Source organism: Streptomyces montanisoli (assembly GCF_017813245.1).
In the GTDB taxonomy this organism is placed as follows: Bacteria; Actinomycetota; Actinomycetes; order Streptomycetales; family Streptomycetaceae; genus Streptomyces; species Streptomyces montanisoli.
The window spans coordinates 1-57,671 of sequence record NZ_JAGIQL010000006.1; the positions used below are offsets into that span (position 1 = coordinate 1).

The window sequence follows — 57,671 nt, forward strand, 5'->3', positions numbered from 1 at the left end:
CCGCAGCCGGCTTCGCCGGCACCCCGACCACGGATACGTCACCCCACTTGAAACGAGAACCCTTCTGAGGCAGAACCTCGCCCCCGCAGCGTAAGCACCCGCTGTCCAAGTTCAGGGGGGAACTTCAAACAGCCCGTGGCCTGCGCCTTGTTGGCACGCTCGCGATGTTGGGAAATGTTTCCTTGTTTTGAGTCTTGACCCCAAAACCAACACGACAGCAAACTGTGCCCCATCTCCCCTCGCTGGGCGAAGAGCACTGCGCGCCCCGGTCAGGCACGGCCGGGCGCCGCCGACGCTCCATCTCTCGTTTGGCCGGCGTTTCCGTGACGAGTACCGCCTCTGCCCCAGTCAGGACGCACGACGCCTCCACGGCGCGCGCCCTTCCACGACAGTCGAGGAGCACTCATGACCGGAATCAACCGCCGCGGCTTCATCACGGCCGCGGGCCTCGGCTCCGCCGCCCTGGCCCTGCCGCTGACCGGCGCGGCGGGCACGGCGAGCGCGAGCCCCGGCCGGCCGCGACCCCTGGCGGCCAAGGTGAAGGCCTCCGGCGCGTGGCAGGTGGCCGTCAGGGAGCTCGGCTGGGCCTTCAGCGGCTCCGTCGGCTCGGCGGCGACCGGCATCACCGCCGGATCGGGCTCCGACGCGCTCGGCCGGTACACCGAGACCACGTTCACCTTCCAGGGCGGCGCACGGAAGGGCGGCATCCGGGTCTACCGGGACGCGTCGTCCGTCGTCTTCACCGACACGTACGTCAAGGCAGGCGCGAACGGCAACCCGTTCCCGACCTTCACCCGCTACCCGGACCTCGGGCACCAGTTGAGCCACAGCGACTGCTTCGGGCGGTTCCAGTTCAACACCTTCTCGGGTGCGTCGGACAGCCCGTGGGTGTTCTTCGACGGGTCGGGCAACACCTTCGTGCTGTCGGCGGCGAACCACTTCCAGGAGGCGGAGACCAGCCGGGGCGCCGACGGCTCCATCGCGGCCGGTGTGATCGGCTCGGTCGCCACCCTGCCTGCCGGCTACACCCGGCAGACGATCCTGACGGCCTCGGACGGTGTCGGCACCGCGCACCGCGCCTGGGGCACCGCGCTCACCAGGCTCGCGGGCAAGCCGCTGCCGGCCAACGACGCGGGCGTGGTCCTCAGCACCCTGGGCTACTGGACCGACAACGGCGCCGACTACTACTACAAGTACGAGCAGCCCAAGGGCTACACGGGCACACTGCTCGCCGTCCGCGACGAGTGGGCGTCCCAGAAGATCCCGATGGGCTACATGCAGCTCGACAGCTGGTGGTACCCCAAGGGCCCGAACGCCGACTGGAACGACCTGCCGGACGGCACCTACCTGTACGAGGCGGACAAGGAGCTGTTCCCTGACGGGCTGTCCGCGTTCCAGAAGAAGCTGGCGCTGCCGCTCGTCACCCACGCACGGTGGATGGACAAGTCGAGCCCGTATCACGGCGAGTACGCGATGTCGGACGACATCGTCACCGACCCGGCGTACTGGCAGCACGTCATGGACTACCTGCGCGACGGCGGAGTCGTCGTCTACGAGCAGGACTGGCTCTGCAACAAGGCCAAGCCCGCCGAGAACCTGAACGACGCCGACGCGTTCTTCGACAACATGGCCCACCACGCCGCGGGCGACGGCCTCGACATGCAGTACTGCATGGCACTGCCGCGCGACTACCTGCAGTCCGTCCGCTACCCCAACCTGACGACCATCCGCGTCAGCGACGACCGCTTCGACCGTCCCAAGTGGGACATGTTCCTCTACGACTCGCAGTTCGCGGGATCGCTCGGGGTGTGGCCATGGGTGGACGTGTTCATGAGCGGCGAGCTCAACAACCTGCTCCTGGCGAACCTTTCGGCCGGTCCTGTCGGCGTCGGGGACTCGCTGGGGAAGATCGACGCGGGGCATCTGTTCCAGGTGGTGCGTCCCGACGGGATCATCGTCAAGCCGGACGTGCCCATCGTCCCCACCGACGCCACGTACGTCGGCGAGGCGGCCGGGAAGATGCCCGCCATGGTGGCGTCCACGCACGTGGACCACTCCGGGCTGACGTACCGCTACGTCTTCTCGTACGCCCGTCAGTTCGTCGAGCCGGAGCAGACGTACCAGGCGGAGGAGGCGACGCTCTCGGGAGCGGTCGTCGGCCGGGACAACTCCGGTTACACCGGTAGCGGGTTCGCCGACTACCAGCACTCAGACGGCGACTACGTGGAGTGGACGGTGCAGGCGCCGGCAGCGGGCACCTACACGCTCCAGTTCCGCTACGCGAACGCGTCGTTCACCGACCGTCCGCTCGCGGTCGCGGTGAACGGCGGCGACGCGCACACACTGTCGTTCCCGTCGACCGGCTGGTGGACGTCGTGGAGCGTCGTGGGCACGACCGTCACACTGAACGAGGGGGCCAACACCGTACGCGCGACGGCCACCGGGGCCAGCGGCGGCAACATCGACTGGCTCGGCGTCACGCAGGGGTCCGTGCCGACGGGCATGTCCCAGAAGACCTCGTTCACACTGAAGGAGCTGGGGACCACCGGACGGGCGTACGTCTACGACTACTACGCGGGAACGGGCCAACTGGTCACCGGTGGCGGCCGCGTGAACGCCACCGTCGGCGACGGCACCTACTGGATCGTCGCGCCGGTGGGCCACTCCGGCATCGCCTTCCTCGGCGACGCCGGCAAGTTCGTCGCACACGGCACCCAGCGCGTCGAGCACGTGCACGACGACGGACACGTACACGCCACGATCGCGTTCGCGGCGGGCGAGGGCCCGGTCACGCTGCACGGCTACGCACCGCACAAGCCGCACGTCTCCGCCACCACCGGACGGGTAGGCCCCGTCGCGTACGACGCGAAAACACACCGCTTCACGGTCACGGCGACCGCGGCGGCGAACGACAGGGCCACGCTCACGATCAGGCCCTGACGGCCGGGCCGCCCGACCGGTGGGCCGTGTGCGCTCACCGGTCGGTGCGGACGCGGACCTGCTGCGGCGCGCGATGGCTCATCGGGAGCCGCAAGGATTGATCCAGGCGCCTCGCGGCAACCCAACAAGTTCCGGGCGTCAAGCGATGCCACCCATCCACATGCGGCGGCCCAGTTCGTTCAACTCCCCGCGGCGCTCGTCGCACTCCGGCAGTGCTGACCTGAGAATCCGCCAGTAATCGGCGCCGTGCCCATTGATCCGCACATGGGCCAATTCATGGGCGATCACGTAATCGACCAGGTGCATCGGCAACTGGAAGAGGGGCCAGCCCAGGCTCATCAGGCCCGAAGCGCTGTCACCTTTGCGACCACGGTTGTATGTCCCCCACCTTCCGCCGAGGTCCGAAACGCCCACCGCGGGTTCTGCGACCCACAGGCGGGCGGCCCAGGGCTGGAGCCGTCCTCTCGCCCATGCCTGTCCGGCCCGGCAGTACCAGTCGATCAGCGCTGCCCGTCCGACAGCGGGGTTCTGCGCCTGCTCTGTGGTGATCACCAGCCGCCCCGCAACCAGCCGTACAGCACTGCCGGCCGGCGCGTTCCGGTCGATGGCCAACCGGTAGGTCCGCCCCAGGTAGCGGAACACCTCACCCTCAACGAGCCGTTTGGCCGGACTCAGCGGCATGGTTTCCACGCGAAGGGCGATCTTCGACGCCAGCCAAGTGCGGTGCTCACGTACGAATCTCTCGGCGTCCATGAACGGACGCCCTGCCGGCACGTGCAGGACCACTTCGGCGTCCGGCTCAACGGTCAGCGCGAACCGCTTGCGCCGACCGCTGACCCTTACCCGCAGCTCAACACCGTCCACGGTGAGCCGGGCCCCTTCAACGAGGTCAGGCGGGGTATGGCTAGCGGTTGCGGCGGTCACCCTCTCATTCTCCGCGAGACCAGGCCAGGAAGCTCGCACGCCGACCCGCCGCGAAGACCGCGAGTTTCTGCGCGATCTTGTTCAAAGGGGCCCAGTCCGCCCCGACAGGCACCATTCCGCCACGCACCAACCGACCGTGGATCCTGCGCGCCAGCGCATCGATGTCCTGACTCTCCCCCTGGTACGACACCCGGCCCATGAAGCCCGCCGCTTCGGCGCACACATCGCTCACCAGCGGACGGATGTCATGCCCGCGCGGGACGATCTCCGGATTGTCTCCCAGCAACTGTTTGAGCAGCCGGAACAGCCGAGCCTCCACCACGCTGAGGCTCGCGAGCGACTCGTCCTCCTCGGCCTCGCTCCGCGCCTGGTCGATCAGGGGTCCGAGCTCCGCTTTCAACTCCTCGAAGTGCCCGGCCAGCTCCCGCAGGATCTCCTCCAGGCGCGCGGAGAGGCGTACGTACTTCTCCGGGTCCTCCTGGCGCACCCGCTCCTCCAGGTGGAAGCGGAGGGCGTGCTGCATTTCGGCGGCGGCCTCGCCGGCGGGAAGGGCGCGCACCCTTTCGTCGAACACGGGCGAGGTGAGAAGGACAGGAGGCAGCGCCTGCTCGATCTCCGGCCCTTCGAGGTGGCCGGCCACCATCGCACGAACCTTGCGTCCGAGGGTGTGCAGGCTGAACGTACCGCCGGGGCCGTCGCGGAAGTGTCTGCGGACGCGCTTTTGGAGCAGCGTCCAGCGGCGGGCGTCGTCCACGTGGTCGAGGCCCGCCTCATGCGGCAGCACCCGCTCCAGCGTGTCGAGGAACCGCTTCAGTACCTCGTCGTATCCGAACCGCACCGCGTCGGGCTCGAACAGCTCCAGTACACTCCCCATCTCGTTGAACGAGGCGAGGTCCTGCTCACTGACGCCGTGCGCGCGCAGATATGCGCGTACCGCCTCGGCCGCCGGTTTCAGTCCGCCGATCTCCTCGGACATGCTGCGCATGGTGTCGTCCACGTCGTCCTGCTGATAGTCGGCAAGGGCGTCGGTGAGGTGGTCGAAGACGCCGTAGTAGTCGACTACACGGCCAATGCGCTTGCCCGCCATCGGACGGTTCACCCGGGCGACGGCCTGGAGCAGTTCGGCATCCCGGATCGGACGGTCCAGGTAGAGCACCTGCTCACGCGGCGCGTCGAAGCCGGTGAGCAGCATCGACTTGACGATGAGGAACGCGATCGGGCTGTCGGGGTGGACGGCGGCGGGCTTCTGCGCGGCGGCCGGCGGATCGGCCTCGGGCTGCGACCAGGGGTAGTCCCCGGCCCCAGGGCTATCTTGTGTGCCGGGCTCCGGAGAGCCGAAGGGCGTCGACGCCACCCAGTCGGGCTCGGGAGGAAGTTGGGGGAACGGCTGGTGGAACCGCTCGATGTATCCCTCCTGCAGGTCGTGATCGGTCCAGTCCAACCACTCTCGCCGCTTGCGTTCCTCGCCGGGGGAGACGACCGGCACGAAGTCGATGCGGCGTAGCAGGGAACGATACTGGTACGCCTGGAGGCGATAGCGCTGCCGCCTCGTCAGGTTCTTCGGCAGTATTCCGGCAAGTGACTCGGGATCGAACCGTGCCAGCTCCTCCAGCAGGTTGTCGCGCGCCAATCGCAGCGCGTCGCGGTATTCGACCGCGGCCTTGCGGCTCACGGCCGCGACCTGGGCCTTGAAGTCGCCGTCGGGCAACACCCACGTCACCCAGTGCTCCAGCATGTCCTCAGCCTTCGCACGAATCATCGGCAGCGATTCGGCGACGTCCCGCTCTGTGGGCGACTCCTTGAGCAGAGCCGCGCGCTCCGCCGGTGTCCGGTCACGGACCAGGTCGGCGAACTTCCGGTCGAGCCCGTCCTTGTCGAAGACCTTGCCTTCCCCGGTGCGGCCTTCGTAGCGGATGCGGACGACCACGCCGTCGCGTTCGGCCTCCGACATCCGGTAGGTGTCGATGAAATCACCATCGGGTCCGACGAAGATCCGCCGCGTGTCGTCCAGTTGGCCGGTCGTGATCGGCGTACCCGTGAAACCGATCTTCGCCGCGTTGGGGACGGCCTTGCGCAGGGCGGCGTGCAGCACGTTGGTGTGGGAGCGGTGGGCCTCGTCGACCAGCACCAGGAACTCGCTTGAGGTGTTGCACTGCGTGAAGTTCAGGACCGGCGCAGGATCCACCGTACGAGGTTCCCGCCTGGCCCGCTCGGCGTCCGCGTACTCCCTGGTCAGGTCCCGATCATCCTCCCCGCCCTTGGCCTCCCCCGCGAACGTGACCCCCGCGCCGTATTTCTGGATCATCGCGAAGACGACTCGGCGCCCACCGTCGCGCAGCAGCCCCTCCATCTGCGCGCGGGTCTGGGCGGTCACGGTGTCCGACTCGCTCAACTTCAGCGTCCGGGCGAGCTGGTCCTGCAGCTGGGTGCGGTCGGTGACCACCACGACCGTGAACTCGCCCAGCTTGTGGTGCAGATGGATGCGCCGGACCAGGAAGGCCATGGTCAGGCTCTTGCCGGAGCCCTGGGTGTGCCAGATGACGCCCCCGCGCTCGTCGTCCGGCACAGCGGCGCCGCGGGACCGGCCTGTCAGCAGCCGCCGCACGGCCTTCTCGGCGGCCCGGTACTGCTGGTGGCGGGCAGCGGCCTTCACCGTACGCACGCCCGCCTCGGTCTCGACCGGCAGGAGGACGAGGTAGTGACGCACAAAGGTGAGCAGTCCGGCGGGACGCAGAACGACCCCGACGAGCTTGTGCCGCTCATTGAGCGGTCCGACGCCGTCCGGAAGTTCGCCTCGCAGCTCAGCCACACTCTCGGGCTCGACGCTCCGCCAGGGGTGGAAGCGCGCCGGGTCCGACGTGACTGTACCGAGGTACGCGGTCTCCGACGTGGCCGCCACCAGCAGTTGGACGGTGCGGAACAGCTCCGGTACTCCCGCGGGAACCGGCAGACCGCTCCCGTCCCGCTCGTCGTCGGTGACCGGATCACCGGCGTAGTAGCGCAGGTCCAGTACGGCGCTGCGTATCGGGTCGGCGAGGTCGGGACTCTTGCACTCGACCGCCACCAGCGGGATGCCGTTGACGAACAGCACGATGTCCAGGACGGACAGCTCTCCCGAACGGTTTCGCACCCGCAACTGGTCAACGACGGTGAACTCGTTGAGCGCTCGGCGCTCCTCATGCCACTCGACGTACTGAACGGTGGCCGAGGCGCCAGCGTGCGCGGCGGACGGCCCGGGCAGCACATATCCGCTGAGCAGCATGTCGGTGGCGGCGAAGTTCGCTTCCGCGATGCCCTTGCCGAGCGGTGCGGAGGCCAGCGCGGCGGCGGAGCGGTCCCCGTCCGTACTGTCCATCCAGGGCCGGCCGTCCACGGCCCGGACATTGATCCGGCGCAGCGCCGCGTGCAACCGGCCGAGCAGCAGCGGCTTATCGGCGTCGAGCGTCCCCGCCTCGGGACCGCGGACGTGCGTCCACCCCATCGCCCGGAGCTGGGCGAGGATCGGCAACTCCACCTCGTCCCGCTCAGCCTGTGCCGCCGTCATACGCCCGTGTCCTCTCTGCCCGCCCCGTCTCACGTGTTGGGGCGGGAGATCCATTCTGCGCCACGGACTGGGCGGAAGGGGACGTTCCGATCGAGCGGGAACGCTATGGGAGGGGACCGCGGGTCTCGCCTAATCCTCGGCCTAACGGGCAGCAGGCAGGGCGCCGTCCTGTTAGCCCTCGAACTCCCCGTCGGGGTCGTCGAAATCTGGGCTCTCGTCGGTTTCGTGCTCCGGATCCGGCAGCCGGGCGCCACGGCTCTCCGCGATCCGGTGGACGTCTCGCAGGGACTCCGCCAAACGGTCGGCGACGAAGCGGACCTGGGGGGCGGTCGCCTCGTGGTCGCCGAGCAGGTCCGCGGCGTGGTCCAGCAGTTCGGCCGCCATGTCGAGTTGGACAGTCTCGATCTCGTCGGCGACGCGGGAGACATGCCCGCTCCCACCGCCGAGCAGGTAGCAGGGCCTGCCGTCCGCGGTGGACCAGGGAAGGAGCCTTACGGTGCTGCCGCATCCAGCGTTCACGCGGCGACCTCCACGCCGTGGATGACCCGTGGGCCCACGTCGACGCCGTGCACGGCGAGCCACAGGGTGCACCGCCGGGCCCGCTGCCGCCAAGCCTCCGCACGGCTTGCTTCGTGGGCGAGGACGTAGCGGCGCACGAGGGCGGTGCCCCTTCCCCGCAGGAGGGGTACGGGGCCACGCCGTTGCGCCACGACGGACGGAGGTGCGGCGAATGCCGGGTGCGGGGCCGAGCGGGTGCGGCGACGGCGGCACGGCAGCAACGCGGCGAGCTTGGCGAGGAGTTTGTGCATGGAACACTCCGTGAACTGAACTGAGCGGGACCACGGCCCACTACGGCGCCGCCGAACCCTTCGAGTAGGGAGGAGCCGCTGTGTAGCGGCCCATGCACACAGTGATACGAAGCGGGCTAGGCTCGCCAGAGGACAGCAGGTGACAAGGCATCTGTCACAAGGGGTGTTGAGGGTGAGCAACAACTACGGCGACTGGATCAAGGCGCGGCGCAAGGCGGCGGGCCTCACGCAGGAGCAGCTTGCCGAGACCGCGATCATGACGCGCACGCACATCGCCCACATCGAGGCGGGGCGCCGCACACCGTCACGCGAGGACGCGCAGCGGCTGGACAGGGCGCTGAACACGGGCGATGTGCTGAGCAGCTTCCTGCCGGAGCAGGACGTGGCGGTCGCCGACTACTTCGAAGCGGCGCGGCAGCTCGAACAGCAGGCGACAGAAATCCGCGAGTTCGCGTTGACGTTCATCCCCGGCATCCTCCAGACGGAGGCGTACGCTCGCGCGGTTTTTGGTACCGAGTACCCACCTCGGAGTGAAGAGGAGCGTGACAGGTACGTCGTCACACGGCAGGAACGTTCCAAGATCCTCACCGACCGCGTAACGCCCGTAGTATGGGCGCTGCTGGACGAGTCGGTGCTACGCCGGATGATCGGTGGCCCCGAGGTCATGGCCGAACAGCTCATGCACGTCGTCGGGCTCGCCGAGAACACGCGTATCCGCGTGCATATTCTGCCGTTCGGGCTGGGCTACCACCCGGTTCTCCAGGGCATGCTCACGCTGTTGTGGTTCGAGGACCAACCCCCGGCCGCCTACACAGAAGGAATGTCTGTCGGCAAGGTCCACGATTCTCCAGCCGTGGTCCGGCAGTTGCAGGGTCGCTACGATCTAGCTCTGGGCGACGCACTGCCGATGAAGGAGTCGATCACCCTCCTGCGGACGACAGCGAAGGACTACGGACACCATGACTGACCACACGATCGCGGACGCCTCCACGCTGAACGGCTGGCGCAAGTCGACGCACAGCAACGGCGAGGGCGGCAGTTGCGTCGAGGTCCTGGACCACCACCCCGCCGGCGTCCCCGTCCGCGACTCCAAGGACCCTCACGGCGTGGCCCTGCTCTACCCGACCATGGCCTGGAACCCCTTCATAGCCGCCCTGAAGGCCGGCGAATTCTCCGTCTGACGTCCCGGCCGCCGCGCGAGCCGCCGGACTGCCGACGACCGGTGCCTGCTCAGCTCAGGAGGTCGTCGACGATCCCGCGCCTGATCGAGGCCAGCTTCACGAGTTCCACCTCTTCGGACCGCTGTCGGCTTCGCAGGATCGCAAGGCGTGCCACGAAGGCGGATTGTCCGGCGATGCTCAAACGTGGGAACGGACAGGTCCGTACGTCTGAACCATTGATACTTGCCTGCGAAATGGCGCTTTTGGCCCGCTGGCGAAAATGAGCCTTGGCCAGGGCGCTGCCCAGCCAGGTCTCAACGAATTCTGGCACAGCAAATTCGACATTCACTCTGCACCGCATCATGTTCGACTCGAACACCGTCGGCTCTGCCAAGCCAGAAACAGCGGTGGACTTCCCCACTAGTTCGGGTGTGTTCACTCGGTTGATGACGATGTCGCCCAGAGCGAGCCCATAGCGGTCTATTTCACCCCCGTTGAGCGAAACTCGCAGCAGGTTCCGGGTGAAATCCGAGGGGCCGCCGTCGAAGCTGTCGATGCGTACGATTGGCGTGCCCTGCGGTCCGTACGAAGTCGCAGGCTTGTATAGCCCGTTCTGCGGACCAGATCGCAGAATGCCCTCCAGCGTCCCGCATTCCACGTCCTGGAGCTCGGCCACGCTTCCGTTCCAGACCTTGTCCAACTTGGCGATCGACGCCTCGATCGCCCGCTCCTGCGCCGCGACAGCGCCGATCACCTCGATGATCCGTCGTTGCTCAGCAAGCGGCCGAACCGGGAACGGTAGCGCAGCGAATCGGTTACCCCCCAGATGCGAAATGCTTGTCTTCTCAGCTACCGCAGCGAAGACACCCTGCAAACGCCACTGCACAAAAACCATCTGCGCGTACTGCGGAAGCACCTCAGGTCGGGGACGGAACCGAATCAGGGTGTTCTGGAAGCAGTAGGAATCGACAGGCCCGTCGTACAGGGCACTTCGCCCGACCATGCGAAGGCTTTCCTGTCCTTCGTTCAGCAGGATGTCACCCGGGTGGATCCCGTACACCTCGCGCTCAGCCGCTGAGAAAGCCATCGTCTTCACGTCGGAGTAGTCGATCCGGCCCTCGTGGACGTTCGCGACACGCAAGTAAGGTAACTTCCCCGCCCCTTCCCGCCCGGAGGGTGAGAGCTGTTTGCCCATCCGCACCTCGCCGGCATCCCGTACCGGCACCCACTGGATCGAGCCGTCAGCCCGCATAGCCCAACTCCTCCAGGAAACCGTCGAGCGTCGCCGCGGCACGCTCCCGCTCCGCGCGGATCTCGTGGAGGGACACCGCGTACTTGTCCTCCCACACGCGATAGGCATCAGCCAGTTCGCGGCGGCGTCGCACCACGTGGCCGCCCAGCTTGGCCGCCAGATCAGCCCGCAGCAGGTCGAGGACCACACGGCGTTCGTCGTCAGGGGTCAGAGCCGCGCGAGCCCGATGCAACAGCGGGGGCTCCTCGCCGAGCTGCGGCGGGTCGCTCGGCCAGGGGAACCAGAAGTCCGCCTCAAGGCGCTTGACTAGGGCGCCGGCCTTCGCACGCTCCTTCTTCACGTACGCCAGCTCGGCCAAGTGCTCAGCGCTCAGCGCGGCTTCCTCCCGGCCGACTGCGGCCTCCTCACCCTCCTCCTCGGACTCCGCCGGTTCGGCGTTCAGCTCCTTCCAGCGGGCGTCCAGTTCCGCCTTGCGCTCATCGGCCGCCGCCAACTCCTCAAGGAAGTCGGGAGCGATCGCGGCGACCACCTTGTGGCCGTACGCCTGCCTCCGCTCGGCGCCCGAGCGCTTGCGCTCCTTGCGGGTCCGGGGATCCTGTTCCGGGGCAAGCATGCTCTCGACGTTCTCGACCCAGCCGTCCAGCACACCACCGAACCCGTTCTCCGACAGAGCGAGCAGGTCGTACTTGGCCTCGTACCACCAGCCGGCCACCGCGCCCGCGAGCGCGTACCGATCGAGCAGCCCGACCTTGCCCAGGCACTCGGTGAACGAGGTCATCAATGAACCCCGTACCGCCATCAGCGCCGCCTTGCGCTCCAGGGCCGTCAGGTCCGCCAGTCGTTCCGGGGTGGCGGCCACCGCCTCCAAGTGGTGGGCCTCCGACGCCCACCATTGTGCGAAGGCGTCACGCAGCACGTCCTCACGCGGGCGAGCGAGTGCCGCGATCCGAGCCGCATCGGGCCGCCGGTCCGCCGGCAGGAAGTCCACGTACGCGGGATTCGCCACCGGGTCCCGCTCGGCGAAGAGATCGCGGAGCCCGATCGCGTACGCGTCCAGGAGCTCCTTCTTCGCCTCGATCTCCGTCCGGGGCACGCCGCCTACCAGATGGGCGCGTACGTCCTGCGGTTCCGGCGGCGGCGTGTTGTCCACGTAGCGGCGGATGTTGAGGTTGTACTCGTTGCCGCGCAGTTCCTCGCGGCTCACGACCCGCGAGAAGCCAGGCGCTTCTGCGTAGGCGTGGAAGGTCGACGTGATCTTCTCGGCGTGCTCGGGCAGCAGGACGTTCTGCGCGGACTCCTTGCGGAACTCACGGTCGGCGTTGATGAACAGCACGCCGTTCTCCCTGTCCGGCTGTTTCCTGCCGGGCGGGCGCAGCACCAGGACGCAGGCGGGGATGCCGGTGCCGTAGAAGAGGTTCGGCGCGAGCCCGATGACGGCCTCGATCAGGTCCTCTTCCACAAGCTTGGCGCGGATCCTCTGCTCCTCGCCGCCGCGGAAGAGCACGCCGTGCGGCATGACGGTGATGACCATGCCGCCACGCTCGTTCGTGCCTCCCCCCTGCCTGGTCTCCCAGAGCATGTGCTGGAGGAACATCAGGTCGGCCTTGCCACGCTCGCTCGTGGCGCCGTACTTCGCGCGCTGGGCGCTGTACGCGAGGCCGGCGAGCGAGTAGTCCATGGAGAAGGGCGGGTTGCTGAGGACCGCGTCGAAACGGTCCGCGTCGGATTTCGGTACGTGCGCCGGCTCGGCGAGGGTGTCGCCGGTCTTCAGGTTGAAGCGGGTGTCCACTCCGTGGAGCACCATGTTCATCGTCGCCATGATCCAGGAGCTGCTGTTGGCGTCCTGCCCGGCGAAGAACATGTTCGAGGCGTCGCCGCCGTGCTCCTCCACGTACTCCTTGGCGTGGATCAGCATGCCGCCCGAGCCCACACAGGGGTCGTAGATGCGCATGCGGTCCGTGGGCCGCAGCAGCTCGACCATCATCCGTACGACCGCACGCGGGGTGTAGAACTCGCCGCCCTTACGACCGGCCGAGTCGGCGAACTCCTTGATCAGGTACTCGTACGCCGCGCCGATCAGGTCGGGGAACTCGAAGTCGTCGGTACGCAGCCTGACCCGGCCGAAGTGCGCGATGAGGAGGCCCAGCCGCTGGTCGGCGAGCTTGGCCGCGCCGGCCGCCGCGCCTGAGCCGCCGATCCGGTTGAAGTCGAGGTGGTCGAAGAGGCCCTTGAGGTTGCCGTTCTGCGCCTCCAGCGCCTGGAGGGCGGGGCGCAGGCGCTCCTCGGTGATGTTGTGGGTACCTGAGGCGATCCGTTTCCACCGGGCGGCCTTGGGAACGAAGAGCACGTTGTACGTGTCGTACGCGGCCTCCTGCTCCAGATACCCGGCCAGTGTCTCTCCGCCGTAGCCGAGCGTCGTGGCCGCGTCCTCCTTCAACCGCTCCCGCGCCGCCTCGAACTCGTCGTTCGCCCGCTTCAGGAAGAGCAGCCCGAAGATGTAGTCCTTGTACTCGGAAGCATCCATGGTGCCCCGGAGGATGTAGGATGTCCGCGGCGGCGAACAGTTGCCGCTCCAACTGCGCGAGCGTGAGCTTGGCCACGTGTACGACTCCCTACGACCTGGTGATGCCGTGAGGAAGCCTATGGCTGCGGCGGGGCGCGACGGAAACCGTTCACCCGAACCGGCGGTGGCCGGTCAGTACGCGACGATGCCGAGACCGTCCTCGACGAAGGAGAAGACGTCGGTGTACGGGTCCCGCAAGGACTTCGGTACGTGATCCCCGTGGACCTCGTTCATCTTCAGGGCACGTTTCTTCGCCTCGGCGAAGCCCCTGTGCTCGCCGGGCTTCCCCGACAGCTGGCCCTGCTCCACGACCTTGATGTTCGCCGTGGTCGCCGCGAACGGCAGGCGGCCGGCCGCCATGTCGCAGCTCTTGCCGAAAGTTCCTGTCACCGGCTTGTAGTGGAGGACCCGCCAGACCTCGAAACAGGGGTGCGAGAAGGCGACCCCTACTCCTGCTTCCTCGGCGGTCTTCAGCGCGGCATCGACACCCTCGTGCTGGTCCCGGTCGAACATGCACCAGACCTGCGGCAGATACGCCTTCCCCAGCCCGCTGCGTTTCGCCCGCCGGGTCTCCTCGCGCATCAGGCGTGCGGCCTCCTCCACCAACCCGAGGGGTTTGCGGTGCGACGCGGGCGCCTTCTGGTTGGCGATCCGCACCTCGACGGGCACCGAAGGGTCCCGGTAGGTGCCAATGGAACGGACGATCTCGATGTAACCCGGCTCGGTGACACTGCCCTCTGTGTACACGTGCACGACACGGCGCCGCTGTCCACGCGGCTGCTTCGCCGGGCCGAGCGACTCCCTCCCCTTTGCCCGCGCCATCAGGCCCCTCTCCCGTCGGGCTTGTCCCCTTGGCCGCTCGTCGCGAACAGACGTCGTGCGATCTGGCCCTCCATGAGGCCCGGTACACCGCCGAAGGCCCCGGCCAGATAGGACGTCGCCAGATCCTCCTCCTTGCCCGGGGACGCGTCGGTCAGCGGGTACAGCTCGGTGGCGCCGTCCTTGTCCTTCTGCGTCAGCCACACCTGCCCCGCCTCCAGGAGGCGACCTCCACTCGGTGTGGTGAGCAGCGAAGGGTCATGCGTGGTGAAGACGAGCTGCGCGTCGCGCGGATTGGCCAGCGGGTCGTGGAAGAGACGGACGACCTCAGCGGCGAACCGCGGGTGCAGGCTCGCGTCCAACTCGTCGATGAGCAGTACCGAGCCCTGGTCAAGAGCCAGGAGCAACGGGCCGAGAAGGGCGTACCAGGAACGGGTGCCGAAGGACTCCTGCTGCCAGTCCAGGAGGACTTCGCCATGAACCCCCCGGTGGGAGAGCCGTACGGACGGTCTTCTCGTGTCCGACTCGACCTCGGCGCCCGTGATTCCGAGGTCGGCGACGCGCAGCAGGTCATTGATGCGGGCGGCGCGTTCACCGACGAGTTCGCGGGTGGTGAACTGCTCCCGCTCCCGCCGTTCGTCCTCCGGATTGATCAGCAGCAGATTGCGCCGGAACCAATGGAACAACGCGGAGAGCTGTGGATGGTTGTCCGTACCGGCCGTGGAGAGCAGCAGGGCATCGGGGCGGGTGCGTCGCACCAGCTGGGCCCGGTCCTTCACCCGGCTGCCCGGCCAGTCGTACGCATCGGCCCGCGAGGCGTCGCGATCGAGCCAGACCTGACGGTGTCCACGGGGATAGCCGTGGATCCACTCGGACTCCACGCGAGTCGCGCCCAGCTCGAAACCGTAAGTCCACCGGACTTCCTCGATGGTGAAATCGACTTCGAAGAAACTCGGTTCCCCGCCGCTCTCGGGGTCCAGCGCGAAGGGCTTACGGGGAATGCCGTCGAAGGACGCCCAGCGCGCGTAGGAGTTCAGAACCGCGGAACGCATGTCGGTCAGGGCGGCCAGCACGTTCGATTTGCCCGAGGCATTGGCGCCGAAGACACCGAGCAGCGGAAACACCTCGGCCGAACGGTCACCGCCGAGACCGGCCACCCGGGCGGTCCCCTCCGGGGTGCCGTCGGGAGCGACGAACGACAGTTCCTGCTCATCGCGCAGCGACCGTACATTCGCGCCACGAAACCGGAGCAACACGCCGTCCTCCTCCCGATCTCTCCTCGGTCAGCCTGTCCGCCGGCGCCCGGACGGACACCTGTGCCATGCGATCATGACGCACACCAAGGTATCCGCAAGTCGGGGTACCGAGCGTCCGGAGTTGCAGTTTCGCTTCAGCAGATCACCTGCGCGGCACTGCCCCAGCGCGGGTGTTCCGTCGCTACGGTCATTCTGCATCGGGCCTGTGCCGGGTTCACACACTGTGCGAACCCACTCTACGGCGTGGCGCACCACCGGCATCGCGGGCCGCGTCTCCCGCGGAGAGGCAGGAAGCGCAGGAAACGGCAGGGAACCGGCAGCCGGGGCGGTACGAAGCCCCCGTATGCGCGGAGCGCCCTCGCGCATACGGCAGAATGAGGTGCTATGGCCGATGCCGATATCCCGGACACGACCGGCACCACCGCCCCCGTCGACGACGAAGCGGGCCCGTCCGTGACGTACCAGCCCTTCGCCCACCTCACCACGGAGCACTGCGCGCTCTACCGCCAGGTCATGGGGGTCTTCGTCAAGGCGAAGCAGGAATTCACGGTCCACCTGCGGCCCGAGGACGTCCACCTCGGCCTGCCGCCCGGGAACCGCCCGTCGCCGGAGGCCGTGGCGGTCGCGCTGGAGCGGCTCGGCCGGTGGGGGAACCTGCGGGCCGACCCCGACACCAGCCGGGTCACCGCGCTGGAGGACTTCTATCGCGCCCGCCACATCTACCAGCTCACCCGCGCCGGCGAGGCCGCGGAGGAGGCGCTGGCCGCGTACGACGAGGCGCTCGGCCGGCGGGGAGAACTGCAGGCGGTCGCGCTCGCCGACATCACCGTGCAACTGCGGGCCCTGCTCGCGCTCACCGAACGCGGCGACCCGGACCCCGCGGTGGTGCATCTGGCCCTGCTGGCACTGGTGGACCGCTTCTCCGGTCTCGCGGACAACGCACGGGCCTTCATGAGTTCGCTGCAGCGCACCGTGGATCTGCACGAGGCCGACGTGGAGGTCTTCCTCGCCTACAAGCAGCGGCTGATCGAGTACCTGGAGCGCTTCATCGAGGACCTGGTCACCCGGGGCGCCGAGATCGCCGGCCTGCTTGAGGGCCTCGGGACCGCGCCCGGCGGGCCGATCGCACCGCTGCTGCGGCTGGCCGCCGGGCGCGAGGCGGCCGACGCGGCGCCGGATGCCGCCGCCGAGGCGCTGGCGGCGTCCGAGAGCCGCTGGTACGGACGCTGGGACGGCCTGCGTGCCTGGTTCCTGAGCGTGCCGGGCCGAAATTCCCAGGCCAAGCTGTTGCGCTCGGCTGCCCGCCAGGCCGTACCGCAGCTGCTCGGGGTGGTCCAGGCCCTGAACGAGCGCCGGGCCGGGCGTTCGGATCGCTCGGCGGACTTCCGTGAGCTGGCCCGCTGGTTCGCGGGGGCGCCGGACGACGACAGCCGGCACCGGCTGTGGCGGTCCGCGTTCGGACTGCACTCCGCACGTCACCTGACCATCGACCAGGACGCGCTGGCGGAGCGGGAGGCCGAACCTGTGCCGGCTTCCGCCTCCTGGTACGAGGCGCCCGGCGTACGGATCAGCCCGCAGTTGCGGCGCACCGGCTCGTACGAGCGGCGCGGCCGTGTCCGGGCCGTGCAGGACCGCGCCGAAGCCAAGGCGTACCTGGCCGAGCTGGCGCGCAAGCAGGCCGAGCAGACCGCCGCGGCACGGGCCCGCCTCGCGACACGGGGGCCGGTGCGCCTCAGTGACCTGGGTGAGCTGGACCGTGACACCTTCCGGCTGTTCCTGCTGCTCCTCGGCGACGCCCTGTCGGCATGGCGGCCCGGTTCCGATTCGGTCGCCGCCACCACGAACGACGGAACGATGGAGATCAGGCTGACGAGGCAGTCCGGCGCCGGAAGCGCCGAGATCCGGACGCTCGACGGCGTGCTGCGCGGGCCTGAGCACATGGTCGAGATCGTCGACCTGATCCCGGGAAGCGAACCCCCGACGGAGCGCGGGCCCGAACCCCCGGCGCAACGCCGGCCCGAACCCCCGGCCGGACACGAGCGCGAGCGCGAGACCGCCGGGAGCGGACGATGAGCCGGGACGGCCTGGGCGACGCCCTCGCCGCGCAGCGGACCGGGGAGGTCCGCCGGGCGGCCAGGGCCCTGCTGCGCCGTCCGTTGCTGCGCGCGGGGAGCGAGGAGTTCCGGCTGGTGCGGCAGCACGCGGCCGAGCTGCGGACGTGGTTCGAGCGCAACACCGGCTGGAGCCTGCTGGTCGACGCCGAGGTGGCCCGGCTGCGCCGCGTCCCCAGCGTGGCCACCGACCCGACCCATCCGGCACGGGACCAGCGCACCGGGCTGCCGTTCTCCCGGCGCCGCTACGTACTGCTCTGCCTGTGCCTTGCCGTGCTGGATCGCGCCGAGCAGCAGATCGCGCTCGGACGGCTCGCCGAGCAGGCCGTGCTCGCGGCCGCCGACCCGGCTCTGGCCGAGGCCGGGGTGGAGTTCACCCTGGTCGGCCGCGAACAGCGCACCGACCTGGTGGCGGTGGTCCGGTTGCTGCTCGACTGGGGCGTACTGGCCAGGGTCGCGGGCGACGAGGACTCCTTCCTCAAGGCGGCCGGCGACGCGCTCTACGACGTGAACCGCCGGGTGCTCGCGGGGCTGCTGGTGACCAGGCGCGGCCCGAGCACCGTACGCGCGGACGGCTTCGAGGAGCGCCTCGCCGAACTCAACGCCGACGCTCTGCCCGACAGCGACGAACTGCGCAACCGGGCGCTGCGGCACACCCTGACCCGGCGCCTGCTCGACGATCCGGTGCTCTACCTGGACGGGCTGTCGCCGGCAGAGGCCGCCTATCTCACTTCGCAGCGCGGCGCGTTGACGCGAAGGATCACCGAACTCACCGGCCTGGTACCCGAGGCACGGGCCGAGGGCATCGCGATGGTCGACCCGGACGACGACCTGACCGACCTGCGGATGCCGGAGTCCGGCACCAACGGCCATGTGGCGCTGCTGATCGCCGAGTACCTCGCGGGCAAGGGCGGCACCGTGCCGCTCACCGAGCTGCAGGGCCAGGTGGCGGGCTGGGCGCTGGACCACGCCGGATTCTGGCGCCGCAGCGCCACCGTGCCGGGCTCCGAGACGGAGCTGGCCGAGCAGGCCGTCGAGCGTCTTGTGGCCCTCGGGCTGCTGGAACGCACCGGGGGCGGGGACGGGTCGGGGGACCGGGCGGGGGAGAGCGCCGTCCCGGCTGTCCGGCCCCTTCCGGCGCTCGACCGCTACCGGGTGGGCGAGGCCGTCCTGCTGGAGCCGGGCCAGAAGGCCCCAAGGACACGTAAGTCCACGACACGTAAGTCCACCGCGAAACGTACGCAGGGCAGGAAGGGCAGGACCCGATGAGCACCACGGCCGAGACGCGGCTCCCCGTGCCGGACCGTACCCGCTGGCAGCCACAGCGGATCGGCCTGGTCGACCTGTTCTACTACGACGTGGAGGAGTTCCCCTTCCGCGACGGCCGCCTGCTGCTGCGCGGCAACAACGGCACCGGCAAGTCCAAGGTGCTCGCGCTCACCCTCCCCTTCCTGCTGGACGGGGATCTCTCCTCGCACCGGGTCGAACCGGACGCCGACCCGAAGAAGCGGATGGAGTGGAACCTGCTGCTCGGCGGCGAGCATCCGCATCCCGAGCGACTCGGCTACACCTGGATCGAGTTCGGCCGCGTCGACGAGAGCGGCACTCCGCACTACACCACCCTCGGCTGCGGCCTGAAGGCGGTCAGTGGGCGGGGCATCGCCCGGCACTGGTTCTTCGTCACGGACCAGCGGATCGGCCTGGACCCGGCCGAGGGCGGGCTGCGGCTGCTGGACTCGACCGGTGCGGCGATCACACGGGACCGGCTGGCCGAGGCGCTGGCCGGAAGAGGAATGGTCCACGACTCCGCCCGCGCCTACCGCCGTGCGGTGGACGAGGCGCTCTTCGGCCTCGGCGAGCAGCGTTACGCCGCTCTGATCGACCTCCTGGTTCAGCTGCGCCAGCCGCAACTGTCCAAACGGCCCAGTGAGAAGGCGCTCTCCCAAGCGCTCACCGAGTCCCTGCCGCCGATGGACCAGGCGGTGATCTCCGATGTCGCCGAGGCGTTCCGCTCCCTGGACGAGGAGAAGGAACAGCTCACGGCGATGACGGACGCCGAACGGGCGGCAAGCACCTTCCTCGCCCACTACCGCCGCTACGCCCAGGTGGCCGCCCGGCGCAAGGCGCGGGCGCCCCGGACCCAGCACTCCCGTTACGAGTCGCTGCGCGGCGAGCTGAACACCGCGGAGCAGGACCACGACGCCGCCGGGGCCGCGCTTGCCGAGGCCGAGACGCGACTGCGGGAACTCGACGAACGGCGTACCGGACTGCGCGCCAGGGACGAGGCCCTGCGCGCCGGGCCCGAGATGCGCAGCGCACGCGAGCTGGAACAGGCCGCTGACCTGGCCGGGCGCACCGCGCAGGACGCTGAACGGGCCGAGGCGGACCGGGTCAGGGCAGTGGACGAGCAGACCCGGTACGCGGCCAGGCTGGGTGCGGCACGTTCACGCGCCGACAGCGCGCAGCGCACACGGGACGCCGCGCTGGACAGGGCCGCCGAGGACGCGGCGGCGGCCCTGCTCGGGCGCGAGCACACCCAGCGGGTGGCCGCCGTACTCGCCGCTGAGGAGACCGAGGCGACCGAGGCGACCGAGGCGACCGCCCAGCGCAATGCCGCCGACGCCACCGGTCGCCGGCTGCGATCCGTCACCCTGGTGGAGGAGCGGCTCGCCACCGCGCAGGAGTCCGTACGGACGCTGGAGCGGGCCAGGCGGCGGCTGGAGGACGCCGACGCGGGGCTGGCCCGACGGGCAGAGCTGAGCGCCGAGGCCGAGGAGGCCGCGGTCGCGGAGGGCGGGAGCTATCTGGCGGCGGTCAGGGAGCACTTCGCGGCCTGCACACTGCTGCATCCGGCCGACGTCGAGGGCACGCTCGACGAACTCGCCCGGTGGGTGGGCACGCTGGCAGGCGCGGAACCGGCTCGCGAGGCGGCCGGGGCAGCCGCCTCGCGAGCCGGTTCCGCGCTCGCCGGGCGCCGGGCCGCACTGGACATGAGCAGGCGGTCGGCCCGGGATCGCGCCGACGGGCTGCGGGTGGAGTCGGCCGAGCTGGAAGCCGGCGGCCAACGCGCCCCTCGCGCCCCGTACACCCGATCCGCCGAGTCCCGGCAGGGCAGGCCCGGCGCACCGCTGTGGCGCTTGGTGGACTTCACCGCGTCGGCTGAGCTGACGGCGGATCAGTGCGCCGGCCTTGAGGCCGGCTTGGAGGCCTCGGGTCTGCTGGACGGCTGGGTCGCGCCGGACGGCACGGTGGCGGCCGCCGGCACCTGGGACACCCTGGTCACGGTCGGCGCCCCGGTGGCCGGGCCCTCCCTCGCGGATGTGCTGAACGCGGCGGTGGACCGCTCCGACCCCGCCGCTGCCGCGGTCCCCGACGAGCTGGTCTCGGCGCTGCTGGCCGGCATCGGCCTGCTCGGGGCGGACGGCGAACTGCCTACCGACGGCAGCTGGATCGCCTCGGACGGCCGGTACCGGATCGGCGCGCTCACCGGCACCTGGTCGAAGCCGGCCGCGGAATACCTCGGCGAAGGCGCCCGCGAACAGGCCAGGCGGGCCCGCCTGGCCGCCATCGACGCGGAACTCACCGCCCTCACTGACCAGTTGGATGAACTGGATGCCCAGAGCGAGGCTGTGGAGGCCGACGTACGCGTGCTCGCCGCGGAACAGGCCCTGCCCGACGACTCCGCCCTGCGCGGTGCGCACGCGTCCGTCGCGGCGGCCCAGGTGGAGCACCACCGGGCCGCCGAGCGCCGTACGGCCGCCGACCGCGAGGCCGCGGGCGCCGCCGGCGAGGCCGATCGTGTGGGCATGGAGCTGCGCTCCCTCGCCGACGAGTTGGGTCTTCCGGCCACCGCCGAGGGCCTGCGCGAGGTGCGTGACGCGCTGAGCGCCTACCGCGAAGCCCTGGCCGCGCTGTGGCCGGCCGCACGCGAACACCGAGCAGCCCGCGGCGCGCTGGCGGCGGAGGAGGGCGATCACGCCCGCGCCGCCGAACACGCCGCGGAACTGGCCGAGCGCTCCCGTACGGCCGCCAGGGAGGCCGTACGGGCCGGGGAACGGCACGGCACGCTCCAGGCCACCGTCGGCACCGCCGTCGCCGAGCTGCAACGCCGGCTGGCCGAGGTCGGCACGGCCCTGCGCACCTGCGAGGAGGACGAGCGCACCACGCGCGGCGAACAGAATGCCGCGACCGGCCGCCGGGCCGCGGCGGACGCCCTGCGCGCCCGGGTGCGCGACGAGATCGAGGACACGGTACGGACCAGGGCCGAGGCGATCGAGGCACTGCGCCGTTTCGCCGCCACCGGCCTGCTCGCCGTGGCCCTTCCCGGCCTGGCCCACTCGGGCGAGTCCTGGGCGCCCGAACCGGCGGTGCGCCTCGCCCGCACCGTGGAGCGCGAACTGGAGTCCGTGGACGACTCCGACGCCGCCTGGGAGCGGGTGCAGCGCCGGGTCACCGAGGAGCTCAAGGACCTCTCCGACGCGCTGGCCCGGCACGGCCACACAGCGGCCGCCCGGATGCTGGAGGACGGCCTGGTCGTGGACATCGTCTTCCAGGGCCGGGAGCACGCCGTACCCGATCTGGCGGACGCGCTCGCCGCGGAGGTCGCGGACCGGCAAATGCTGCTGTCCGCCCGCGAGCAGGAGATCCTGGAGAACCACCTGATCACCGAGGTCGCCGGCACCCTTCAGGAACTGGTCGGCGCGGCCGAACAGCACGTACTGGGCATGAACCGGGAGCTGCACGACCGCCCGACCAGCACCGGCATGCTGCTCCGCCTGGTCTGGCGCCCGGCACGCGACGCCCCGGCCGGTCTCGCGACCGCCCGCGACCGGCTGCTGCGCCAGTCCTCGGACGCCTGGACGGCCGCCGACCGCAGCGCCCTCGGCGATTTCCTGCAGGCCCAGATCGACCGCGCCCGCACCGACGACCCGGCAGGCACCTGGATGGAACACCTCACCACCGCGCTTGACTACCGGTCCTGGCACGAGTTCGGCATCGAGAGGCACCAGCACGGCAAGTGGCTCTCCGCCACCGGCCCGGCCTCCGGCGGCGAGCGGGTCCTGTCCGTCTCGCTCCCGCTGTTCGCCGCCGCCTCCTCGCACTATGCCTCGGCCGGCAACGCCCACGCTCCCCGCCTGGTGACGCTGGACGAGGCGTTCGCCGGCGTCGACGACGACTCCCGCGCCAAGTCCCTCGGCCTGCTGGCCGCGTTCGACCTGGACGTGGTGATGACCTCGGAACGCGAGTGGGGCTGCTACCCGCAGGTTCCCGGTCTGGCCATCGCCCAGCTCTCCCGGGTCGACGAGATCGCCGCCGTCCTGGTAACCCGCTGGGAATGGGACGGCCACCACCGCACCCGCACCGACGCCCCCTCCGGCGTAGTGTCCCCGCGGCCCGCCACCCTTGGAGACCTGTGAGCATGAACCCGGCGCCCACGCAGGACCCGGCCCCGCAAGGGGCGGGACAACAGCGTCCGGGGCAACGGCTTCCGAAGGCAGCAGCCTCCAAGGCAACAGCCCCTGCTGAAGGCCCGCGCCCGCCCGTACAGCCGGCCGGGCCCGGGAACCCCGGCGCGATCGGGTGAGCACCGACCTCCCCCGTCTGCGGCGGCTGCTCGGTGGTCCGGACCTCGCATGGCTCGTCGACCGGGTTCGCCGCCGCCTGGAAGCCGGGCAGTCCCTCGACTCCACGGTGACCAGGCCAGGAGCCGGCGGCGCCGAACGCGCGGCCCTCGGCCGGCTGCTGGGCCGGGCGCCCCGCCCCGGCCGCTCGCTCTCGGTTCCGCTGGCCGCGGTGGACACGGTGCTCCGCGACAGCGGAGCATGCACGGAGGGCCTCGCCGCCGCCGTCGTCGCACTGACCGGGCCGGTCACGCCCCGCCGGGACGCAGCCGAGCGGCTCGCCTCGGCGTGGCAGCGCGCCTTCGCCCCGCTGGCGGACACGGTGAGTGCCCACCCGCAATTCACCCACTGGCACGCGGAACTCCACGCCACCGGCCTGGTCCGCCGCCTCGCCCGCACCCCCGAGGAAGCTGCACCGATCCTCGCCACGCTTGCCCGCCTGCTCCCCCACCTGCCCGTCTCACCCCCACGCTCGCTCTCCGCCTTCGCCGCCGAGTACGCCGAAGGCGCCCATGCCCTCGATCACGGCCCACTGGCGACGCTCACCCTGGACGCCGTCCGGGCCCTCACCGGCGCCGCACCAGGCAGTGACGCGCAGTCGCGCCGCGCCGCGTGGGCCGCCGCCGGCCTGCTCCTCGACGAGCTTTCGTCCCAGGTCCTCACTCTCAACCTGCCCGGAGACAACCACACCGCCACCGGCCGCGCTCTGAGCGCCCTCGGCGCCTGCGCGCAACCCGCCGTCCTGACCCTGCGCCAACTCGTCCGCGATCCGCCCCGCCTGTGTCTTCCACCGATCCCCGCCGGCCAGGGCGGGCCCCGTCGCGGCAGCACCGCGTACGTCTGCGAGAACCCGGCTGTCGTCCTGTCCGCCGCCGACGGCCTCGGCCGTGACTGTGCCCCGCTGATCTGCCTCCAGGGGCAGCCGAGCACCGCCGCCCTGCACCTGCTCCGGCTCTGCGCCGACGCCGGATGGGCCCTGCGCTACCACGGTGACTTCGACTGGGGCGGGCTCCGCATCGCGGGCCGCCTACGCGCTCACGTGCCCTGGACCCCGTGGCGGTACACCACCGCCGACTACCTCGCGGCCCTTGCCGGGCATCCGGCCTCCGCGCCGCTGACCGGCCCGGCGGCCGACAGCCCGTGGGACCCACCGCTCGCCGAAGCCGTCCGCGCGGCAGGACGCCGCATCGAGGAGGAGCTGGTCCTCGACCACCTGCTCCTCGACCTGGGTGGCCACGACCCGCAGGACGCTTGACGGCCGAAAGACCTTGCGGCGAGGGGAGTTGAAGGCTTTTCCGGCGATCGGTACTGTCGTTGGCCTGCGGAGGGGGCGGGGGACATTCCTGTGACGATGCGTCGCATGCGTGCGTGGGGGCCGGGAGCCCGGATCTCTGGGCGCGCGGTGCTCGCGGGCGTGGTGGGCGCGCTGACGGGAACCGTCGCGTACTCCGTCAGCCGGACCGGTGGCCAGACACTCTCGATCATCGTGGGTGGTCTGGCAGGCGTCGCGCTGGTGCTGGGGGCCGAGTTCTACCACCGGTCGGCCCAGCTGACCGAGGTGCAACTCACCCTGCCCGGCAGCGTGATGGTCTTCTCGGCCAACACCGACATGCGGCAGGCGGCTCTGAGAATGTTCTTCCAGGCGTCGACGCGAGTGGCCACTCGCCCGCTCGAAGCCGGGAGCGGAAACCTCCGCGAGGCGCTGACCTCCCTGAAGACCCTGTTCGACCTGTACAGGGAACCCCTGGAGTCCGGGGCCGCCCCGCCGCCGCCCGCCAGAGGCGACTCCGTCCACGAGATCGTCCTCGACATCCTGAACTTCGAACTCGCTCCGTTCCTCTCGAAATGGCATCCGCGGCTCAGGGCCTGGGAGAGTGCCCAGGGCGAGGATGCGGACGAGGCGGCGTGGCCCGGCAACGCCGCCTTCCGTCAAGATCTGGAGGACCTTCAGCGGCGCCTGCGGCCCTACGTCATCGGTCTCGGTGAGATCGCCGGTGTCCGTGATCCGGAACGGCACCTGCGCCGCTCCGACTGGAGCCCGGGTTCCGGGAACGTGCCGGTCCCCCACCAGCACGGGACCGGCCCCGACACCCGCTGAGGCGGGCGACGGCGGTACACAGGGGGTTCCCGCGGTATGCAGCATGATGAGGACGTGACGAGCACACCCTCATACCCGGGCGCGCGCCCTACCGCGTGGAAGAAGGCAGACAGCACCCCCCCCCGGCCGATTTCCGGGCTGAGCGGGTGGGCCGGCGTCCGGGCGTGCGTCGCCGCGGGGAGCGGTGATCATGGTCCCCCCAGCGGTACCCCCTGGCGCCACGGCACTCATCGCCGAGTGGGACGTGTTCCTGAGCTACAGCCGCACCGACGCCGGCAAGGCCCGGGCTCTCGCCCGCATACTGCGGGGCCAGGGGCTGCGGGTGTTCCTCGACGACATGGCCGTCGACGACTTCGCGTCGATCACCGAGGCGATCACACGGGCCCTCGCCCGTTCGAAGACCCTCCTCGCTCTCTACTCCGCCGAGTACCCTCGCCGGCGCGCCTGCCAATGGGAGCTCACCTACGCGTACCTCGCCGGCCAGCGGGAAGGCGACCCGCGGCGGCGCATCCTCGTGGTCAATCCCGAGAGTGCCGCGGCTCACGTCCATCCCGTCGAACTCCGGGACGCCAAGCATTGGAGCTGGCCAACTGCCCCGGAGGGCCTCCAACGGCTGGCGGAGCAGGTCGGGGCACATGCGAGGGGGATCGCATCACCGCTCGGTGCCGCCGGACACACGGCGGACGGACGCGAAACGCCGTCCTTGCCATGGCTGCCGGCTCCGGCGAGGACAGGATCGGCGCGGTTCACCGACCGGCTCGCGGAACAGTGGCGCATCCACACGGCACTCGTGCGCCACCGCGCCCCGCTCGTCGCCCAGCCGGGCTCCGGTTCCGGCCGGACGGCACAGCTGCGCGGCATGCCCGGCATCGGCAAATCCGTACTGGCCCAGGAGTACGCCCTCCGGTTCGCCTCCGCCTTTCCCGGGGGTGTGTTCTGGTTCGATCTCCACCCGGCCCACGACTCACCCGCCACGACGGCCATGGACATCTACGCCGAGCAGGTGGCGGTCGTGTGCCACGCGCTGGACGTGGACCACGCGCGCGACACCTCCCTCGTACGGCTCCTCAGCCGGCTCGCGATCCGCCTCGGCGAACGCGGAGCACCATGCCTGTGGGTCGTGGACGGCCTGCCCGACGGCCTGCGCGACGAGGAACTGCAGCTCCTGCGCGGACCCCATCTGCTCGCCTCCACCCTGCTGACCACCCGGTCGTTCCGTTACGGGACGTTCGCCGAGACCATCGACGTCCCGCCGCTCTCCGACGCGGACGGGTACCGGCTTGTCACATCGCACCGCACGCCCGGCAGCGAGGTCGAGAGGGCGACGGCTCTCGCTCTCGTCCATGACGTGGGCGGGCACCCCTACGCGTTGGATCTGCTCTCCGACCTGGCGGGCACGGAGGACTTCGCAGACCTCAGGAACCGGCTGCACTCCGTCGGCTCCGACATCCTGGCGTCGCCAGGCACACGGCGCACCGAAAGCCCCTCCGGGTCCTCCCGGATCCCCCTGGCCCCCACACTCCTGGCCCGCCCCTTGTCAGGAAACGGTCCGGCCGATGACGTCCTGCGTCTCTTCGCCCTCGCCTCGCCGGCGCCCCTGTCCCAGACCGTCCTGGAGAACGCCATGGCCTCGGTCAGTCCGTACGACCCGTGGGAAGCCGGCCCCGCGGTCTCCGACTCCATCGCCACGCTCCTCGGCTCCGGAGCGCTCCTGCCCGCCCCCGCCACCCGCCGTTCCTGGACCGTACACGCTCTGGTGGCACGGGCAGTACGCAGGCACGACGAGGACACCGCCCGCCAAGAGGACCTGCGGCAGGTACTACTGCACACCCTCGCGACACCACTCGCCCAAAGCGCCCGCGACGGTGCGCCGCCCCGGCCGGCCCCCGCGCTCTCGCCCCCTCTCAGCCTGCCCCCCTCAGGCCCAAGTCCCGTGGAGCGGGCGGCCGCGTTCGACCTCCAGGTCGAACTGGTCACCCGTGTCGGCGTCCAGCCCCTCGACGCCGATGACGGCTCATTGCGCGAAGCGCTCACCTCCCTGCACTCCCTGTTCGCCACCACGCGAGAGGTACTGCACCGGGTCGCGGCCGAATCCCCACCACCGTCCGCGCTTCCCCGCATCGCCCTCCTCCTGAGCAACCAGCACCTGCGCCCCTTCCTCGCGACATGGCACGCGGCCCTGCGCGAGCACGAAGACACCCGCCCGCCCGGACGCGGCACCATCGAGCACGAACGGCTCTGGACCAGAGCCGTCGACATGCGAACGCAACTCGCCGACCTCAGAGCGCCCCTGTCCTCGACAGCCGAGGAACTGGCCTCACTCTGCGGTATTGACCTCCTGCGCTCTGAGGTTCCCCCGGGATACGGCGATCGGTAGCTGGAGGCGAGGGTAAGTCTCATGAGCGGAGCACGGCCGAAGCCTGCTTCGGGGAAGTCTCCCCATGCCACGCAGCTGAGGCGGGATCACGGTGGGCGAACGCGACGACATGCTCGCCACCACCGAGCACGAGAACCTGCGCCGCGCTTGCCGTCGCGACGCCGGCCGAGCAACGGCTTGCAGCGTCCGGGACGGAGAAAACCCCAGGTCACAACTATGTGACCTGGGGTTTTATGGAGCCGTCGCCCGCCAGGGGAGGCCCGGCGGCCACGCCACCCACCGGTCACAGCAGGCCACGGGTGGCGCCGCCGTCCACCGGCAGGACCGTCCCGGTGATGGCGGCAGCCGGGACGGAGGCCAGGAAGGCCGCCGCGGCGCCCACCTCGGCCGGCTCGGCGAGCCGGCCCAGCGGGATGTCCGCGCACAACCCGTCCACACAGCCCTCGAGTTGATCGGCCCAGGCCTGGAGGGTGGCCGTCCGCGTCATGCCGGGAGCCAGCACGTTGACGGTGACCGCTCCCTCGCCCGCCGCGGCGAGTTCGTGCACCAGCGCGTTGGCGTAGCCGACGACCGCGGGTCGGACCGTGTTGGACAGCGCCAGCCCCGGGATCGGCTGCTTGGCCGACAGCGAGGTGACGAACAGCACCCGCCCGTATCCGGCGCTGCGCATGTGCGGCAGGGCCGCGCGGCTGAGGGTGACCGCGGAGAGCAGGCTGAGCTCCAGTGCGCCCCGGTAGTCCGCGACCGCGAACCGCTCGGCGCCGCCCTCCGGGGGGCTGCCGGCGTTGGCGACCACCACGTGCGGACCGCCGTAGCGGCCGGCCACCTCCGTCACCCAGCCCTCGACCGCGTCGTGGTCGGTGACGTCCAGGGCCACCCCGTGCACCGGCGCCTGGGCCTCCTTCTCCAGCAGCCGCAGCGCCGATTCCAGCCGGCCGGTGGAGCGGCCGCACACCGAGACGGTGGCGCCCTCCGCGGCCAACTGCCGGGCCACGGCCAATCCGATGCCGTCCGTACCGGCCGCCACCATCGCGACCCGCCCGCTCAATCCGAGATCCATGGGACCTGCCCTTCCGTTCGTCGCTTCATCACTGCGTCGTCGTCGCATCGCCCCGCGGCGCCCTGGTCGGTCACTCCGCCGGTGGGACCGGGGCCACCACCACGGCTACCGGCTCGCCCACCGGCGCAGGCGCCGCGCGCCGCGCGGTCCACCCGGCCCAGCCGATGGCCAGTGCGCCCAGCGCCAGCGGCAGCAGCAGGAACCAGCCGGAGAAGACCAGCACGGCGCCCATCACCACGGCCGCCACGACCGCGCCCCACCACACCGCCGTGCCGCGCGGCAGCAGCTTGATGCCGGCGGCGAGGCCGGCCACCGTCACCGCGATGAAGCAGGAAGAGGCGGCCAGCATGACGTGGCCGAGCCCGGTCCCGGTCAGCAGCGCGAAGGCGCACACCAGGGCGCTCAGCACGAACAGCAGGGACAGGCTGCGGCGCGGCACCTCGCCGGCCCGGTGGCCCTTGGCCAGCACGGACGGCAGGAAGCCGTCCCGGGCCAGCGCCGCGCCCAGCCGGGAGGCGCCGGCCAGGTAGGAGTTCATGGTGCCGAAGGTCAGCAGCATCGCCATCACCGCGGTGACCGCCGAGGCCGCCGAGCCGGTGCCGCGCTGCAGGAGCAGCGTCAACGGAGCGTTGGCGTGAGCCAGTTGCGGGCCGAGCACCAGCACACAGGTCAGCGCGAGACCCAGGTACAGGACGCCGATCACCACGAGGGTCAGCACGGTCACCCGGGGCAGGTCCCGGCCCGGGTCGCGGAACTCGCCCGACAGGTGGGTGACCGCCTCCCAGCCGGCGAAGGTGAAGAACAGCAGGCTCGCGGCCTGGCCGATCGCCGCCCAGCCGTGCGGCGCGAAGGGGGTGAGGTTGTGCGCCCGCGCGTGCGGCAGCGCGGTGAGCACGGCGATCAGCAGCAGCACCGCGAGCAGCCCGACCAGGAACAGCTGCACCCGGCCCGAGAGCTTCAGACCGACGGTGTTGCTGCCGAAGGCGGCCAGCAGCAGCACCGCGGCGACCAGCAGGGTCACGTGCTCCCCGCCGCCCAGGGTGTGCGAGACGTACTGCCCGCCGACGTAGGCGGTGGCCGGCGCCCCGGCGGGCAGCGCGAAGTAGAACCAGTACCCGACCGCGCCGGAGGCGCGCTTGCCGAACGCCTTGGAGACGAAGGTGGCCACGCCGCCGCTGTCCGGGTAGCGGCCGCCCAGCGCGGCGAAGCTGGTGGCCACCGGCACGCAGAAGAGCAGCAGTGCCAGCCAGGCCAGCAGCGAGGCCGGGCCGGCCGCCTGCGCGGCCAGCGCGGGCAGCGCCAGGATTCCGGCGCCCAGAATGGCGCCCACGTAGATGGCCGTGCCCTGTCCAAGACCGATCCGATGATCGCTCATGCCGCGAGCCCCTCTCCTGCCCGGACCTGCGCCGGCAGTTCTTCGTAGGGTGCGAGCGCCGACCACAACGCTCCTTCGTTCAATCCGAGTTGGTCCAGCACCTCGGCGTGGCTGCCGCCACGTACCGGCCATTGTTCACCGGCGTTGACCGAGTGCACCTGGTTTTCCGGCAGCAGCAGGGCCAGCGCCGAGGCGACGCTGCCGGCCGGGCGGTGCTCCTCGACCACGACGAACCGGTCGTAGCGCTCGGCCAGTTCGGTGGCGGCCAGCTCCAGGTGCGGCTGGTCGACGAAGCACAGGTGGGCGTGCGGCAGGGCCGGCAGCCGCCTGCGAGCCGTCAGGCACAGCTCGGTGCCGACCTCGCCGACCGAGACCAGGCAGCTGCGGCCCGCCTCGGCACCCGCGTCGTCCCAGGTCACCGCGGGTACCTCGGCGCCGTCCCAGGGCAGGCTCTCGGGAGCGTCGTTGCGGCCGGTGCGCACGTAGAACGGCGTCCCGGAGGCGGCCGCCATCCGGATGACGGACCGCATTTCCCGCTCCCCGTACGGCGCGGCCACCGTGACGCCGGGCACCGCGCGCAGCACGGCGAAGTCCTCCAGGCAGTGGTGGGTGGTGCCGAACCAGCCGCCGGAGACCCCCGCGTAGGGGGCGACCACGGTGACGCCCGCCCTCAGGTAGCCCAGGGTGAGCTTGAGGCTCTCGGCCGCCCGCAGCGCGGCGAACGGCGCGAACGTGGAGACGAAGGGCTGGTAGCCGCCGACCGCCAGGCCGGCGGCCATGTCGATCATCGCGCCCTCGGCGATGCCGACGTTGAAGAAGCGGTCAGGGTGGGCGATGGCGAACGGATGGGTGCGCCCGCCGAGGTCGGCCTCCAGGCAGAGCACGCGCGGGTTGTCCGTCGCGATCGCGGTCAACTCTTCGCGGTAGGCGGTCCTTCCGGGCAGCGTCATCGCACGGTCCTCTTCCAACTGGCGGCGCGCGCCGCGTCGATGGTCACGTAGTGGGAGGGGGCCTTGCCCTCCACCGGGCGCAGACCCTTGCCCTTGACGGTGTCCGCGATGATCGCCAGCGGCCGGTCGCGGTCCGAGCGGTCGCAGGCCAGCAGCGCGCGCAGCGCGAGCACGTCATGGCCGTCCGCCTCCGCCACGTCGAAGCCGAACGCCGCAAAGCGCGCGGCCAGTCGGGGCTGCGGGGAGACGTCGGCGACCAGGCCGTCGTTCTGGCCGCCGTTGCGGTCCACGACCACCACAAGGTTGCCGACCCGCTGGGCCGCGGCGACCTGGCAGCTCAGCACGGCCGGCCGCTCGGCGTCCACCGACCGCACTGTGCCGGCGCGGTGGTCCCTGACCACCTTGGAGCGGCCGTCCCGCACCATCCGCAGCGGGCGGTTGGCGGTGGCGGTGGCGGTGACCAGGCTGTCGTGCGAGGCGACGTGGGTCAGGACCCGCAGGCCGTGCGCGGCGAGCCCGGCCTCCACGGAGGGCAGCATCACCAGCCGGTAGGCGTCGGCGATATGCGGCATCTCCGCCGGCGGGCAGTAGCGCACGCTGTACCCGCCCTTCGCCAAGCCGCACCCATGCGCATGCGAGATCCGGCAGGGCAGGAAGCCGCGCGGGAAAGGGCCGGGGAGCTCTGGCAGGAGAACGATGTCGAATTCGCGCGGCCGGACGGGCGTCCGCTTGACCCGCGGGACGACTGGCAGGAGTTCAAGGGGCTGCTCGCGGCGGCCGGCATCCGGGACCTCAGACTCCACGACAGTCGGCACACCGCGGGCACGATCCGGCCCTCACCGAGGAAGCCATGAGGCGCATGGGAGCGGCTCTCGATGGCGTCCCGCCGAGTGGTGTAGCCGATCAAGCCGACGGAATCCACAGGTCGCGCCCCGAATCGCTTGCGCCGGAGGCCCTGTTGAGGCTCACCGGGCCGGGACCAGCGGTGATCGCACGACGGCCAGCAGCGGCACGTACCGGATGGCCCCGAAGCGGAGGCGACGGCCCGTGATCGGCTACACCACTCCAAGGGACACGACCCGGCTCTCTACCCGGAAACTGAGACCGCAAGTGAGACCAGCCCGTCCCGGGCGGCTCGCGCACGTCGACGGAAGCGCATCCGGTAACGCGAGGAACCCCAGATCAGACTCTGTCTGATCTGGGGTTCCTGCTGAGCCGCCTTCGGGATTCGAACCCGAGACCTATGCATTACGAGACCATGAGCGATCGTGTTGGGTGGTGCCTCGTCGCGCTGTCCGGTGACGTTTGTGCTGATCAGAGCGCGTGCAGCAGGTTGACCCGTGCTCCTTCGTGATGCACCGTCCAAAGGCGTCTGTCCACCGGCTGTCCACCGACAGGGGTTGTCACCGGCCCACAAGAGAGAGACTGGAGCTGGGATCCCGACGACACTGTCAACCGATCGGAGAATCGAACAGAGCCACTGTAAGACCTCCACAAGCGCCCCTTCTCTGGGGTTCCGGCACTCTATCCCCCTTACTCAGGTGCCCGACGCCGTAGCCGCGAAGGAGCCCGCGCCAGTCCGCGCTCAGGCCAACACGGCCGACTGGGTCATTTCTCGTCGAGCCGATCATCGAGGATCTCGGCAGCCCAGGCGCGCAACCGTCGGCGCATGTCCTCCACCTGGCCGCCATTGATGCCGTATGCCTCGTACTCCCGGTCCGGCCAACGGTCGACCGCCCGCAGCGCTTGGGCGAAGTAACGCGGATCGAACCCGGCGTCGTGCTCCGACGCCAACTCCAGCAGCTGCCCACCCGAGTACCACCCGGAGGCGAGCGCGGCATTCACGTCGAGGTAATCCCGTGGCGCGGCCCGTCCGAAGAGAGTGGTCACCTTGTTAGCCACGGCGTCATCGGCGTGCAGAACCGGACCGATCTCCAACACGGCAGGCGGGCGAGCCCGCCAGTCGCACCCGAGCTCCACCTTCGCCGTGCGCCCCTGTCCATCAGCAACCGCAAAACGGGCGAATACTCCACCGGACTTCTCCACCTCAACGGTGAGGCCCGCCGTCCGGTAGGCCGCAGCCACCGCATCGACGGCCTCGGAGAAGGCGACCGGGTCAGCGATGTCCGTGAAGAGGTCGACGTCATCCGACAGCCGTTCCAGGAACCCGTGCGCCTGAACCGCGTACCCGCCGGCCAGGACGAAGCCGTATCCCGCGGCGGCTCCAAGACCGATACGGGCGAGTCGGGCGTGAAAGGGATCCATGAAGGCGGATACTACGCAGCCCTGCGGGCCAGTTGCGGGAATCGCCCTTCCCACATCAACCGCGCGCGCGGCGGAAGCCACAGCCTCTGCCACACGGCCGAGAGCAGTACCGGGTCCAGGAACTTCCGCAGCTCCCCCGCATGCATGGCCTCCCGGATGACCGTCTCATAGAGCATCCGCAGGTCCACGTCGTCCGACAGGTCGTAGACACGCTTCGGCGTCCAGTCCAGCACCGTCGGCAGAACCACCACCCCGGCTCCAGGGCCGGCCAGCTCCTCCAGCCTCTCCGGAACCGTGTAGGGCCGGATCTCCGCGTACCGCACCCGAGACTCCATACGCCCAGTATGCCCCTGCACGAGCGCTGTCCGCCGGCCGCTGTGGTGCCTCGCGCCCGGTCCTGTGCGCTGCGCAGGACCACTGAACCGGCTCGCCTCCCGCGTGTGCGGAAGGCTGACCCGCGTAGGTGACGGACAGTGCCCGCCTGCATTCGTCCTGTCGCTTCCTGAGCGAGGACGACTGAATACCGCCGACACGCTCACCGTCGCTGACGGCTCTGCTCAGGTCCCGAAGGACTACCCGACGCGTGCACGGTGCTCTTGGGACGACTGGGCGTGTCTGCGGTGGATGTGGTCACCTCGGCGCTGGTGGACTCCGCGGTGGAGGTGTGGCGCGGGCCCGGTTTCGACTCTTTCCTGTCGCTGCCGCAGCTGTCCTTCGTGCCGTTTGGGTACCAGATGCAGACTGCTCAGACGGTGCTGCGGCGGATGCGCGGCCGGGCGATCCTCGCGGACGAGGTGGGGCTGGGCAAGACGATCGAGGCGGGTCTGGTCCTGTCTGAACTGCGGATGTGGGGGCTGGCGGATCGGACGCTGGTCCTCACCCCGGCCGGGTTGATGGAGCAGTGGCCCGAAGAACTGGAGCGCGAGTTCGGCCTGCCGACGGTGATCGCCCGGGGCCAGCGTTGGGAGGAGACGGACGCGGAGCGGCCGGTGGTGCTCACCTCGATCGCCGCCGCGCGCCGGGAGCCGCTCAAGTCCCAGCTGACCGGGGGCAGTGGGATGTGGTGCTGGCGGCGGACGAGGCGAACCGGTGCAGAAACCGCGAATTGTACGCGCCGCATACCGCGAAGGGCGCGGTGTTCGGGCCCAGCCCCCTCGAACGGGACGGCCCTATCGACAGGCGTTCAACAGGACCCCTATCACCGAAGAATGAGACCCGGCCAGTGCTGACATCAGCGGTCACGAGGCCTCGACCCTGCACCTTCGGAACCAAGGAGCAAGACCGTGTCCACGACAGTAACAAGCGTCGCCACCGTCGACGCCGCCAAGCACCTCACCTCACTGACCCCGCAGCCCGACGCACTCGACCCCGACGCCGAGATGCTGGCCCGTGTCGAGCGAGGCGTCGACCCGCAGGCCGTCAACCAGGCGTTCGACGCGATCGAAGCAGTCATCACCCACTCCCCGAACCCCGAACTCTCCCGGCAGGGACTCCACGGCTTCGTCGACATGATCGCCGACCGTGCCCCCGACCCCGTCGCCGCGTTCAAGGCGTTCACCACCCAACACGACATCCAGGTCGTGGAGTGGGACACGTCCACTCTCGCCGAGGACCTCCGCGGCAAGTTCTACGCCCACTACCTGCAGCTCAAGGACGGCCGCCGCATCCTCGTCGTCCCCGCCGGCCAGGACCCCGCCTTCCGCCTCCACGCCGTCCGCGCCCTCCTCACCCACCAGGGGGTGACCAAGTGACCGCCGACATCCTCCGTGACCTCACGCTCACGGTCCGCCGCGGCCCTGTCGCCTCCCCCGGCAAGGCCGCCGAACTCCGCGACATCCTCTCCGCCGACGGCACCGGCACCGTCATCTACGACCGGCACCTCACCGACCCGGGCACGGCCATCTGGCTCGCCCGCCTCCTGCTCCGCCAGTACGGCTATGCCGTCACCGAGGTGATCCTCGACGGGATGGGCCCGGACATCACCGCGCTGTTCCGGGAAGCGTCGCGGCTCCGCCTGAACGTCGAACTGGGATCCCACGCCACCGCCCCCAGGGTCGTGGCCAACGAGCACGGCCCCGCCTCGTACCTGATCCCCGCCGGCTGGGATCTCGCGGATGCCGCCGACCGGCTGCCCGCCGCACATGAGGTGGCCCGCCCGGAAGTTGTCCGCAACCTGCGGAGGATCGCGGCCGAGAAGCGCAAGGCCGGCGGCACCCTCGCTCGGGCCCTCGACACGGCGGCCGGGATGATCCTGGAGACCGGAGACCCGGACCTTGTGTGGGACACGCTCACCCGCGTCCTCAATCAGGTCGAGTCCGAGCAGGCGGGGGTTTCGGCATGACGACGGCCTTCAGCGCCGACGCCACCAACATCATCGAGCAGCTGCGCGCCGACCAGGCCGCAGGCACCGCGGCCGGGCTCGGCAGCCCCGACTGGGACGCTTTCCATGACCTGCTCGTCGAGTTGGTCGCCGAGGCCCCCGACCCGAAGTCCCGTATCCGCGAGATCGCCGATCTCATCGAAGGCCACGCGCACACCCGTGAAGCCACCGCGTGAGCGCGGCCACAACCGGAGCAGCCGGGGGTGCACTCGTGGGTGCGCCCGCGCCCGGCCGTCCAGCCCTCACCCCGGCCGAGATCGCCCGCCGGGCCGCACGCCCCGTACGCGACCCCGACCCCGCCCGCAACGCGGCGTACTGGAGCCGTATCGACGCCTGTGTGGACGCAGCACCCGAACTTTCGGCGGACCAGAGGCGGATCATCGCCGCCGCGTTCTCCACCGTCACCAGTCTCCGGGAGGCCGCGTGACCACCTTCGCCATTCGCCACGGACCTCATCGCCAAGAACGATGACCGCCTCTTCAACCACGGACCCGAAGAACAGGTAGGAAGGGCCTGAAGGCCGTGACGCAAATCCATCGCGTCACCCCGCTACCCGGTCACCAACACCGACATCAACCTCGCCGGCTTCGGCACAGCACCAGTGCCCTACGTCACCGAGGACAACAACCAGCGACACGAGTACCTCCTGCTCTCCGACGTCGCCAGCCCCCTCGGCTGATTCATGCCCCGCGCCCGCCGACCTGCACGAGCCGGGTATCCACGGCAGGCGCACGGTCAGGCTGTTCACCGACACCCCCACCACAGACGGCGCCCCACGCCGTCCGAACTCCGGCGCAGCGACTTCACCGTCGACACCGCGCCCGCCGGTGGCTTCATCGGGCCAGACCCGAGCCGGACGTGAGAACTGTCCGGACCGGCCAGTCCCTGCGACGCCCATCACCCCATCGGAGAGCGGTGGATCTCCCCCATCGCCCCCGGAGCAGCAAGAGCCCCCTAACGGAGTGTCACGCACGGCTGTCCACCGATTGTCCACCGGGACCCTTTGCGCAGCATGATCCATCTCCCAGGCGCAAGGAAATGCCCAGGTCAGAGCGCTATATCGTCGGCCTCGTCACAGAAACCAAACCTCCGACCTACGCATTACGATGCACAGACAGGTGTGCCCGATTTTTTCGAGATTCCAAGGTCGCCTGAAGGCAAAAACCCCAGGTCAAAGGCCTGACCTGGGGCTCACTATGGAGCCGCCTTCGGGATTCGAACCCGAGACCTACGCATTACGAGTGCGTTGCTCTGGCCAACTGAGCTAAGGCGGCTTGCGCTGGCGTGCACCATGGTGCGGTCAGCGGCCTCGCCAAGTCTACACAGTTTCCGGGGGTGCTCCGTCCACCCCCGCCCGTGGGGCGTTTGACCTGGTCAGGTGCATTTCTTGCCCTTTGCGGGGGGTGTGCCGTCCAGGAGGTACGTGTTGATCGCCGTGTCGATGCAGTCGCTGCCCCGGCCGTAGGCCGTGTGGCCGTCGCCCTCGTAGGTCAGGAGCCTGCCGGAGTCGAGCTGGGACGCGAGGGAGCGGGCCCACTTGTACGGGGTCGCCGGGTCGCGGGTCGTGCCGACCACGACGATCGGGGCCGCTCCCTTCGCCTCGATGCGGTGGGCGGTGCCGGTGGCCTTCGTGGGCCAGTACGTGCAGCTCAGGGACGCCCAGGCGAGGCCGTCGCCGAAGACAGGGGACGCCTTCTCGAAGGACGGCAGCGCCGCCTCGACCTGCTTGGGGCCCGTGAAGGCCGGCGGGAGGTCGAGGCAGTTCACGGCCGCGTTCGCGTACATCAGGTTCGAGTAGTGGCCGTCCGTGTCGCGCTCGTAGTACGAGTCGGCCAGCGCGAGCAGCAGCTCGCCGTCGCCCGTGAGTGCGCTGCGCAGGGCCTGGCGCAACCTCGGCCAGGCCGACTCGTCGTACAGCGCCGCGATCACGCCCGTCGTGGCCAGCGACTCGGTCAGCTCCCGGCTCTGGCCCGTCGGCAGCGGCTTGCGGTCGAGGCGGTCGAAGAACTGGTGCAGGCGGTGCTCCACGTCCTGCACCGACTTCGTGCCCAGCGGGCACTGCTTGCCGCTGACGCAGTCCCGCGCGAACGATTCGAAGGCCGTCTCGAACCCGGCCGTCTGCTGCTCGTTGAGCTGCCGCGCCGACAGGGACGGGTCCATCGCGCCGTCCAGGACGATCCTGCCGGTGTTCTTCGGGAAGAGACCGGCGTACGTCGCGCCGAGGAACGTGCCGTACGACGCGCCGACGTACGAGAGTTTCTTGTCGCCGAGTACCGCGCGGAAGAGGTCCATGTCACGCGCCGCGTCCACCGTCGAGACGTGCGGCAGCAGCTTCGCCGAGTGCGCCTCGCAGCCCTGCGCGAACTTCTTGAAGGCCGCCGTGAGGTCCTTGACCTCCGCCGCGTCGTCCGGCGTCTGGTCGACCTCCGTGTACGCGTCCATCTGCTTGCCCGTCAGGCAGTCGACCGGCTCGCTGCCCGCGACGCCCCGCGGGTCCATGGCCGCCATGTCGTAGCGCGCCCTGACCTGCGCCGGGTAGCCGATCCCCGCGTAGCTCTCCAGGTACTGGATCGCGGAGCCGCCGGGGCCGCCCGGGTTGACGAGGAGCGAGCCGAGCCGCTTGCCGGGGCCCGTGGCCTTCTTGCGGGCGACCGCGAGCTTGATCTGCGTGCCGTTCGGCTTCGTGTAGTCCAGCGGCGCCTTCATCGTGGCGCACTGGAAGCCGGAGGCACCGCACGCGTGCCAGTTCAGCTTCTGGTCGTAGTACTTGGCCAGGGCCGCCTGGTCCACCGCTGCCGCCCCCGGGTTCGAACCGGGCCCCGGGCCCGCGCCCGTATCGGGGTCCGAGGAACTGCAGCCGGACAGAAACAGCGCCGCCGCCGCGAGAGCGACGGCGGGTGTACGCAGCAGGCGCCTGGTGTCCATCCGGGGAGCCTAACCGGCAGGTCGCCGCCCACACCGGCATCGCCACGCGTACGGGTGACACCCGGATGGGTCCGCGGCGCGTCCCGCCCCGGGTGCGCCCCACCCCGGGCACACCTCGCCCCCGGGTGCGTCCGTGCTCAGCCCGCCCGCAGGGCCATCGCCATCGCCTCGACCGCGAGCAGCGGGGCGACATTGCGGTCCAGCGCCTCACGGCACGCGCCGATCGCCTCCATGCGGCGCAGCGTCCGCTCAGGCGTCGAGCCGGACGCGACGCGGTCCAGCGCGTCGCGCACGTCCTCGTTGGCCAGCGGCACCCTCGACCCCAGTTGCAGAGCCAGGACGTCGCGGTAGAAGCCGGTGAGGTCGGTGAGCGCCAGGTCGAGGCTGTCGCGCTGGGTGCGCGTCGACCGGCGTTTCTGGCGGTCGGCCAGCTCCTTCATGGCTCCCGCCGTGCCTCTCGGCATCCGGCCGCCCGACTGCGCGCCGAGCGCCGCCCGCAGTTCCTCCGTCTCCTTGGCGTCGACCTCCTCCGCGGCCTGCTTCGCGTCCTGCCCGGCCGCGTCGATCAGCTCCTGCGCCGCTCTGAGGCCCCCGCCCACGTCGTCCACGCGCAGCGGCAGGCGCAGGACCGTGGAGCGGCGGGCGCGCGCCCGTTCGTCGGTCGCCAGCCGCCGCGCACGCTCGATGTGCCCCTGGGTGGCGCGGGCCGCGGAACGCGCCGCCTCGGGCTCGATGCCGTCGCGTCTGATCAGCAGGTCCGCCACGGCGTCCACGGACGGCGTGCGCAGGACGAGGTGGCGGCAGCGCGAGCGGATCGTCGGCAGCACGTCCTCGACGGACGGGGCGCACAGCAGCCACACCGTGCGCGACGCGGGCTCCTCCACGCCCTTCAGCAGGACGTTGCCCGCGCCCTCGGTCAGCCGGTCGGCGTCCTCGAGGACGATGACCTGCCAGCGGCCGCCGGCGGGCGCGAGCTGGGCGCGCCGTACGAGCTCGCGGGTCTCCTTCACGCCGATGGAGAGGAGGTCGGTGCGGACGATCTCCACGTCGGCGTGCGTGCCGACGAGCGTGGTGTGGCAGCCGTCGCAGAACCCGCAGCCCGGCTCACCGCCGAGCGCCCGGTCGGGGCTGACGCACTGGAGCGCCGCGGCGAACGCGCGCGCGGCCGTGTCCCTGCCCGCCCCCGGAGGGCCCGTGAACAGCCACGCGTGCGTCATCCTCGACGACTCCGGGGGCTCGGCGCCGGCCTTCACGGCCGTGACGAGGGCGTCCGCGTCGCGGGCCGCGGCCGCCAGCGACTCGTGGACCCGGTCCTGGCCGACCAGGTCGTCCCACACCGTCATACGCCCTCCCCGCCTGCACCACGTCTTCGACGTCTTCGACGTCCTCGACCATTGTGGGGGCAGGGTCTGACAACGGGCCGCTGGCCCAGCACGTCAGCGGCGCCGGGCCAGCGGTCCCGAGACCGCGGCCCGCCCCGTCAGCGGCGCCGGCCCCCGCGGCGGCCGTTCGTCCCGTCGTCGTCCTCGTGCGGGCCGAGCAGCTCGTCCGCCAGCGTCGGCAGGTCGTCGAGCGGTGTCTCCTCCGCCCAGTCGGGGCGGCGGCGCGGCTCCGGGGCGGGAGCGTCGTCCTCGCCACGCCACTGCTCGTACGGCCGGTACTGCGGCATCTCGCGGGTGCGTTCGGCGGCGCCCTCGGGCCCGCCGCTCGGGAACGGCTCCGGCTCCCCGCCGTCCTGCTCCTGCCGCACCCTCGGCAGCACCGCCGTGTCGTCGGCCGGGTCGACCTGCGGCAGCAGCGTCGTCGTCTCCGCCGCGCGCTCGTCGGACGAGGCCGCCGGCACCGTGGCGTCCGCGTCCGTGAACCTCGGCAGCGTCGCCGTCTCCTCGTTGTCCGGGCTGTTCGACCCTTCGGACCTGTTCGGGCCGCCGGCATCGCGCTGCTCACGGCCCGAGCCGCCCGAGCCGCCCGAATCGCCGGAGCCGCCGGAGCCGCCGGAGTCGTCCGGGCCGCTCGCGTCGTCCGCGTCGTCGCCGCGGCCGTGCCTCTCCGGCTTCGCCTCGTCCTCGCCCGGCGCGGGCTGCTGGACGATCGGAGTGCGCAGCGTCGTCTCGTTCGGCGACACGCCCGCTTCCTCGTGGCGCGTCTCCGTCTCCGCCGCGGACTCCTCGGCCTCCCGCCGCCGCGCCTCCTCCGCGCGCAGCAGTGCCTCTTCCGCCTTGCGCTGCTTCTCCAGGCGCCTGGCCGCGTCCTCCTTGCGCTGGCGCGCCTCCTCGGCGGCCCGCTCCTTCAGGCGCTCCTGCTCGGCCTCGTACGCCACACGCTCGGCCTCCCGCCGGCGTTCGGCCTCCTCGGCACGCTGCCGCGCCAGCTCCTCCTGGCGCTCGCGTTCGAGCCGCTCCTCCTCGGCCTTCCTGGCCTCTTCGGCGACCCGCCTGCGTTCCTCTTCCTCCGCGCGCCGCCGCTCCTCCTCGGCCTTGCGGCGCTCCTCCTCCTCGCGCCGCCTGGCCTCTTCCTCCTGGCGTGCGATCTCGCGCTTGCGCGCCTCCTCGAGCTCGCGGCGCTTGCGCTCCTCCTCCTCGGCACGCAGCCGCGCCAGCTCCTCCTGGCGCTCGCGTTCGAGGCGCTCCTCCTCCGCCTTCCTGGCGGCCTCGCGGGCGGCCTCTTCCTCCGCCCTGCGCCTGGCCTCCTCGATGGCGGCCTTCCGCGCCTCCTCCTGGGCCTTGATCTCGGCCTCGGAGAGCGGCAGCAGCTGGTCGAGCCGGTGGCGCGCCGCGGTCGTGACGGCCTCGGGCCCCTGGCCCGCGTCCACCACGAGGTAGCGGGCCGGGTCGGACGCCGCGAGCGTGAGGAATCCCGTACGTACACGCTGGTGGAACTCGGCGGGCTCCGACTCCAGCCGGTCCGGCGCCTCGGTGAAGCGCTCGCGCGCCGTCGCCGGGTCCACGTCGAGCAGCACCGTCAGGTGCGGGACGAGCCCCTGCGTGGCCCACCGCGAGATCCGCGCGATCTCGGTCGGTGACAGGTCGCGGCCCGCGCCCTGGTACGCCACGGACGAGTCGATGTAGCGGTCGGAGATGACGATGGCGCCGCGTTCGAGGGCGGGCCGGACGACGGAGTCGATGTGCTCCGCGCGGTCCGCCGCGTACAGCAGCGCCTCCGCGCGGTTGGACAGGCCCGCGCTCGACACGTCGAGCAGGATCGTCCGCAGCCGCTTGCCGACCGGCGTCGCGCCTGGCTCGCGCGTGACGACGACCTCGTGGCCCTTGGCCCTTATCCACTCGGCCAGCGCCTCGACCTGCGTCGACTTGCCCGCCCCGTCACCGCCCTCGACGGCGATGAAGAAGCCGGTCGCCGTGGTCGTCTGCACGGGGTCGGAGCCGCCGCGTACCGCGTCGAGCAGGTCCTGGCCGAGCGGCACGCCCGACCTGTCGTCCGTCTTGGCGAGGACGACGGCGGCGACGGGCAACAGCAGCGCGCCGACCAGCATGAGCGTGAAGGCCGCGCCGCCGTGCGCGAAGACGAAGCCGCCGCTGGCGAGGTGGTGCGGGCCGATGGCCGCCGCCACGAGCGGGGCGACGATCGCGGCGAGCGCCATGAAGACCCGTACGACTGCCTGCAGGTGTTCGGTCACCCGGGCACGGCGCCGCTCCTCGGTCTCCAGCTCGACGAGCGTGTGGCCCGCGGCCGCCGCGACGCCCGCGGAGAAGCCGGCGAGCAGGGCGATGAACAGGACGGTCGCGGTGTCGGGCACGAGACCCATCACCAGGAGGGCGACGCCCGTGACCGCGATGGCGAGGACCATCAGCCGGTTGCGTGAGAACGTGGGCAGCACCTTGGGGCCGCGCCTGATGCCGACGGCCGTGCCACCGGTGAGGGCCAGCACCAGCAGCGCGAAGGCGACCGGGCCGCCGTCGAGGTCCCTGGCGTCCATGACGGCGACGGCGACGGCCGACGTGATGGCCGCGGCGATCGCGCCGCAGGCGAGCACGAGCACCGGCACCGCGCCCGTACGCCCGCGGTCGGCACCGGCGAAGAACCCGCGGATGCCACGCGGGGTGGCGGCCGCGCGCGCGGCGTTGCCGTCGGCCGCGGTGCTGCCGCCCGTCCCGGTGCTGCCGTCCGCCGTGGTGCTGCCGCCCGTCGCGGACGTGCCGCGTACGGGGAGGCGCAGCCCTTCGAGCGGGGAGCGCGGGCGCGGCGTCCTGCCGTCGGGCAGTTCGAGGAAGACCAGCGTGGACACCGACGCGGCGAAGAGACCGGCCGCCACGTACGAGGCGAGACCGACCTGGTGCAGCGTGAACCACTGCACGCCCGTGCCGATCAGGTTGCTCACCAGGGTGGCCACGAGCAGGACGAACGCGGCGGCGGGCACCGCGAGGAACGACGTGCGCAGCGACAGCCTGCGCAGCGCGTCCAGGTGGTCGGGGAGCGGGCGGACGGCGTCGCCCTCGGGGGGCGGCGGGGGCAGCAGCGCGGGCGCCGCGCTGTCCTTGGCGACCGTCCAGAAACGTTCCGCGACACCGGCGACGAAGACGGTGCCGAGCAGGATCCACAGGGCGCGATCCGGGGTCCAGTCGATCCAGAGCGGCGCGACGATCAGCAGCGCGAGGCGCACGGCGTCGGTGACGATCATCGTCCAGCGGCGGTCGAGCGGGCCGCCGTCGCGCGGCGGCTTGGACGCGCCCTTCGGCTTGGTGGCCTGGGGCTTGGTGGCGTCCTGTGTGCCCGACGCTTCCGGCTTGCCCGATGCACCCGGCGCTTCCGACGTCCCCGGCTTGCCCGATGCGCGCGGCTTGCCGCTGCCGGGCGCGAGGAGCGCGGACAGCGGGCCGAGGAGCACGGCCCCGAACAGCAGCGTCGCGACGACGCGCGCGCCGAACACGGCGGCCACCGCGAAGGCGACGCCGCGGTAACCGGGCCCGAACGACCCGTCGGCGATCGCCGCCTGGAGCGTCAGGACCACCAGGACGAGAACCGCGAGTACGTCACCGATACCGCCGGCGAACTGCGCACCCCACAACCGCCTCAGGGGCGGCAGGCGCAGCAGAGAACGCACCGCGCGCTCTCGTGAGTCCCCGGCAAGTGCGTCGTGGCCGGAGGTGGGGCTCCCGGCCGTTGGCTGCTCGGCTCGCGTCATCCGCCCAGCCTATCCGCAGCCGTTGGCCCACCGGAGGTCCTGTCCGTACAAATGAACCAATCCCCATGCCCCATTGGAGGGACAGGGGCCCGCCGCGCCCCGTCTCGCCGGGCACGCGCGTGCGTGTCGCCTTGCGTGCGGCGACGCCCTGCCCGTGCGGCTACGGCGTGTTCATACGAAAACGGCGCATTCGTGCGGATGGGGACACCCGTACGAACGCGCCGTCACGACGCCGGCCGTCATCCCATGGCCGTCAGCCGTCCGTGCCGGCGTCCGGGGACGACGCCGTCGCGGCCTTCTTGGCGGTCGCCTTCTTCGCCGTCTTCTTCGCGGCCGTCTTCTTCGCGGCCGTCTTCTTGGTGGCGGTCTTCGTCGCGGTCTTCGTGGCGGTCTTCTTCGCCGTGGCCTTCTTGGCGGTCGCCTTCTTCGTCGCCGCCTTCTTGGCCGTCTTCTTCGCGGGCCCCTTGGCCCGCTTCTCGGCCAGCAGCTCGTAGCCGCGCTCCTGCGTGATCTCCTCGACGCTGTCACCCGACCGCAGCGTCGCGTTGGTCTCGCCATCGGTGACGTACGGGCCGAAGCGGCCGTCCTTGACGACCACGGGCCGCTCGCTGACCGGGTCCGTGCCCAGCTCCTTCAGCGGGGGCTTGGCCGCGGCCCGGCCGCGCTGCTTCGGCTGCGCGTAGATCGCCAGCGCCTCGTCGAGCGTGATGTCGAAGAGCTGATCCTCCGTCTGGAGCGACCGGGAGTCCGTCCCCTTCTTCAGGTACGGGCCGTAGCGGCCGTTCTGCGCGGTGATCTCGACGCCCTCGGGGTCCTTGCCGACCACCCGCGGCAGCGACATCAGCCTGAGCGCCTCCGCCAGCGTGATCGTGTCGAGCGACATCGACTTGAACAGCGAGGCCGTGCGGGGCTTGACCGCGTTCTTCCCCGTCTTCGGCGTGCCGTCGGGCAGCACCTCCGTCACGTACGGGCCGTAGCGGCCCGCCTTCGCGACGATCGGGTGACCGCTGTCCGGGTCGACGCCCAGCTCGAAGTCGCCGCTCGGCTTGGCGAGCAGCTCCTCCGCGTACGCCGTCGTCAGCTCGTCGGGCGCCAGGTCCTCAGGCACGTCCGCGCGCTGGTGGTTCTCCGAGTCTTTCTCGCCGCGCTCCACGTACGGGCCGTAGCGGCCGACGCGCAGCATGATCCCGTCGCCGACGGGGAACGAGGAGATCTCGCGCGCGTCGATCGCTCCGAGGTCCGTGACCAGTTCCTTGAGGCCGCCGAGGTGGTCCCCGTCGCCGTTGCCCGCGCTGGAGGCCGCACCCGCGCCGTCGGCGTTCCCGCCGCTGTCGCCGCCCTGGGCACCCTCGGCACCCTCGCCGAAGTAGAAGCGCTTCAGCCACGGCACCGAGTGGGCCTCGCCGCGCGCGATGCGGTCGAGGTCGTCCTCCATGCGGGCGGTGAAGTCGTAGTCGACGAGCCGTCCGAAGTGCTTCTCCAGCAGGTTGACCACGGCGAACGAGAGGAACGACGGCACGAGTGCCGTGCCCTTCTTGAACACGTACCCGCGGTCGAGGATCGTGCCGATGATCGACGCGTACGTCGACGGGCGGCCGATCTCCCGCTCCTCCAGCTCCTTGACCAGCGAGGCCTCGGTGTACCTGGCCGGCGGCTTGGTCGCGTGGCCGTCCACGGTCATCTGCTCGGCGCCCAGCGCGTCACCCTCGGCGACCTGCGGCAGGCGGCGCTCGCGGTCGTCCAGCTCCGCGTTCGGGTCGTCCGCGCCCTCCACGTAGGCCTTCATGAAGCCGTGGAACGTGATGGTCCTGCCGGACGCGGAGAACTCGGCGTCGCGCCCGTCGGAGGACCTGCCGCCGATGCGGACGGTGACGCTGTTGCCGACCGCGTCCTTCATCTGCGAGGCCACGGTCCGCTTCCAGATCAGCTCGTACAGCCTGAACTGGTCGCCCGACAGGCCCGTCTCCGCGGGCGTGCGGAAGCGGTCGCCCGAGGGCCTGATCGCCTCGTGCGCCTCCTGCGCGTTCTTGACCTTCACGGCGTACGTACGCGGCTTGTCCGGCAGGTAGTCACTGCCGTACAGCTGCGTGACCTGCGCGCGGGCCGCCGTGATGGCGGTGTCCGACAGCGTCGTGGAGTCGGTACGCATATAGGTGATGAAGCCGTTCTCGTACAGCTTCTGCGCGATCTGCATCGTCGCCTTCGCGCCGAAGCCGAGCTTGCGCGACGCCTCCTGCTGGAGCGTCGTCGTGCGGAAGGGCGCGGACGGCGAGCGGCGGTACGGCTTCGACTCGACGGACCGCACGGCGAACGGCGACGCCTCGAGCGCCGCGGCCAGCTCGCGTGCCTTCGCCTCGTCGAGGTGGAGGACCTGGTCGGACTTGAGGCGGCCGTCGGGGCCGAAGTCGCGGCCCTGGGCGACCCTGCGCCCGTCGACCGAGACCAGCCGCGCGGCCAGCGTGGACGGGTCCGACGCGTCACCGGCGCGGCCGGTGGAGAACGTGCCCGTCAGGTCCCAGTACTCGGCGGAGCGGAAGGCGATGCGCTCGCGCTCACGCTCGACGACGAGGCGGGTCGCCACCGACTGCACGCGGCCCGCCGACAGGCCGCGCATGACCTTCTTCCACAGGACGGGCGACACCTCGTAGCCGTAGAGCCTGTCGAGGATGCGCCGGGTCTCCTGCGCGTCGACCATGCGCGTGTTCAGCTCGCGCGGGTTCGCCGCGGCCGCCCTGATCGCGTCCTTGGTGATCTCGTGGAAGACCATCCGGTGGACGGGGACCTTCGGCTTCAGGACCTCCTGGAGGTGCCACGCGATGGCCTCGCCCTCGCGGTCCTCATCGGTGGCGAGGAAGAGTTCGTCGGACTCGGCGAGCAGCTCCTTGAGCTTCCTGACCTGCGAGCGCTTGTCGGAGTTCACCACGTAGATGGGCTGGAAGTCGTGCTCGACGTCGACGCCGAGCCTGCGCACCTCACCGGTGTACTTCTCGGGTACCTCGGCCGCGCCGCTCGGCAGGTCGCGGATGTGCCCGACGCTCGCCTCGACGACGTATCCAGGGCCCAGGTAGCGCTCGATCGTCTTGGCCTTGGTCGCCGACTCGACGATGACGAGTCGGCGACCGCCGTTCGCGGTCTCGCTGGTCGGGGACAACTTCGTTCTTCTCTCTCCGGTCGACGCTCGGCGGGGGCCGACGCCTCGTGTGGGTCAGTGCTCGTGCGGGCCGAGGGGCCCTCACGACACTTCCGACAGTACGGCGCGGCTCCACGGGACACGTGGTGTGGCCCCTCTGTGACGCTCTTCCGCTGCGGAGTGTGACGGTACAACCCGCCCCTGTGTCAAACGGCGGAATCCCGCAGCGGCCCCTCGAACGGTAACCCGACTTATGGCGTTCCTGCCGCCGGACCCCTCCCGGCGGCGCGGGACGCCTGCCGCCCGGCCGGGGCCGCGCCGCGTCGGCGAACGCATTCCGCCGTCCTGCCGCCGGCGTCCCGCCCGACGTGTCCTTAGGCGGCGGGACCGCCCCGTCCACCGCAGGTCGGGACGGGTACGAGGCCGGCCTGCCACCCCCTGTGCGGCCACGTTGTCAACGTCACCCGGAGGATTCCGCTCCCGCACGGAGCCTGCCCGGTCGCGGCGCCGTGCGGACGGTTCCGGCGGCGCGGGAGTGGATCACGTACGCCCGAAGGACCACCCCCGCGAAGCGACGAAGACCACGCCGACACCGAAACCGGCTGCGGGCCGCCCTGGCCCGGCCCGGGGCCGGGAGGCCCGACGCGGCCCGGAGCCCGGCCGGAGTCATTCGCTGACCGGCTCCAGGTATCCCTCTCCCACCAGCAGCCGGATCGACTCCGGTGTGCGGTCGCGCAGCCGCACCGGGTCCTCCTCGACCAGCTGCGCGATCGCGTCGAGGATGCGGCCCGCGCTGAGCGTGCCGTCGCAGACGCCCGCGAACCCCGCCCCCACCGTGTCCACCTTGGTGGCCCGGCGCATGCCGCGGTGCTGGCGGAGCACCACGTGCTCGGGGTCCTCGGCGCCGGGCAGCCCGACCTGCTCCTGCACGACCTCGGAGGCGAGGGTGAAACGGCCGGCGAGCAGCGCCGCGTCGTCGTGCGTCCGCAGGTAGTCCTGGCGCAGGAAGTGCGCCTCCACGGCCTCGCCGAGCGGCTGCTCGACCGCATGGGGCCAGTCCTCCACGACGATCGACGGACCACCCTGCGCCGCCCCGAGCGGCGCCTTCCGCAACGTGATCCAGCCGAAGCCGACGGCGTGCGTCTTCCGTGTCTCGAACTCGTCGAGCCACGCGTCGTACAGCTGTGCGTACCGGTCGTCGTCCACCGATCGGTGGTCGCCGCTGTCCCGGAGCCACAGCTCGGCGTACTGCGTGACGTCCTGGACCTCGCGCTGCACGATCCACGCGTCACAGCCGCGCGGCACCCAGGAGCGCAGCCTGTCCTGCCACTCCTCCCCCTCGACGTGCTCCCAGTTGGCGAGGAACTGGGCGTAACCGCCCTCGTTGAGGTGGTCCCCGGCCTGCTGGACCAGCGTGCGGCACAGGTCGTCGCCCGCCATGCCGCCGTCGCGGTACGTGCGCCGGCCGCCGGGGGCGCCGGCGGCGGCCGGGGAGATGACGAACGGGGGGTTGGAGACGATCAGGTCGTACGTCGCGTCGCCCACCGGTTCGAACAGCGAGCCCTCCAGCAGCTCCGCCTGCTCGACGCCGGAGAGCGCGAGCGTGAGGCGCGTGAAGTCGAGTGCCCTCGGGTTGAGGTCCGTCGCCGTCACGCGCGACGCGTGCCGCGTCGCGTGCAGCGCCTGGAGCCCGGAGCCCGTGCCGAGGTCGAGCGCGGAGGCAGCCTGCCTGCGCACCGTGAGCCCGGCGAGCGTGGTCGAGGCGCCGCCCACGCCCAGCACCACGGCCTCGCCGCGACCGCTCGCGCCCGCCGCGCCGCCGACCGAGCAGCCGAGGTCGGAGACGATGAACCAGTCCTCGCCCTCGGGGCCGCCGTACGGGCGGATGTCGACCGTGGCCCGTACGGATCCGGACGGCCCGGACGCCGCACCGGCGGCCGCCCCTGCGGCGGCCTCCTCGGCCACGAGCCAGCCGTCGGCCAGCGCCTCGTCGAGCGGGAGCGCCTGCCTGGCGCGGTCCGCCGGGACGGAGCGCTGCAGCAGGAACAGCCGCACGAGCGTTTCGAGGCGCGAAGCACCGCGGGTGGCGCGCAGCGCGGGCACGGTCTCGCTGCGGGCCAGCGCGGCGTACGCGGGGGCGCCGAGCACGTCGAGCACGCCGTCTACGGTGAACTCCGCGGCCAGCAGGGCTTCGCGGAGCCGTGCGGCGCGGTCGGATGCGGGGAGGCTGGTCTTACTCACCCTCACATTGTGGCGGCTGCCACTGACAACCCCTCGCCGACGCGTCGCATCGGCCCCCGTCGTGGCCGCGGCCCCCGGCTATGAGGCGGACGAGGACGCGGCTCCCGACGGGCTCTTCTTCTTCTGGCAGCTCGGCTGATTGGCGATGGCCTTGCCCAGCTCGCCCGACTGGAGCTTGCGCAGCGCGTCACCCCCGCCGGAGCTCAACTTGCCGAGCTCGGTGGACACGTCGCCCAGGCCCTGCGCGAACTTGGCCTGGTCCTTCGTGTCGAGCGCGTCGACCTTCGCCTTGAGCTGCGTGTAGGCCGCGGACGTCTGGTTGAGCTCCTTGACCGCGGCCTTCTGCGTCGCGGCCCCGTTGTCCACGGGCGGCGCGCCCGCGGCCTTCACGGCGGAGGCCAGCGCCTTGTAGGCCTTGGCGTTGGTCTCGAAGGCCGACGAGTCCACCTTCTGCACCTCGGCGGGCGAGCTCGCGGTGGTGGTCGCCTTCACGATGGCCGCGTTGGCGTCGGCGATGGACTGCTGCTGGGGCTGCACCCGGTCGCAGAAGCCCTTCGCCCAGTCGTTCACCTTGTTGTCGTTGCCGCACCCGGCAAGCGTCAGGAGCACCACAGCGCCACCGGACAGCGTGGCCGCTAGCTTCTTCTTCACCGATCGGTCCCTTCCGAGGCTTCGGCCCCGGAACATACACGCCGGGCGGCCCGCCGCCGCGCCGCGATCACCCGCTCGATGCCCTATTGAGTCCATTTGTCCGAGGCGAGAGACACCTCACGCCACCGGCGCGGCTCAGGTCAGCGTGTCAGGACAGGGGGACGGCCGGGGCGATGGGCCAGCTCATCCGGATCACGCCGCCGTCGGCGCCGGAGACGACCTTGACGTCGTCGACGAGGCCGCTGATCACGGCGAGCCCCATCTCGTCCTCCCCGTCGACGTCCGCGTCGTGCGGATCCACGCCCGGGCGCGCCTCGGGGGCGCCCGCGGCGGACGCGCCGGAGCCCGGCACGTCGTCGCCGACCTCGATGGAGAAGGTCTTCTCCTCCTCCGTCAGCGCCACCTTCACGGGGGACGGGATCCCGTGGCTGCGGTGCAGCCCCACGGCGCGGCTGCAGGCCTCACCCACGGCGAGCCTGACCTCGTCGAGCACGGCCTCGTCGACTCCTGCCCGCCGCGCCACGGCAGCCGCCACCAGGCGCGCCGTCCTGACATGCTCCGGCTGGGCGCTGAAACGGAGTTCAACGGTGGCCATACGGATCCCCCTCGAACATACGAGCGTGCACTCTGCACCACTTCCACACGCCTGCGGGGCGGGGGTCCGGGCGTGACCGCCCGGCTCCCCGGCCCCAATCCTCCGAAAGGCCGCTCCGACGTCAGTCGGTCGCGGCCACCGCCTCGTCGACCGTGGTGTGGATCGGGAACACCTTGGTGAGACCGGTGATCCGGAAGATCTTGAGAATGCGCTCCTGGTTGCAGACGAGGCGCAGCGACCCCTCATGGGCGCGCACCCTCTTGAGGCCGCCCACCAGCACGCCGAGCCCGGTCGAGTCGAGGAAGTCCACGCCCTCCATGTCGACGACCAGGTGATAGCTGCCGTCGTTCACCAACTCCACCAACTGCTCGCGCAGCTTGGGCGCGGTATATACATCAATCTCGCCACCGACCTCGACGACCGTACGGTCGCCACCAGGGCCGGACACATTGCGAGTCGACAAGGACAGGTCCACGGATCCTCCAGCACCTTGCTATCGAGCGGTCGCCCCTCGGGTCTCCCCGACGGAGCCAGGGGACGTATCGCCAGCCGCGATGGCATTCAATCATTTACCAGCAGCCATGCACGACGCCTTGAGGCCATTGTCCCGCAGACCAGTGACACACTCGATGCCGATGGCCAGGACCCACCGCCCCAGCGGACTCCCCCGGAGCGGGGACGATCACCCCTCACCGGACGCCGTCCTCGAACGGCTCGCCGCAGGGGCGGGCCGTGCTGCGCGCATCACCCATACGGAGCACCTGCCCCCGAGACCCGGTCGTCATGCAGTCTGGCCCGACCGCATCAGAACCGAGATCATCGCCGCCATCCAGCAGGCGGGCATCGACCACCCGTGGGCCCACCAGGCGGAGGCAGCCGAGCACGCGCTCGACGGCGAGTCGGTCGTGATCGCGACGGGCACGGCCTCCGGCAAGTCACTCGCCTACCTCGCCCCCGTCCTCACCGCGCTCCTGGACGGCTCCGAGGCGCCCAACGGGCGTGGCGCCACCGCCCTCTACCTGGCCCCCACGAAGGCGCTCGCCGCCGACCAGCGCCGCTCGGTGCGCGCCCTGGCCGCGCCGCTGGGCACCGCCGTGCGCCCGGCGGTGTACGACGGCGACACCCCGGTCGAGGAACGCGAATGGGTCAGGCAGTACGCGAACTACGTCCTGACCAATCCCGACATGCTGCACCGCGGCATACTCCCCTCCCATGCGCGCTGGTCCTCCTTCCTGCGCGCGCTGCGCTACGTCGTGATCGACGAGTGCCACACCTACCGCGGCGTCTTCGGCTCTCACGTGGCGCAGGTGCTGCGCCGGCTGCGCCGCGTCTGCGCACGCTACGGCGCGCACCCCGTCTTCCTGCTGGCGTCGGCGACCGCAGCCCAGCCCGCCGTGGCGGCGGAACGCCTCACGGGCCTGCCCGTGCGCGAGGTCGCCGACGACGCCTCGCCGCGCGGCGAGGTCGTCTTCGCCCTGTGGGAGCCCCCTCTCACCGAGTTCCACGGCGAGCGGGGCGCGCCCGTACGCCGCACCGCCACCGCGGAGACCGCCGACCTCCTCACCGACCTGACCGTGCAGGGCGTCCGCACGGTCGCCTTCGTACGCTCGCGGCGCGGTGCGGAGCTGATCTCCGTCATCGCGCAGGAGCGGCTGGCCCAGGTGGACCGCTCGCTGCCGCCCAGGGTCGCCGCCTACCGCGGCGGGTACCTGCCGGAGGAGCGGCGCGCCCTGGAGTCCGCCCTGCACTCCGGCGAGCTCCTCGGCCTGTCCGCCACCACGGCGCTCGAACTCGGCATCGACGTGTCAGGGCTCGACGCCGTGCTGATCACCGGCTACCCGGGGACCCGCGCCTCCCTGTGGCAGCAGGCGGGCCGCGCTGGACGGGCGGGCCAGGGCGCCCTCGCCGTGCTCGTCGCCAGGGACGATCCGCTGGACACCTACCTCGTCCACCATCCGGAGGCCCTGTTCGACCAGCCGGTCGAGTCGACCGTCCTCGACCCGGACAACCCTTACGTCCTCGCCCCCCATCTGTGCGCGGCCGCCGCCGAGATCCCGCTCACGGAGGACGACCTGGAACTGTTCGGGCCCGCATCGGCGGGTCTGCTGCCGCAGCTCGAGGCCGCGGCACTGCTGCGCCGCCGTTCCTCCGGCTGGTTCTGGACGCAGCGCAGGCGCGCGGCAGACCTCGCCGACATCCGCGGCGGTGGCGGCAGCCCCGTGAAGATCGTCGAGGCCGGTACGGGCCGGCTGCTCGGCACGGTCGACGAGGCCGCCGCGCACACGGCCGTCCACGACGGGGCCGTCCACCTCCACCAGGGCCGTACGTACCTGGTGAAGCACCTGGACCTGGCCGACTCCGTCGCGCTCGTCGAGGAGGCGGCACCGCCCTACTCGACGACCGCGCGCGACACCACCGCCATCTCCGTCCTGGAGACGGAGACCGAGATTCCGTGGGGCGCAGGCCGCCTGTGCTACGGGTCCGTCGAGGTCACCAACCAGGTCGTCTCCTTCCTGAGCCGCCGTCTCATCACCGGTGAGGTGCTCGGCGAGACCAAGCTGGACCTGCCGCCGCGCACCCTGCGCACGCGCGCCGTGTGGTGGACCGTCACCGAGGACCAGCTGGACAGCGCGCGCGTCAACCCCGAGCAGCTCGGCGGCGCCCTGCACGCCGCGGAACACGCCTCCATCGGACTCCTCCCTCTCTTCGCCACCTGCGACCGCTGGGACATCGGCGGTGTGTCCGTGCCGCTGCACCCGGACACGCTGCTGCCCACGGTCTTCGTCTACGACGGCCACCCGGGCGGCGCGGGCTTCGCCGAGCGCGCGTTCCGTACGGCACGCTCCTGGCTGAGCGCCACCCGCGAGGCCATCGCCTCCTGCGATTGCGAGGCGGGCTGCCCGTCGTGCATCCAGTCGCCCAAGTGCGGCAACGGCAACGACCCCCTCCACAAGCGCGGAGCCGTGCGCCTCCTGGCGGAACTGCTCAAGGGCGCCCCCCAGGAGGCTCCGGAGCCGGAGGGCCTGCCGGGTCCGAGGACGTCCCCGGCGACGCCGTGAGCCCCGGGCCCGCCCGAGCCAGGGCCGTGGGCTCGTAGGGTCCGGCTCTGACGGCGGCCGTCACCTCCGCGACCTGCCCGTCGAGCACGCACCGCACCAGCCGTGCCCCCTGGGCGCCAGCGACCGTGCGCGCGCCACGGCACGCGGCCGTGCGACCCGCAGGGGCCCGGTCGGCCGCCGCGAGCGCGGCGAGGTCGGCCGCCGCTTCCGCCCGGTGCCGGGCGACGACCGCCTCCCCGAGGGCCAGAACGACGCCGAACAACGCGCACAGCACCGTCGCGGCCACAGCCGTCACCACCGTGGCGTAACCGCGGTCGCCCTCCGACCGCCTCCGGCCGCTCACGGGCCACCTCCCGACGCCCCGGGGCCCCCGGCCGCCGGTTCCGGGACGGCGGCTTTCCCTGCCTGTCCCTGGGCGGTGTCCTCGGCCGCCGCTACCGCCTCGGCGGACAGCTTCAGCGCGAGGGCGCGCGGCCCTGGGACAGGCGCCGCCACCTCGACGTGCCACAGGTCGCCGTGCCTGTCCATGGTGACCTTCGCGCCCTCGGGAGCCACGGACCTGGCCGCGTCGAGCGCGGCCGCTTCCGGTTCCGACCTGGCCGCGGCCCGCGCCCCGGCCCGCGCCGCGTCCACGCACTGGATCTGCGCGGCCGCCGCCATGAGCGCCCAGACGAGAGCCATCGCGAAGGCGACGAGCCCGGGGATGGTCACGGCGGCCTCCGCCGTGACATAGCCCGCGTCGCGCCCGAGGCGGCGGCCCCGGATGTCACTTCGCACTGAGCGCCCGCTCGATCAGCGACTGCAGCGCCCCCTGCACCGTCCCGCTCGTGACGACCTTGTACAGCACCGCCGCGAACGCGCATGCGGCGATCGTGCCCACCGCGTACTCCGACGTCGTCATGCCCGCGTCCGAACGCATCCTCCGCAGCCACAACGCCCTTGCCCACTTCCTCATGACGCTCTCCCCTCGTGTCACGCCTGTAGTCCGTACGCCGGCTCCCCGCCGGTCGCTGTTCTTGCCGGTCGCCGCCCTTGTCCCTCCGGTGCGCCCCGCCACTCAGTCCCGCCTTTCAGCCCCCGCCGAGCAGCCCCTTGGCCAGACCGATCACGACGGGCGCCACGCCCGTGGCGAGGAAGGCCGGCAGGAAGCAGAGGCCCACCGGTCCCGTGATCAGCACCTGCGCCCGTTGCGCCCTGGCCGTGGCCCTCCTGGACCGTTCGGCCCTGAGCCCATCGGCCAGCCGGGCCAGCGGTTCGGCCGCGGGCGCGCCGCTGGCGCAGGCACGCTCCAGGCAGCGGGCCAGCCCCGCCGCGCCCGGTATCTCCCCGAACCGGCCCCACGCCGCGGCCGGTTCGCCCCCGAGCCCGATCTCCGCCGCCGCGCCGGCCAGCCGGTCCCCCACCGGGCCACCGAGGGAGCTCCCGACGGCCTCGGCGGCCTCGCGCGGCCCCGCACCGGCCGCGGTGCAGGCGGCCAGCAGGTCGGCGGCGAGCGGCAGCCGCCGTACCGCCTCATCGGCCGCCGCACGACCCTGCTCGCCCGCCCTCTTCGTGCGCAGCCACCGGCGCAACCCCGCGGCCGCCGCCACGCCCACCAGGGCGCCCGCCAAGCCGCCCACCAGGAACCAGCCCGCCAGGAACGCGCCGAGCAACGGAGCCGCGCGCCGGGCACGGCCCGGCAGAGCCACCCGGGAGAACGCGGGGCCTCGTGCCCGCGCCATCCCGAACAGGGCCGCCGTGCGCCTGCGGACAGCGCGCTCGCCGAGCCGCCCGGACACCGCCATGGCCAGGCATCCGGCCGCGGCCGAAACGGAGACCGTCACCCACAGCCTGTGGAAGAACTCGCCGCTCATCCGGCCTCACCCGCCCGGACGATCCGCCCCGCCCACCACAGCCCCGCGGACTCCAGCAGGGCACCGGCCATGAGACAGGCGATCCCCGCCGGGGTGTGCAGCAGGATTCTGAGCGGGTGGGCGCCCATCGCCGAACCGAGGCCGAGGCCGACCGCGGGCAGCAGCGCGAGCACCGTCACCGTCGACCAGGCGCCGGCGAGCTGGGCGCGCAGCCCCTGCCGCTGGTCGCGCTCCGCCCGGAGCGCCGCCTCCAGCCGATCGAGACCCGCGGCCAGTCCCGCTCCGCCGTCCACGGCCACCTGCCAGCACGTGGCGATCCCGACCAGGCCGTCCGCGCCGGCGGCCGAGGCCGCCCGCCTGAGCGCGGCAGGCACATCCCCGCCGAAGCGGACGGCCGCCACCACCGCCGCCTCGTCCCCGCCCAGGCCACCGGTCATCGCGGACGCGGCCGGCAGCGCACGCGCGGGGTGCAGTCCCGCCCTCAGCTCGCCGGCCGTCGCGCCGCACAGCGCGATCACCGCGTCCGCCCTCCGCTCCGCCGCTCTGCGCAGCCCCGCCGCACGCAGCCTTCGCCGCAGGAGCGGCACCGCCAGCAGGCCGGCGCAGAGCGGCAGCGGGGACGCGCCCACCGCCGCGACCAGTGCTCCGGCCGGCAGGCACAGCCACTCCCGGCCGAGCGAACCGGCACGGCGCCTCAGCCATCCCAGGATTCGGCGGTGCCAGGGCGCGTCGGCGGCCGCGCCGTCGCGGAACAGGGCCCTGGCCCTGCGGCGCCCCTTCCCCGCGCTCACCGCGAACCACACGGCCGCCCCGCCGCACAGGGCGGCGGCGTACGCGCACTCGGCCGCCGACACGGCCGTCACAGCGCACCGCCGACCAGCTCGGTCAGCCGCGCGCACCCCGGCTCGCGGGCGAACCCGCCGGGAGCCCAGCGCAGCGCGGGCACGGGCACCACAAACCCGGCCGCGTCCCGCCGCAGCACATGCACCTCGGCGACGCGCCGCCGCCCTTCCCTGTCCCGGACGAGATGGAGCACGACGGACACGGCTGCCGCCAACTGGCTGTGCAGCGCCGCCCGGTCGAGCCCGGCTGCCGTGCCGAGCGCTTCGAGCCGGGCGGGCACGTCGGCCGCCGCGTTGGCGTGCACCGTGCCGCAGCCGCCCTCGTGGCCGGTGTTGAGCGCGGCCAGAAGATCCGTCACTTCGGCGCCCCGGACCTCGCCGACCACCAGGCGGTCGGGACGCATCCGCAGGGCCTGCCTGACGAGGTCCTTCAACGTCACCTCGCCGGCGCCCTCCTGGTTCGCCGGGCGGGCTTCAAGGCGCACCACATGCGGGTGGTCGGGACGCAGTTCGGCCGAGTCCTCGGCGAGCACGATGCGCTCCCGCGCGCCGACCAGACCGAGCAGCGTGGACAGCAACGTCGTCTTGCCCGTGCCCGTGCCGCCGCTGATGAGGAAGGACAGCCTTGCTTTCACCAAGGCGCGCAGCACCCGCTCGCCGCCCGGCGGAACCGTGCCCGCGGCGGCCAGCTCCGCGAGGGAGAAGGCCCGGGGACGCACCACCCGAAGCGACAGGTAGGCCGAACCGACCGCGATCGGCGGCAGCACCGCGTGCATCCGGGTGCCGTCGGGCAAGCGTGCGTCCGCCCACGGCCGTGCGTCGTCGAGTCGCCTTCCGGCCACGGCGGCCAGGCGCTGGGCGAGCCGCCGCACTGAGCCCGCGTCGGGGAACGCCACGTCCGTCAGCTCCAGGCCGCTGCCCCTGTCCACCCACACCCGGTCGGGCGCCGACACGAGCACGTCGGTCACGAGGCCGTCGGCGAGGAGCGGTTCGAGCGGGCCCGTGCCCACCAGCTCGCTGCGCAACTCCTCCGCCGCGCCCAGTACTTCCGCGTCCCCCAGCAGGCGGCCCTGGGCGCGCAGGGCCGCCGCCACACGCGCGGGTGTCGGCTCGGCGCCGCTCTGCGCGAGGCGCCTGCGCACGGCGTCGAGCATGCCCGCACCGCCCTGCCCGGCGGTCCCCATCACCGTCGCGCTCACGACCGCACGCTCCCGCCCGCACCGAGCGCGCGCTCCCAGAAGGCCCCGCAGAACGAGGCCAAAGGGCCTTTGGCGCGGGCGCCCGGTGGCGCGCCCCGATCGAGCGCGTCGGACAGGCCGGGCTCCGGGGGCAGTTCGCCCGCGAGGGGCAGGCCGAGCGCCTCGGCCACCCATGCGTCGTCGAGGCCGGCCGCGTACGGCGCGCGCACCACGGCGCGCAGGTCCCGCAGCACCATGCGGACCATCGAGGCGACCCTCTCGGCCGCCGCGACCGCTCGCAGCTCCGCGGGCACCACGAGCAGCCCGACGTCGAGCTGGGCCAGCGCCTCGGCAGCCGGCTCGTCGATCCGGCGCGGCAGGTCGACGACCACCACGCCGCCACGCCTTCGCGCAGCGGCGAGCACCGATCGCATGGCATCGGGGCCCACGGCCACCGCATCGCCGCGGTCCCAGCTCAGGACGCGCAGATCGTGCAGGCGGGGCAGTGATTCCTCGAGCGCCGTCCCCGCGACGCGGCCCTTCGACGCGGCGA

The 57,671-nt window shown here is 71.7% G+C and carries 44 protein-coding genes, 1 tRNA gene and 1 pseudogene (1 of these 46 running past the window's edge); 16 read left to right on the forward strand and 30 right to left on the reverse strand.

Annotation, left to right across the window (positions count from 1 at the left end; genetic code table 11):
* Nucleotides 1-405 precede the first annotated feature (405 nt).
* The gene (locus JFN87_RS02955; RefSeq protein WP_209338254.1) at nt 406-2,940 is read left to right on the forward strand and encodes a carbohydrate-binding protein; all 2,535 of its coding nucleotides are present in this window, start codon (nt 406-408) and stop codon (nt 2,938-2,940) included.
* Between the two features lie 138 nt (nt 2,941-3,078).
* On the opposite strand, the gene JFN87_RS02960 is transcribed toward JFN87_RS02955, so the two are convergent.
* The 4 genes from JFN87_RS02960 to JFN87_RS02975 form a co-directional block, all read right to left on the reverse strand.
* Entirely contained in the window at nt 3,079-3,864 is a 786-nt protein-coding gene (locus JFN87_RS02960) for a M48 family metallopeptidase (protein ID WP_209338255.1), read from the reverse strand.
* Nucleotides 3,865-3,868: 4 nt separating this feature from the next.
* Entirely contained in the window at nt 3,869-7,408 is a 3,540-nt protein-coding gene (locus JFN87_RS02965) for a type I restriction endonuclease subunit R (RefSeq protein ID WP_209338256.1), read from the reverse strand.
* Between the two features lie 171 nt (nt 7,409-7,579).
* Nucleotides 7,580-7,927 carry a hypothetical protein gene (locus JFN87_RS02970; RefSeq protein WP_209338257.1) on the reverse strand — a complete coding sequence of 116 codons (348 nt, stop codon included), beginning with the start codon at nt 7,925-7,927 and terminating at the stop codon, nt 7,580-7,582.
* On the reverse strand, nt 7,924-8,217 hold the full coding sequence (locus JFN87_RS02975) for a hypothetical protein (protein WP_245178644.1): 294 nt from the start codon (nt 8,215-8,217) through the stop codon (nt 7,924-7,926). Before JFN87_RS02975 ends, JFN87_RS02970 begins: the two co-directional genes overlap by 4 nt.
* Nucleotides 8,218-8,389: 172 nt before the next feature.
* On the opposite strand from JFN87_RS02975, the gene JFN87_RS02980 reads away from it, so the two are divergent.
* Nucleotides 8,390-9,184 (forward strand): helix-turn-helix domain-containing protein, encoded by a 795-nt coding sequence (locus JFN87_RS02980; RefSeq protein ID WP_209338258.1) that lies wholly within the window; start codon nt 8,390-8,392, stop codon nt 9,182-9,184.
* Nucleotides 9,177-9,398: a DUF397 domain-containing protein gene (locus tag JFN87_RS02985; protein WP_209338259.1), complete on the forward strand. Its 222-nt coding sequence runs from the start codon at nt 9,177-9,179 to the stop codon at nt 9,396-9,398. Before JFN87_RS02980 ends, JFN87_RS02985 begins: the two co-directional genes overlap by 8 nt.
* 49 nt (nt 9,399-9,447) lie before the next feature.
* Here JFN87_RS02985 and JFN87_RS02990 read toward each other — a convergent pair whose 3' ends face one another.
* The 4 genes from JFN87_RS02990 to JFN87_RS03005 form a co-directional block, all read right to left on the reverse strand.
* Entirely contained in the window at nt 9,448-10,629 is a 1,182-nt protein-coding gene (locus JFN87_RS02990) for a restriction endonuclease subunit S domain-containing protein (protein WP_209338260.1), read from the reverse strand.
* Nucleotides 10,619-13,153 (reverse strand): type I restriction-modification system subunit M, encoded by a 2,535-nt coding sequence (locus JFN87_RS02995; RefSeq protein WP_245178645.1) that lies wholly within the window; start codon nt 13,151-13,153, stop codon nt 10,619-10,621. The genes JFN87_RS02990 and JFN87_RS02995 overlap by 11 nt, the downstream gene beginning before the upstream one ends.
* A 171-nt stretch (nt 13,154-13,324) precedes the next feature.
* Complete coding sequence (locus tag JFN87_RS03000) at nt 13,325-14,014, reverse strand: RloB family protein (RefSeq protein ID WP_209338261.1); 690 nt, start codon at nt 14,012-14,014, stop codon at nt 13,325-13,327.
* Nucleotides 14,014-15,267 carry an AAA family ATPase gene (locus JFN87_RS03005; protein ID WP_209338262.1) on the reverse strand — a complete coding sequence of 418 codons (1,254 nt, stop codon included), beginning with the start codon at nt 15,265-15,267 and terminating at the stop codon, nt 14,014-14,016. The genes JFN87_RS03000 and JFN87_RS03005 overlap by 1 nt, the downstream gene beginning before the upstream one ends.
* Before the next feature lie 384 nt (nt 15,268-15,651).
* Here JFN87_RS03005 and JFN87_RS03010 point away from each other — a divergent pair, with 384 nt between their 5' ends.
* The 6 genes from JFN87_RS03010 (at nt 15,652) to JFN87_RS03035 (ending at nt 27,474) form a co-directional block, all read left to right on the forward strand.
* Nucleotides 15,652-17,340: a TIGR02677 family protein gene (locus JFN87_RS03010; protein WP_209338263.1), complete on the forward strand. Its 1,689-nt coding sequence runs from the start codon at nt 15,652-15,654 to the stop codon at nt 17,338-17,340.
* Entirely contained in the window at nt 17,337-18,647 is a 1,311-nt protein-coding gene (locus JFN87_RS03015; RefSeq protein ID WP_209338264.1) for a TIGR02678 family protein, read from the forward strand. The genes JFN87_RS03010 and JFN87_RS03015 overlap by 4 nt, the downstream gene beginning before the upstream one ends.
* Nucleotides 18,644-22,795 carry a TIGR02680 family protein gene (locus tag JFN87_RS03020; protein WP_209338265.1) on the forward strand — a complete coding sequence of 1,384 codons (4,152 nt, stop codon included), beginning with the start codon at nt 18,644-18,646 and terminating at the stop codon, nt 22,793-22,795. The genes JFN87_RS03015 and JFN87_RS03020 overlap by 4 nt, the downstream gene beginning before the upstream one ends.
* A 163-nt stretch (nt 22,796-22,958) precedes the next feature.
* Complete coding sequence (locus tag JFN87_RS03025; RefSeq protein WP_209338266.1) at nt 22,959-24,254, forward strand: TIGR02679 family protein; 1,296 nt, start codon at nt 22,959-22,961, stop codon at nt 24,252-24,254.
* Between the two features lie 105 nt (nt 24,255-24,359).
* A complete protein-coding gene (locus JFN87_RS03030) occupies nt 24,360-25,097 on the forward strand; it encodes a hypothetical protein (RefSeq protein WP_209338267.1) in 738 nt (245 codons plus the stop codon).
* 190 nt (nt 25,098-25,287) lie between these two features.
* Complete coding sequence (locus tag JFN87_RS03035; RefSeq protein WP_209338268.1) at nt 25,288-27,474, forward strand: tetratricopeptide repeat protein; 2,187 nt, start codon at nt 25,288-25,290, stop codon at nt 27,472-27,474.
* A 283-nt stretch (nt 27,475-27,757) separates the two neighbouring features.
* Here JFN87_RS03035 and JFN87_RS03040 read toward each other — a convergent pair whose 3' ends face one another.
* The 4 genes from JFN87_RS03040 to JFN87_RS03055 all read right to left on the reverse strand — a co-directional run bounded on the left by JFN87_RS03040 (nt 27,758) and on the right by JFN87_RS03055 (nt 31,476).
* On the reverse strand, nt 27,758-28,534 hold the full coding sequence (locus tag JFN87_RS03040) for an SDR family NAD(P)-dependent oxidoreductase (protein ID WP_209338269.1): 777 nt from the start codon (nt 28,532-28,534) through the stop codon (nt 27,758-27,760).
* 70 nt (nt 28,535-28,604) lie between these two features.
* A complete protein-coding gene (locus JFN87_RS03045; RefSeq protein ID WP_209338270.1) occupies nt 28,605-29,909 on the reverse strand; it encodes an APC family permease in 1,305 nt (434 codons plus the stop codon).
* Nucleotides 29,906-30,859, reverse strand: a complete 954-nt coding sequence (locus JFN87_RS03050; RefSeq protein ID WP_209338271.1) for a transketolase family protein — start codon at nt 30,857-30,859, stop codon at nt 29,906-29,908. Before JFN87_RS03050 ends, JFN87_RS03045 begins: the two co-directional genes overlap by 4 nt.
* The gene (locus JFN87_RS03055) at nt 30,856-31,476 is read right to left on the reverse strand and encodes a thiamine pyrophosphate-binding protein (protein ID WP_245178646.1); all 621 of its coding nucleotides are present in this window, start codon (nt 31,474-31,476) and stop codon (nt 30,856-30,858) included. The genes JFN87_RS03050 and JFN87_RS03055 overlap by 4 nt, the downstream gene beginning before the upstream one ends.
* Nucleotides 31,477-31,503: 27 nt before the next feature.
* Between JFN87_RS03055 and JFN87_RS34655 the strand changes: the two are divergent.
* A pseudogene (locus JFN87_RS34655) lies at nt 31,504-31,689 on the forward strand (tyrosine-type recombinase/integrase); the annotation flags it as partial.
* A gap of 778 nt (nt 31,690-32,467) precedes the next feature.
* On the opposite strand, the gene JFN87_RS03060 reads toward JFN87_RS34655, so the two are convergent.
* Complete coding sequence (locus JFN87_RS03060) at nt 32,468-33,124, reverse strand: nucleotidyl transferase AbiEii/AbiGii toxin family protein (protein ID WP_209338272.1); 657 nt, start codon at nt 33,122-33,124, stop codon at nt 32,468-32,470.
* Nucleotides 33,125-33,135: 11 nt separating this feature from the next.
* Nucleotides 33,136-33,459: a hypothetical protein gene (locus JFN87_RS03065; RefSeq protein ID WP_209338273.1), complete on the reverse strand. Its 324-nt coding sequence runs from the start codon at nt 33,457-33,459 to the stop codon at nt 33,136-33,138.
* Between the two features lie 276 nt (nt 33,460-33,735).
* Between JFN87_RS03065 and JFN87_RS03070 the strand changes: the two genes are divergently transcribed.
* Genes JFN87_RS03070 through JFN87_RS03090 form a run of 5 tightly spaced genes read left to right on the forward strand, consistent with a single transcriptional unit; the run spans nt 33,736 to nt 35,931 of the window.
* Nucleotides 33,736-34,353, forward strand: a complete 618-nt coding sequence (locus JFN87_RS03070; protein ID WP_307865275.1) for an SNF2-related protein — start codon at nt 33,736-33,738, stop codon at nt 34,351-34,353.
* A 54-nt stretch (nt 34,354-34,407) separates the two neighbouring features.
* Nucleotides 34,408-34,875, forward strand: a complete 468-nt coding sequence (locus tag JFN87_RS03075) for a hypothetical protein (RefSeq protein ID WP_209338274.1) — start codon at nt 34,408-34,410, stop codon at nt 34,873-34,875.
* Entirely contained in the window at nt 34,872-35,465 is a 594-nt protein-coding gene (locus JFN87_RS03080) for a hypothetical protein (protein WP_209338275.1), read from the forward strand. The genes JFN87_RS03075 and JFN87_RS03080 overlap by 4 nt, the downstream gene beginning before the upstream one ends.
* Entirely contained in the window at nt 35,462-35,680 is a 219-nt protein-coding gene (locus tag JFN87_RS03085) for a hypothetical protein (protein WP_209338276.1), read from the forward strand. The genes JFN87_RS03080 and JFN87_RS03085 overlap by 4 nt, the downstream gene beginning before the upstream one ends.
* Nucleotides 35,677-35,931: a hypothetical protein gene (locus JFN87_RS03090; protein ID WP_209338324.1), complete on the forward strand. Its 255-nt coding sequence runs from the start codon at nt 35,677-35,679 to the stop codon at nt 35,929-35,931. The genes JFN87_RS03085 and JFN87_RS03090 overlap by 4 nt, the downstream gene beginning before the upstream one ends.
* A gap of 770 nt (nt 35,932-36,701) precedes the next feature.
* On the opposite strand, the gene JFN87_RS03095 is transcribed toward JFN87_RS03090, so the two are convergent.
* The 9 genes from JFN87_RS03095 to JFN87_RS03140 all read right to left on the reverse strand — a co-directional run bounded on the left by JFN87_RS03095 (nt 36,702) and on the right by JFN87_RS03140 (nt 50,661).
* Nucleotides 36,702-36,778: transfer RNA gene (locus JFN87_RS03095), tRNA-Thr, on the reverse strand.
* Between the two features lie 100 nt (nt 36,779-36,878).
* Entirely contained in the window at nt 36,879-38,429 is a 1,551-nt protein-coding gene (locus JFN87_RS03100) for an alpha/beta hydrolase (protein ID WP_209338277.1), read from the reverse strand.
* 137 nt (nt 38,430-38,566) lie between these two features.
* Complete coding sequence (locus JFN87_RS03105) at nt 38,567-39,772, reverse strand: DNA polymerase III subunit delta' (protein WP_209338278.1); 1,206 nt, start codon at nt 39,770-39,772, stop codon at nt 38,567-38,569.
* Nucleotides 39,773-39,909: 137 nt separating this feature from the next.
* Nucleotides 39,910-43,569: a dTMP kinase gene (tmk, locus tag JFN87_RS03110; protein WP_245178647.1), complete on the reverse strand. Its 3,660-nt coding sequence runs from the start codon at nt 43,567-43,569 to the stop codon at nt 39,910-39,912.
* 253 nt (nt 43,570-43,822) lie between these two features.
* Complete coding sequence (gene topA, locus JFN87_RS03120) at nt 43,823-46,720, reverse strand: type I DNA topoisomerase (protein WP_209338279.1); 2,898 nt, start codon at nt 46,718-46,720, stop codon at nt 43,823-43,825.
* 645 nt (nt 46,721-47,365) lie between these two features.
* A complete protein-coding gene (locus JFN87_RS03125; protein ID WP_209338280.1) occupies nt 47,366-48,940 on the reverse strand; it encodes a DUF7059 domain-containing protein in 1,575 nt (524 codons plus the stop codon).
* Nucleotides 48,941-49,018: 78 nt separating this feature from the next.
* A complete protein-coding gene (locus JFN87_RS03130; RefSeq protein ID WP_209338281.1) occupies nt 49,019-49,591 on the reverse strand; it encodes a small secreted protein in 573 nt (190 codons plus the stop codon).
* Nucleotides 49,592-49,739: 148 nt separating this feature from the next.
* Entirely contained in the window at nt 49,740-50,186 is a 447-nt protein-coding gene (locus tag JFN87_RS03135) for an ATP-binding protein (protein WP_209338282.1), read from the reverse strand.
* A gap of 121 nt (nt 50,187-50,307) precedes the next feature.
* The gene (locus JFN87_RS03140) at nt 50,308-50,661 is read right to left on the reverse strand and encodes an STAS domain-containing protein (RefSeq protein WP_003967428.1); all 354 of its coding nucleotides are present in this window, start codon (nt 50,659-50,661) and stop codon (nt 50,308-50,310) included.
* A gap of 79 nt (nt 50,662-50,740) precedes the next feature.
* Here JFN87_RS03140 and sftH point away from each other — a divergent pair, with 79 nt between their 5' ends.
* Nucleotides 50,741-53,245: a DEAD/DEAH box helicase gene (gene sftH, locus JFN87_RS03145; protein WP_209338283.1), complete on the forward strand. Its 2,505-nt coding sequence runs from the start codon at nt 50,741-50,743 to the stop codon at nt 53,243-53,245.
* Here sftH and JFN87_RS03150 read toward each other — a convergent pair.
* From JFN87_RS03150 to ssd, 7 genes are all read right to left on the reverse strand, one after another.
* The gene (locus JFN87_RS03150; RefSeq protein ID WP_209338284.1) at nt 53,172-53,588 is read right to left on the reverse strand and encodes an Rv3654c family TadE-like protein; all 417 of its coding nucleotides are present in this window, start codon (nt 53,586-53,588) and stop codon (nt 53,172-53,174) included. The two genes, sftH and JFN87_RS03150, sit on opposite strands and share 74 nt — an antisense overlap.
* Nucleotides 53,585-53,956 carry a TadE family type IV pilus minor pilin gene (locus JFN87_RS03155; RefSeq protein ID WP_307865276.1) on the reverse strand — a complete coding sequence of 124 codons (372 nt, stop codon included), beginning with the start codon at nt 53,954-53,956 and terminating at the stop codon, nt 53,585-53,587. The genes JFN87_RS03150 and JFN87_RS03155 overlap by 4 nt, the downstream gene beginning before the upstream one ends.
* A 55-nt stretch (nt 53,957-54,011) precedes the next feature.
* On the reverse strand, nt 54,012-54,200 hold the full coding sequence (locus tag JFN87_RS03160; RefSeq protein WP_030898461.1) for a DUF4244 domain-containing protein: 189 nt from the start codon (nt 54,198-54,200) through the stop codon (nt 54,012-54,014).
* A gap of 115 nt (nt 54,201-54,315) precedes the next feature.
* Entirely contained in the window at nt 54,316-55,098 is a 783-nt protein-coding gene (locus JFN87_RS03165) for a type II secretion system F family protein (protein ID WP_209338286.1), read from the reverse strand.
* Nucleotides 55,095-55,961: a type II secretion system F family protein gene (locus JFN87_RS03170; RefSeq protein ID WP_209338287.1), complete on the reverse strand. Its 867-nt coding sequence runs from the start codon at nt 55,959-55,961 to the stop codon at nt 55,095-55,097. The genes JFN87_RS03165 and JFN87_RS03170 overlap by 4 nt, the downstream gene beginning before the upstream one ends.
* Complete coding sequence (locus JFN87_RS03175; protein WP_209338318.1) at nt 55,958-57,124, reverse strand: TadA family conjugal transfer-associated ATPase; 1,167 nt, start codon at nt 57,122-57,124, stop codon at nt 55,958-55,960. The genes JFN87_RS03170 and JFN87_RS03175 overlap by 4 nt, the downstream gene beginning before the upstream one ends.
* A gap of 11 nt (nt 57,125-57,135) precedes the next feature.
* On the reverse strand, nt 57,136-57,671 hold the 3' portion of the coding sequence (gene ssd / locus JFN87_RS03180) for a septum site-determining protein Ssd (RefSeq protein ID WP_209338288.1). The gene runs 574 nt beyond the window's last position; only the last 536 of its 1,110 coding nucleotides appear in the window; its start codon lies off the right edge, out of view; the stop codon is at nt 57,136-57,138.

Excerpts from the sequence above, each read along its gene's own strand:
- JFN87_RS02955 (WP_209338254.1), top strand. The coding sequence starts at position 406 with ATGACCGGAATCAACCGCCGCGGCTTCATCACGGCCGCGGGCCTCGGC.
- JFN87_RS02965 (WP_209338256.1), bottom strand. The coding sequence starts at position 7,408 with ATGACGGCGGCACAGGCTGAGCGGGACGAGGTGGAGTTGCCGATCCTC.
- JFN87_RS02975 (WP_245178644.1), bottom strand. The coding sequence starts at position 8,217 with ATGCACAAACTCCTCGCCAAGCTCGCCGCGTTGCTGCCGTGCCGCCGT.
- JFN87_RS02985 (WP_209338259.1), top strand. The coding sequence starts at position 9,177 with ATGACTGACCACACGATCGCGGACGCCTCCACGCTGAACGGCTGGCGC.
- JFN87_RS02990 (WP_209338260.1), bottom strand. The coding sequence starts at position 10,629 with ATGCGGGCTGACGGCTCGATCCAGTGGGTGCCGGTACGGGATGCCGGC.
- JFN87_RS02995 (WP_245178645.1), bottom strand. The coding sequence starts at position 13,153 with ATGGATGCTTCCGAGTACAAGGACTACATCTTCGGGCTGCTCTTCCTG.
- JFN87_RS03000 (WP_209338261.1), bottom strand. The coding sequence starts at position 14,014 with ATGGCGCGGGCAAAGGGGAGGGAGTCGCTCGGCCCGGCGAAGCAGCCG.
- JFN87_RS03010 (WP_209338263.1), top strand. The coding sequence starts at position 15,652 with ATGGCCGATGCCGATATCCCGGACACGACCGGCACCACCGCCCCCGTC.
- JFN87_RS03015 (WP_209338264.1), top strand. The coding sequence starts at position 17,337 with ATGAGCCGGGACGGCCTGGGCGACGCCCTCGCCGCGCAGCGGACCGGG.
- JFN87_RS03020 (WP_209338265.1), top strand. The coding sequence starts at position 18,644 with ATGAGCACCACGGCCGAGACGCGGCTCCCCGTGCCGGACCGTACCCGC.
- JFN87_RS03030 (WP_209338267.1), top strand. The coding sequence starts at position 24,360 with ATGCGTGCGTGGGGGCCGGGAGCCCGGATCTCTGGGCGCGCGGTGCTC.
- JFN87_RS03035 (WP_209338268.1), top strand. The coding sequence starts at position 25,288 with ATGGTCCCCCCAGCGGTACCCCCTGGCGCCACGGCACTCATCGCCGAG.
- JFN87_RS03040 (WP_209338269.1), bottom strand. The coding sequence starts at position 28,534 with ATGGATCTCGGATTGAGCGGGCGGGTCGCGATGGTGGCGGCCGGTACG.
- JFN87_RS03045 (WP_209338270.1), bottom strand. The coding sequence starts at position 29,909 with ATGAGCGATCATCGGATCGGTCTTGGACAGGGCACGGCCATCTACGTG.
- JFN87_RS03050 (WP_209338271.1), bottom strand. The coding sequence starts at position 30,859 with ATGACGCTGCCCGGAAGGACCGCCTACCGCGAAGAGTTGACCGCGATC.
- JFN87_RS03060 (WP_209338272.1), bottom strand. The coding sequence starts at position 33,124 with ATGGATCCCTTTCACGCCCGACTCGCCCGTATCGGTCTTGGAGCCGCC.
- JFN87_RS03065 (WP_209338273.1), bottom strand. The coding sequence starts at position 33,459 with ATGGAGTCTCGGGTGCGGTACGCGGAGATCCGGCCCTACACGGTTCCG.
- JFN87_RS03085 (WP_209338276.1), top strand. The coding sequence starts at position 35,462 with ATGACGACGGCCTTCAGCGCCGACGCCACCAACATCATCGAGCAGCTG.
- JFN87_RS03100 (WP_209338277.1), bottom strand. The coding sequence starts at position 38,429 with ATGGACACCAGGCGCCTGCTGCGTACACCCGCCGTCGCTCTCGCGGCG.
- JFN87_RS03105 (WP_209338278.1), bottom strand. The coding sequence starts at position 39,772 with ATGACGGTGTGGGACGACCTGGTCGGCCAGGACCGGGTCCACGAGTCG.
- tmk (WP_245178647.1), bottom strand. The coding sequence starts at position 43,569 with ATGACGCGAGCCGAGCAGCCAACGGCCGGGAGCCCCACCTCCGGCCAC.
- JFN87_RS03135 (WP_209338282.1), bottom strand. The coding sequence starts at position 50,186 with ATGGCCACCGTTGAACTCCGTTTCAGCGCCCAGCCGGAGCATGTCAGG.
- sftH (WP_209338283.1), top strand. The coding sequence starts at position 50,741 with ATGGCATTCAATCATTTACCAGCAGCCATGCACGACGCCTTGAGGCCA.
- JFN87_RS03160 (WP_030898461.1), bottom strand. The coding sequence starts at position 54,200 with ATGAGGAAGTGGGCAAGGGCGTTGTGGCTGCGGAGGATGCGTTCGGAC.
- JFN87_RS03165 (WP_209338286.1), bottom strand. The coding sequence starts at position 55,098 with ATGAGCGGCGAGTTCTTCCACAGGCTGTGGGTGACGGTCTCCGTTTCG.
- JFN87_RS03175 (WP_209338318.1), bottom strand. The coding sequence starts at position 57,124 with ATGGGGACCGCCGGGCAGGGCGGTGCGGGCATGCTCGACGCCGTGCGC.